The organism is Mesorhizobium sp. WSM4806, assembly GCF_055811635.1.
Genome location: NZ_JBVVQZ010000006.1, coordinates 114857 through 170218, shown reverse-complemented (window position 1 = coordinate 170218; position 55362 = coordinate 114857). Strand labels below are relative to the sequence as shown.

Below are 55362 nucleotides of genomic sequence, written 5' to 3'. Positions count from 1 at the left end.
CGCGCCGGCGCAGCGCGAGCATCGGACCCAGCAGGATCGTACAGTCGCCGCCCAGCACCACCGGGAATTCGCGGGTGTGCAGCACCTCCTCCACGGCGTCGGCGAGCTTGGGTGACCACGCCGCGATCGCCTTGGCATTCAGCGTCAGGGTGGCAGGGTCGGGCTTCGGGTCTTTCGGCGGGACGGCCAGCCGCCCGGCGCGGCGCGCATGGATGCGTTCGGCGAGGCCCAGTTCCAGCAGCCGACCGGGCAAGGCTTCAACGCCGTCGGTCGCCAGACCCAGCGAGGACGGCGCTTCAAGGATGGCATAGGGGCGGGTCGGCATCAGGTGCTCCCAGGTATCGCGAGTGAGAACCGGCGCAACGCCAGCGGTTTCCGCTACTGAGCGCTGCTGCCGGTTTGACGGCCCCATAAGCGACGCTTTTGCAGCCAAAAAACTCGCCTCGCAGCCGGCGTAACCCAGTACGTGGGCGAAAGCGAGGAGATTTCAAGCCGCCGCCCAACTTCCCTGTTGAAGGCAGGATCGCAAGTTTTCCGACCGGTGGGAGACCGTTTTTGAGCGCATTCAGAGAGGACGATGCGCGGCCAAAACGGGGCGCTCTTCTCAAAGGCCCTCATCCCAATACGGTGCGCGTCCTATGCATCGAGCAAGGTGGTCGACGAAGGCACGGACCTTCATCGACATGAGCCTGTTGCTGGGATAGACGGCATAAATCGTGCTGGCTGGATGCTCCCAGGCATCCAGCACGCGGCGCAGCGCGCCGGTACGCAGCGGCTCCGCCACCGCCCATGTGGGCAATAGGGCGATGCCGATGCCGTCGAGTGCGGCAACGCGCAGCATCTCCGCATTGTTGCTGCGAAAGCTGCCGCCCACGGTCACCCGCACCTCGCCAATTTTGCCGGTAAGGCGCCATTCATCGCCCCAAGGCAAAAGGCTGGTGCAGAGGCAGTTGTGCTTGGCGAGGTCGCCCGGCTCGCGCGGCGCTTCATGCTTGGTGAGATAGGCGGGCGCAGCACAGGCGACGAGCCGGGATGGCGCGAGCTTGCGCACGACAAGCGGCGAATCCTCGAGCGCGCCGATACGGATCGCCAGATCCAGCCCCTCATCGACCAGGCTCACATGCGTTGGGCTCAAGGCAATGTCGACGGAAAGGTCCGGATAGCGCCTCAGGAATTCCGGGACGGCCGGCGCCACATGCATCCAGCCGAAGCTGTCGGGCGCCGATATGCGAAGCGTGCCGCGCGGTTCGCGCTGCAACGCGCTCGCCTCTTGTTCCGCCGCTTCAGCTTCGGCGAGAATCCGGGCGCAGTGGCGGTAGTAGGCTGCGCCCGCTTCGGTCATCGAGAGTCGACGCGTGGTGCGGTTGAGGAGGCGAATGCCCAGGCGCTGTTCGAGCCGCTGGACATGGGCGCTGACTGCCGATTTGGAGAGTCCGAGCCGGTGAGCCGCAGCCGAGAAACTGCCGCTGTCCACGACGCGAGCGAACGCCGCGATGCCATTGAGCGGGTCCATCATCGGATTGTCCTGAAATTCGGACGGCATGTCCATACAATTCCGGCTAATCGACGGACGAGAACGGCCTATCTCCTGGTGAACGACCTGAACCACGAAGGAGATCGACGATGGATGCCAAAGCTACAGCGGCTGAAGCGTTCGTGCGCGCGCCGGCGGCCGGCTCGACGCTCAACGTTTTGGGCATCACCCATATCTACAAGGCCACCGGCGCCGAGACCGCCGGGTCCTTCTCGCTCTGGGAGTCCGCGGTTCCGCCGGGCGCGGGAGTGCCACCGCACATCCATGCCCGAGAGGATGAAGGCTTTTATGTGCTGAGCGGCGAACTCGTCATCGAATTCGAGGGCCAATCCGCGCCCCATCGCGTTGCGCCCGGCGGCTTCTTCTTCGGCGCACGCGGCCGGCGCCATGCCATCCGCAATGTCGGCGACAAGCCAGCTCGCGTGCTCGTCTTCTGCGCACCGAGTTGCGGCCTTGATCAGATGTTCGCGGAATTGGACGCCGCGACTGCCGCCGGCACGCCGGAGATGGCAAAGGTCGTGGCCATCACCGCCAAATACGGCGTCACCATCGAGGCGCCGGCTGATCCGCCGCACTGAGGTCGAACGATCGTCTGTCAAGCCGGAAACAGAAATGCGGCGGCGGGATCGAAATAAATCTGTCTGCTCGAGGCGATGCCCTCCTGTGCTCGCGCCATGTCGGATGTCGGCCTGACGTCGATCTCCTGGCCGGCGGCGGTGCGTGCGATGACGCGCCGCCGCTCGCCGAAGAAGGCGGTGTCGATGAATTCGACCGCAAGCCCGGCCGTGGCCGCGCCGGGTCTCAGCCGAAACGCTTCCGGCCGCACCATCAGCCGGGTCTTCTGGCCTTGGCTGAACTCCCGATCGTTCCTGACGCCGGAGACGACCGAGCCATCGGCGAGGCGGATCGTGGCGGCGCCGTCGACGGTTTCAAGATGCTCGGCCGGCAGGAAATTGGAATTTCCGATGAAGCTGGCGACGAATTCGCTCGCAGGTCTCAGATAGAGGTCCTCACCGCTGCCGATCTGCTCGATGCGCCCGTCACGAAACAGGGCGATGCGATCCGAAAGATGCAGCGCCTCGTCCTGATCGTGGGTGACGTAAAGGATCGTTACGCCGGTTTCGCGATGGATGCGCCGTATCTCGGCCTGGATTTCCTCGCGCAGCTTCTTGTCGAGCGCCGAAAGCGGCTCGTCCATCAAAAGGATCGGCGGATCGTAGGCCAGCGCCCTGGCAAGCGCCACGCGCTGCTGCTGTCCGCCGGAAAGCGCGCCAGGATATCGGCCGCCGAAACTCTCGAGCCGTACCAGCGACAGCATCTCGGCGACTTTTCGGTTCACCTCTGCGTCCGGACGGCGGCGCACGCGCAACGGAAAGGCAACGTTCTCGGCGACGGTGAGATGCTGGAACAGCGTGTAGCGCTGGAACACCATGCCGATATTGCGCTTGTGCGACGGCACCGACAGCAGCGACCTGCCTTCGAGAAGAACGTCGCCGGATGTCGGGTGCTGAAAGCCGGCGATCGCATAAAGTGTCGTCGATTTGCCAGAACCGGAAGGGCCGAGAAAGGTCAGGAACTCGCCCTTGGGTATGTCGATGGTGACATCGTGTACGGCGACGAAGCTGCCGAACGCCTTGCGCAGGTCGCGAATGGAGAGGAACGGTTCGGTCATTTCGACAATTTCCGCCGAATGAGTGCGGTTACGATCATCAGGCTCAGCGTCAGAAGAACGAGAAGGCTGGAGGCCGCAGCGATGACCGGGCTGAGATCCTGGCGCAGGCTGCCCCAGATCTTGACCGGCAAGGTCTGCAAGGTGGGGCTTGCCATGAAGATTGCGACCACCACCTCGTCCCATGAGGCGAGGAAGGCAAAGATCGCCGCCGAAAAAATCCCGATCTTGATCGCCGGCAAGGTGACCCGGAGTTTTGCCTCGAAGGGGCTCGCGCCGCAGACGATCGCCGCATCCTCGATGGATTTGTCGAAACCTTCGAGTGCCGCAGTGATCGGAATGATGGCGAAGGGCAGTGCCAGGACCGTATGGGCGATGACGAAGCCTACCGTGGTGCCGCCGAGCCCGATCCGCAGGAAGAATGCATAGATGGCGATGGCGAAGACGACAACCGGCAGCACCATTGGCGTCAGCAGCAGGCCGCGAAGCGTATTGCGCCCGCGAAACTGTCCCCTGACCAGCGCGAAAGAAGCCAGCAGCCCGATGACGACGGCAAGAATCGCGGCCATGGTGGCAATGCGCGCGCTGGTCAGCGCCGCTTCGAGCCAGGCCGGATCGGCGAAGAGCTCCTCATACCATTTCAACGTCCAGCTTGGTGGCGGAAAAGCCAGCCACCGCGACGACCCGAACGACAAAAGCACGATGAAAACCACCGGCAGCAGCAGAAACGCGGCAACCAGGCCGGTGAAACCCAGAAGTGCTGCGCGCAGCCAGCCCAGCCGGTCGTAGTCGAGCAGCATCTCAGATGCCTCCTGTCATGCGCTTGGCGCCGACGAGGCGCAGCTGCAGCGCGTAGAGCGCCATGGTCACCAAAAGTAGGATGAAAGCCGCCGCGCTTCCGAGCCCCCAGTTGAGCAAGGACTGGATCATCTGGGCAATCATTGCGGCGAGCATCATGTTGGAGGTGCCGCCGAGCAGCGTCGGTGTCACGAAATAGCCGAGCGACATGACGAAAACCATCAGGCCGCCTGCAGCGATTCCGGGAAGCGACAAGGGCAGCAGAATGCGGCGGAAGGCGTCGAAGGGGCTCGCACCGCACAGAGCGGCGGCGCGCAGCGTCATCGGATCGATGGCGCGCAGCGTTCCGACCAGTGGCAGTATCATGAAGGGCAGCATGATGTAGACCATGCCGATGGTGACGCCGGTCAGGTTGTTGATCAGCGGCAGCGGCTCGCTGATCAGGCCGATATCCATCAGCGTCCGATTGATGACGCCGGTGCGTTGGAGCAGCACCATCCAGGCATAGGTGCGGGTGAGCAGATTGGTCCACATCGACAGGATGATGATGCCGAAGACGATCGAGCCGAGGGCAGGCGGCATGATCGCCAGCATCCAGGCGACTGGAAACGCCACGATCACGGTTACGGCGGTGACGACGGTGGCGACCAGAAAGGTGTTGAAGAAGACCCGCGCATAGGTGCCGTCGCCAAACAGGGTGGCGTAGTTCTGCAGGCCCGGCACGGGTTCGGTCAAGCTGCGCAACAGCAGCGCAACAACCGGCACCACGAAGAACAGGGTGATGAGGGTCAGCGCCGGCAAGGCGCCGCCGATACCGTCGGGCCTTCGGAGGATTGGCTGTCGATGAAGCAAATTGCCCGACATGGCGATAATCCCGGCAGCTCAGGCGGGACGCCTAGCGACGCCCCGCCGGTTCATGGGTGAGGTCGGCGGCTATTTGGCCTGCCAGGCGTACCAGCGCTCGGCGATCTTATCGCGGTTTTCAGCCCAGTAGTTCATGTCGAGGTTGATCTGCCCGTCGACATAGGCGTCCGGCAGCGACTTGACGACATCGGCCGGCATTTCGGCCTTGGCTGCCGTGTTGATGGGTGCGTAGCCGCTTGCTTCAGCAAACATGGCCTGGCTTTTCGGGCTTGTCGCAGCGGCCAGGAATTTCATGGCGCTCGCCTTGTTCTTCGAACCCTTGGGAATGACGAGCACGTCGGCGGCGGTCATGTTCTGGTTCCAGGATACGCCGACATCGGTGCCGTCCTGCTCGAGGGCGAAGACCCGTCCGTTCCAGAGCTGCCCGAAGGCTGCCTCACCGGAGGCGATCAGCTGCTGCGACTGCGCGCCGCTGTCCCACCAGACGATTTCCGATTTGATCGTGTCGAGTTTCTTGAACGCCCGGTCGAGGTCGAGCGGATAGAGCTTGTCTGCCGGCACGCCGTCGGCCAACAGCGCAATCTCGATGACGCCCGGCGCCGACCATTTGTAGAAAGTGCGTTTGCCGGGAAATTTCGTCAGGTCGAACATGTCGGCCCAGCCGGTTGGCTCGGCCGACACCGCCCCTTTGTTCCAGGCAAGAACGAAGGAGTAGTAGAAGCTGCCGACCGCATGCTCGGTGGTGAAGCGAGGATCGAGATCGGCTTTCGGCACGACGTTGAAATCGATCGGCTCGAGCAGGCCGTCCTTGGCCGCCTTGATGGCGAAATCCATCTCGACATCGACGACATCCCAGGCGACGCTGCCGCCTTCCACCATGGCCTTCAGCTTGCCGTAGTCGGTCGGGCCGTCCTGCAGGACCTTGATGCCGGAACTGGCTTCGAACGGAGCAGCCCAGGATTTGGTCTGCGCCTCCTGGGTGGTTCCGCCCCAGCTGGTGAACACCATTTCATCGGCGTGTGCGGCGGTGGCTGCCAGGAGTGCGGCCAAAATGCCGGTCAAAATCAGTTTCATGTCATTCTCCTCTGTTGGTTGTCTGGTTCTTGTTTTTATGAATTGCGCGATTGCCTCATCGCATGACGAACGGGTCCGGGATCGGCTCGTCGGATATCCGTATCCAGACGGATTTCGGGCGCGTGTAGTCGCGGATGGCGTCGAGCCCGCCCTCGCGGCCGAACCCCGACTGACCATAGCCGCCGAACGGCACGAGCGGCGAAACGGCGCGGTATGTGTTGACCCAGACGATGCCGGCATGGATGTCGCGCGCCATGCGGTGCGCCTTGGCGAGATTGGTGGTGAACACGCCCGAAGCGAGGCCGAACGGCGTATCGTTGGCAAGCGCCAGGGCTTCGGCTTCCGTGTCGAAGATGAGAACGCTGAGCACCGGACCGAACAATTCCTCGCGCACGCAGGGCAGCGCTGAATCCTCGGCATCGATGATGGTCGGTGCGTAGTAGAAGCCGTGCGGATGATTGTCGGGCCTTTTTCCGCCGGTGACCAACGTCCCGCCATTGGCGAGGCTCTCGGCAACGATCTTCTCGATCCATTCCCGCTGACGTGGCGTTGCCAGCGGTCCCATTTCGGTGGCTGGATCCTGCGGATCACCAATTTTGATGGCCTCGGCCTTGTGCTTCAGCCTGTCCAGGAACTCGGCCTTTATCGAACGCTCGACAAGCAGCCGGGAGCCGGCGACGCAGCTTTGTCCAGACGCTGCGAAAATCCCGGCCACCACCGCGTTGGCCGCGCTGTCCAAGTCGGCGTCGGCGAAAACGACAACTGGACTTTTCCCGCCCAGCTCCAGCGTCGTATAGGCGAGATTTTCCGCCGTGTTGCGGACGATAGCGCGAGCGGTCGAAGGTCCGCCGGTGAAGGCGACGCGTGAAACCAGCGGATGACTTGTCAGGCGCCGGCCGCAATCGTGTCCGAACCCGGTCAGTATGTTGACGCTTCCGGCGGGAAATCCGGCCTCATGAACGAGTTCGGCGAAGGCCAGCAGCGGCGCTGGACCGTCCTCCGAGGCTTTCAGGACGACCGTGCAGCCGGCCGCCAGCGCCGGGCCGAGCTTGACGGCCGAAAGGAAGAGCTGCGAATTCCACGGCACGACGGCAGCGACGACGCCGATTGGCTCGCGCCGGATGGTGACGTCCATATCGGCCTTGTCGATCGGCACATGCGAGCCTTCATGCTTGTCGGCAAGCCCGCCATAGTAGCGATAATAGTCGCCGACATAGGCGATCTGGGCGCGGGTCTCGCGGATGATCTTGCCGGTGTCGCGCGTTTCCAGTTCGGCCAGGCGGCCGGCATTGGCGACGACCAGGTCGCCGAGGCGCACCAGCAGCTTGCCGCGCGCCGTCGCCGTCAGCGAGGCCCACGCGGCCGAGTGCAGCGTCCGGTGCGCCGCCTCGACGGCGCGGTCGACATCGGCCTCGGTTGCGGCGGGCATCGTCGCCCAGGGCGCTCCGGTTGATGGATCGATGCTTTCGAAGGTGGCTGTCGGCGTATCGAACGCCCCATCTATGAAGTTGCTGAAGGCCACAAGGGTCATTGCGGCCTCCCATGCCCGAAGGCCGGCATCACCTTGTCGACGAACAGCTGCAGCGACTTCTTCTTGCGCTCGTGCGGCAGACCGCTGTCGATCCAGATCGAGTACTGGTCATAGCCGAGCGCCTCATATGCCTTAAGCCGGGTGATCACCTCTTCGGCTTCGCCGATGACCAGGTTCTGTCGGATTTTGTCCGGCGCATATTGCGGCATGGCTGCGATCTCGTCGTCGGAGAGCGCTTCCAATATGCCTTGGCGAACCGGCTTCTTGTTCTGGAACCACGCGCCGAACTGGCAGTAGAACAGCGACAGGTCCCTCGTCAGTTGCTCCGCATCGGCGGCGTCTTCGGCAACGAATGTGTGCATCAGCAGCATGATCTCGGGGCGGGCCATGTCGGGATGCGCCGCGCACGCCGCGTTGAAGCGCTCCATCAGGCTGGTTACTTCGTCGTCGCCGGAGGCGAGCGGCGTCACCTGGACCTTGCAGCCGTTGGAGACGGCGAAGTCGTGCGAGTTCGGATCGCGCGCCGCCACCCAGATCGGCGGGTGCGGCTTTTGCACCGGCTTGGGCGACGAGGTGGTCGAGGGAAACGACCAGAATTCGCCGGACATCTCGAAATCGCCTTCCCAGAGGCCCTTGATGGCCGGGATGATCTCGCGCATGCGCTGGCCCGCGCCCCAGGCGTCGAGCCCAGGGAACAGGCGTTTGTACTCGTAGCTGTAGGCGCCGCGGGCGATGCCGATGTCGAGCCGGCCGCCGGTGACGACATCGGTCATGGCTGCCTCGCCGGCGAGCTTGATCGGATGCCAGAACGGCGCGATGACGGTTCCTGTGCCGAGCCGGATGCGCTTCGTCCTGGCGCCGAGATAGGCGATGTTGATGAACGGGTTTGGCGAGATGGTGAACTCCATGCCGTGGTGTTCGCCGATCCAGGCCGTCTCGAAGCCTGCCGCCTCGGCCATCACGACCAGTTCCTCAAGCTCATCGATGAGGTCGGCATGCGGCTTTGCCGGGTCCGAGCGTTCCATATGGACGAAGAGCGAGAACTTCATATCTGTTGACCCGGACTGGAAGTGGTGATTGCTACCGGCTTGGCGAGCGGACGGATTTCACCTTCGACCTCGTTGCCGACATAGACTCCAAACGCATCCTCCCGACATTCGCGAACATAGCGGGCGAGCATCGAGCGCACGGCAGCGTCGGCGATGTTCAGTCCGGCAATCCTGTCGATGTCGACGAGCCGGACCTGGCGATCGCTGGAGTGGGGCGCGGCTACCGTGCCGCGGTAGTAGACGTGCGTTCGCGATGGGCTTGCGGCGTCGTCCCAGACCGCAAACAGGAATCCGAGATGAGCCTCGATGGCTTTCGCGGCGAGGCGTCCCCTGAGGCTTCGCGAGTCGCCGGGTGGCCCGAGCCCTCGGCCCGCCGGCAGTTCGAAAAAGCCGTCGGCGGTTTCGAAAAACAGCACGCGGCCTTCATCTTCGAGGATGGCGCCGACCTCCATGTCGGGCGGCGCGGCCGCCAGTGCTTCCTGGCTGAGGCCGGGCGAGACGTAGGCGCCACGGCAATAGCCGAGGGGCTGCGATGAATTGTGGGAGAATTCGCGAACGCGGCCGATGAGGATCGAATGGTCGCCGGCGTCGACCAATTGCTCCATGTCACAGTCGAACGTCGCCACCGATCCAGCGAGCAGCGGGCTGCCGGTCGGGCCGAAGCGCCACTCGACAGCCGAGAACTTGTCCTGCGATTTCGAAGCGAAGACGCCGGACGCGGCTCGCTGTTCCTCCGAGAGCACGTTGACGGCAAAGCATTTCGAGGTCGAAAACACCGGATGACCCAGCGCTTTCTTGGCGATGCAGACCAGCACAAGCGGCGGATCGAGCGAAACGGATGTAAACGAATTGGCGGTGAAGCCTCGAGGCTCTCCTTCCGGCCCGATCGCGGTGACGATTGTAACGCCGGTCAGGAAGGAACCGAGCGCCCGCCTGAATTCGCCCGCGTCGAAGGCTGTGTCCATTGCCGGTCGCGCCGATGTGCTTGCGCCGTCGTTGCTCTCGAGAAAATCGACAATGCGCCGTGTGACCACGTCAGGCGAGGCTACGGCCATCATATGTCGTTCGCCCTCCAGAACGACGCAGCGACCGCGCGGCGCGAGGCGTGCCATCGCCGCCGACATCGCAGGCGAGGAATTCCTGTCCTGCGAGCCGGTCATGAACAGGGCCGGCATTGCGAGACCGGAAAGACGATCGCCATGCGCCGCATCGGCATGGGCGAAAAGTCGATAGGTGCGCGCATAGCCCTCGGAGCTGACGCTTTGCAGTGCCACGCGCGTCATCCTTGCCGCCTCGGCCAGGCTGTCGGGTACCGGGTTGCCGAACCAGCGCGCGATCGTTGCGTCCGTCCCCGACGGGTTTTCCGCGCCATTCAGTTCGGCGGCGCGCTCGCGCACTGCCTGCGCAAGCTCCGCCGGGCGGCGAAAAACCGCATTGAGCGAGACGAGGCTACGAACCCGTTCGGGTGCATTGAGAGCGATTTCCTGCCCGACCAGCGCCCCCATTGAATGGCCAACGATCGAGACGGCATCCAGGCCAAGGTGATCGAGAAGCCGAATTGCCTGTCCGGCATAATCGGCGAGGCTGGCGTCCTCGGGCGGCAACGGCGACTGGCCGTGTCCCAGGATGTCGATTGCGATCACATCCCATCTGTTTTTCATCAGCTCGATCTGGGGTGCCCAGATCGCCGCGTTCATGCCGACACCGTGGATGAGAAGGACCGGCGCGCCGAACCCGGCACGGATGAAACCGGTGCCGTCAGGCGCCGTTCCGCGATGCCAGCCACGGTCCGTCAGCTCAGCCATGCAGGTCGCCGACCTCCTTGAGATCCTGGTAGCGGTCGCCGATGCGATGATGCGGTCGTCCGCCGATCGAGGCGCCAAGCGCCACCACCAACTCGTCCGGCGCCGGCGCGTCGCCGATCTGGAAGTGCACCGTCAGGTAGTGCGAACGTCGGCCTTCATCGTTCTTGTCCATGAGCGGGATCATGATCGGCGTGTTCGGCCCGCCGCGCAGGTTGGTGAAGGCAAGATAGGTCTTGGCGCCGACGGCACGCCGATAGTGGTTGCCGAAATGCAGCGTGTGGATGAGCGCCGAGGCATGCTCGATCTCGCCTGATGTGCCGCAGATTGCGGCCTTGCCGTAGCCTTCGATCGCTTCGCCGGATCCGGCAACTGCGAGGATTTCATGGGTCAGCATCTCCCCCAGAACCGGCGCATAGGCGCGGATCTCGGGCGAAAGGTCCTCGGTGAAACCGCGCCCGGCCCAGGGGTTGTCGAGCACCGCCGCCACGCCGATCAGGCGCAGCGGCCGGGGGGCCGCCTTGCCGCCTTCGATTAGCGTGTTCTCGACATGGGTGACGATCTTTCGAATGGCCGGCTTCATCGAATCCTCGGTGTCGGGTCGGCTGAGGCATCCGGAAAAGTTCCGCTTTTGCCTAGCTGTCTTATGGTATACCATACTATTGAAGACCAAATCCCTTGTCAACGGATCGTCGAATCTGTTTCTTGCCGATGCTGGGAGTATATGAATTGGCCGACGACACACTGAGGATCGAACGATCCGCCAAGACGCTGAGAACGCTGGCGCTGGAGCGCATGCGCGACGCGATCATGGGGTTTCACTTCCAGCCTGGCGAACGGTTGGTCGAGCGGCCGCTTTGCGACCAGCTCGGCGTCAGTCGCTCGGTGGTGCGCGAGGTCCTGCGGCAGTTGGAGACCGAGGGCCTCGTCCAGATGATACCTGGCCATGGACCCGCGGTGGCCAGGCCGGATCTCAGCCGCACCGACGAGATTTATGAACTGCGCGCTCTGATGGAGGGCATCGCGGCGCGCGCCTGCGCGCTGACGGCGACTGAGGGTCAGATCGCCGCGCTTGAGCGCGCGTTCGATGTGCTGCTCAAGGCGTGGGCATCAGCCAATCCGATCGAGGTGATGCGGGCGACCACAAAATTCTACGAGGTGCTTTTCGATGCCGCCGACAAGCGCATCGCCTGGGAGATCGTCCAGGGTCTGAACGTCCGCATCAACCAGCTGCGTTCCATGACCATCGCTTCGGAGAATCGCCGCGATGCCGCAATTGCCGAAATGACCGACATTATGAACGCGATCAAGTCGCGCAACGGCGATGCCGCCGAAGCCGCGGCCCGGCGGCATGTCGAGCAGGCCTGGCGAATTGCGCAACAGACGCTTCGCGATAGCTGAAGCAGAAACTACACATTACGGAATCGTCCGTCGCCCTCGCAGAGGGCAGTGCTTTCGTCACAATTTCAGGGGCAATATTGTACGGTTTGGTCGTTCGCTGTCATGGCGCTGCGCGAACGGCGGCTGCAATGAGAAGGGATCCACGATGAGCAAAGGGGCGCCGACATCGGCGGACGAGTTTCTGACCGGGCTGAAGGGGCAGCGCGTGCTGGTGACGGCAGGCGCCGGCGGCATCGGCCTGGCCATTGCCGACACGCTGTCGCGGCTCGGCGCGCGCATCGTCGTTTGCGACGTCTCCGACGAGGCGCTGGCAGCCGCTCCGGACAAGATCGCCCTGGTCGCCGCGGTCAAGGCCGATGTCTCGCGCGAAGACGACGTCGACCTTCTGTTCGAGACCGTGAAGGAAAAGCTCGGCGGCCTTGACGCGCTGATCAACAATGCCGGCATTGCCGGGCCGACCGGCGGCGTCGACGAAATCGATCCGGCGGAGTGGCGGCGCTGCATCGACATCTGCCTGACCGGCCAGTTCCTCTGCGCCAGGCGTGCCGTGCCGCTGATCAAGGCGGCGGGCGGCGGCTCGATCGTCTCGATGTCGTCCGCCGCCGGCCGCCATGGCTACGCATTCCGCACCCCCTATTCGGCGGCCAAGTTCGGCGTCATCGGTTTCACGCAAAGCCTTGCCAAGGAACTCGGGCCGCACGGCGTAAGGGTCAACGCTATCCTGCCCGGCATCATCGAGGGACCACGCATCGACAAGGTCATCGCCGACCGGGCCAGGCAGCTCGGTGTGTCGAACGAAGAGATGACGGAGCGCTATCTCCAGAACATCTCGCTGCGCCGCATGACCAGCCCCTATGACGTCGCCGCGATGGTCGCCTTCCTGTTGTCCGATGCGGCGATCAACATCTCCGGCCAGTCGCTCGGCGTCGACGGCAATGTCGAAACCCTTTGAGGAGCCGACCATGGTGAAAGTAGCGATTGTCGGCAGCGGGTTCATCGGGCGGGCCTGGGCGATCAGTTTTGCCCGCGCCGGCCACGATGTGCAGATGTGGGACCAGTCGCCGGCCGCGACCGAAGGTGCGCACGATTACATCGCCGGCGTGCTCGGCGACCTCGCTACGAACGATCTGCTGCGGGGACAGGCAATCGACGTCGTGCTTGGTCGCATTGCCGTCGTTGCGGAGCTCGAAGAAGCGCTGGCCGATGCGGTCCATATCCAGGAGAACACGCCCGAAAACCTCGAGTTGAAGCGCGAGGTGTTCTCGCAGATCGATGCAATGGCCGGTCCGCAAGCGGTGATCGCCAGTTCCACCTCGGCGTTGCTGCCGTCGAAATTCACCGACCATCTGCAAGGGCGGCACCGCTGCCTAGTCGTGCATCCGATCAATCCGCCCTACCTCATCCCGGCCGCGGAAGTCGTGCCGGCGCCATGGACGTCTTCCGAAACAATCGAAAGGACCCGCGCCTTCCTCGTCGATGCGGGCCACGCGCCGCTGGTGATGAAGCACGAGCTCGACGGCTTCATCATGAACCGCCTGCAGGGCGCGCTGCTGGAGGAGGCTTTTCGACTTGTCGCCGACGGCTATGCGAGCGTCGAGGATGTCGATATCGGCATTCGCGACGGGCTGGCGCTGCGCTGGTCGTTCATGGGTCCGTTCGAAACGATCGACCTTAATGCGCCGGGCGGTGTACGCGACTATATCGAGCGCTATCAATCGATCTATGCCAACATTTTTCCGCAGATGCTGCGCCGCGTCGACTGGGCCGGCGAAGTCATCGAGACGGTGGAGGCCGACCGCCGCAAGCGGCTGCCGCGGGAAGAACTCGGCGAACGGCAGGTTTGGCGCGACCGCCGGCTGATGGCGCTGGCCGCGCACAAGAAAAAATCGGATCAGGAGTTTGGAAGATGACGGAAACAAGCCGCAAGCCCGGTGCTACGCAGACCAGGGGCAAAATTATTATCACCTGTGCGGTGACAGGGGCGATCCATACACCGACCATGTCGCCCTATCTGCCGATCACGCCGGACCAGATCGCGTCCGAGGCGATCGCGGCGGCGGAGGCAGGTGCGGCGATCCTGCACCTGCATGCCCGCGACCCCGAGACCGGCAAGCCCGACCAGACGCCGGCGGCCTTCGCCCGCTTCCTGCCGCGCATCAAGCAGGCCACCAATGCCGCCATCAACATCACCACCGGCGGCAGTCCCTATATGAAGGTCGAGGAACGCGTGCGCCCGGCCGCCGAGTTCAAGCCAGAGGTCGCCTCGCTCAACATGGGCTCGATCAATTTCGGGCTCTATCACCTCGTCGACAAATACGAGACTTTCAAGTTCGACTGGGAAAAGCCGCATCTGGAAGCGACGCGTGACCTGGTCTTCCGCAACTCGTTCAAGGACATCGAATACATCCTTGCGACCTGCTACGACAACGGCACGCGCTTCGAGTTCGAGTGCTACGACATCGCCCATCTCTACAATCTCTCGCACTTCGCCGATCGCGGGCTGGTCAAGCCGCCGTTCTTCGTGCAGTCGGTGTTCGGTCTGCTTGGCGGCATCGGCACCCATCCCGAAGATGTCGCCCATATGAAGCGCACCGCCGACCGGCTGTTCGGCGACCAGTTCCGCTGGTCGGTGCTCGGCGCCGGCGCCAGCCAGTTGCGCATCGCCGCGCAGTCGGCAGCCCTTGGCGGCAACATCCGCGTCGGGCTCGAAGACAGTCTGTGGGCCGGCAAGGGCAAGCTTGCCAAATCGAACGCCGAGCAGGTGGTGCTTGCCCGCAAGATCATCGAGGGCCTTGGCATGGAGGTGGCGACGCCCGACGAGGCGCGCGAGATCCTGTCACTGAAGGGCGGCGACAAGGTCGCGTTCTGAGGCGGCTCGCCTATCGCCGCACGGTGCCAACAGAGGAGGACGGCATGAAGATCGAAGTCGTGGTGGTCGTTACCGCGCCTCCCCGGCGATGGCGTCCTGCGCGGCAGCCTGTTCGCGATAACCGGCCTTGGCATCAAGGGCGTGGCGGAACCACGCTTCGCCGGATGACGGCAGCTGCAAAAGAGGATAGAGGCGAATAAGGAAAACGAGCGCGTGCTCGATTTCAGATATGGACCCGATGCTTTTCGGCGATCTCGTCCATCGATGGTGGCCACCTCGTTTCATCGCTGGGAGTTTGTCCATGAATTTCGACATTCCCGCCCGCACCGAAGATTACCGCGTCCGCATTGCCGACTTCGTCGAGCGTGAGATCCTGCCGCTCGAGGCCGACAAGACGTCCTATGACGCACATGGAAATATCGCCTTGCCGCTGCTGGAGACGCTTCGCGCCAAGGCGCGTATGGCGGGCCTGTGGTGCCTGCAGCTCAAGCCCGAAACCGGCGGCGCCGGTCTCGGCAAGATGGATATTGCGGTTTGCTATGAGGAGATGAACCGGTCGATCTTCGGACCCGTGGTGTTCAATTCGGCAGCGCCCGACGATGGCAACATGATGGTTCTGGAGGCGCTCGGCACGCCGGCGCAGCAGGAAAAATGGCTGAAGCCGATCGTCGAGGGCAAGGTGCGCTCGGCCTTTGCCATGACCGAACCGCACCCCGGCGGCGGCTCGGACCCTGCGATGATCATGACGCGTGCTGAACGGCGCGGCGACAAATATGTGGTGACCGGCCGCAAATGGTTCATCACCGGTGCCGAGGAGGCCAGCCATTTCATTCTGATCGCGCGAACCTCGGACGATTCGCGCCATGGTCTGTCGGCCCTGATGTTCCACAAGGACCAGCCGGGCTGGCGCATCATGCGCCGCATCGAGATCATGGGCCCGGAGGAGCATGGCGGGCATTGCGAGCTCGAATTCGATGGGCTCGAAATCCCTGTCGAAGACGTGCTGGTTGGCGAGGGCAGGGGCATGAAGGTGACGCAGGTGCGGCTCGGCCCGGCGCGGCTTACCCACTGCATGCGCTGGCTTGGATTGTCCAAGCGTTGCGTCGAGATCGCGCGCGCCTACGCTGCCGAACGCCACAGTTTCGGCCAGCGCCTCGCCGACCGCGAAAGCGTCCAGCTGAAGCTCGGCGACCTCGCCATGCGCATCGAGATCGGCCGCCTCCTGGTGATGAAGGCTGCGTGGGAACTGGACCGCGGCAGCTTTGCCCGCAAGGACGTGTCGATGGCCAAGGTCCAGGTCGCCAATGTGCTGCATGACGCGGCCGATGTGGCCATCCAGATCAATGGCGCGCGAGGCTATTCGAAGGACACGGTGCTCGAATGGATCTACCGCTATGCGCGCCAGGCGCGGCTGGTCGACGGTGCCGATGAGGTCCACAAGATGGTGCTGAACCGTTTCCTCGACGAAGAAGAGAGGGGCTTCTGGCGCTGGACCGTCGAAGGCGAGACATAGCGGACGCGGGGTGGCAGCTTAGGAGGAAAAGATGCCGTTGAATGCGGATTTCGATCCTGCTGCATTGAAGGGCTTTCTCGCGAACCGCTTCGGCGATGCCGCAATGACGCTCGAGCGGATCGGCGGCGGGCAGTCCAACCCCACCTACTTCGTCGACTATGGTGCGCATCGCATGGTGCTGCGCAAGAAACCGGCCGGGCCGATCCTGCACGGGGCGCATGCCGTCGACCGCGAATTCCGCGTGCTTGAAGCGCTCGCACCGACCAATGTCCCGGTGCCGCGGCCGGTGCTCTATCACGACGGTGTCGAGCCGCTCGGCACGTCGTTCTACCTGATGGAGCGGCTGGATGGTCGCGTCTTCCACGACTGTTCGCTGCCTGGCCTCATCCCCGCGCAGCGACGCGCCATCTATTTCGGCATGGCCGAAGCGATGGCCAAACTGCATGCTGTCCGTCCCGACGAGGTCGGTCTCGGCGATTACGGCCGGCCCGGCGACTATTTCGAGCGCCAGATTGGCCGCTGGACCCGGCAGCTCAGGGAATCGCCGAGTGACAGAATTCCGGCACTCGAAGCGGTCGCCGACTGGCTGCCGCAGCATATGCCCGCAGATGATGGACGCGTGTCGATCGCCCATGGCGACCTCCGCCTCGGAAATCTGCTGTTCCATCCCGGCAGGCCGGCGGTGATCGGCATTCTCGATTGGGAGCTGTCGACGATCGGCCATCCGCTCGCCGATCTCGGCTTTTGTTCGATGACCTGGCATTCGACGCCAGACGAATATGGCGGCATCCTCGGCCTTGATCATGCCGCCCTCGGCATCCCCAGCCAGCGCGAATTCCTCGATCATTATTTCGCCCATGCCGTACCCACTGCGCCCTTGCAACGCTTCCATCTGGTTTTTTCGCTGTTCCGTTTCGCGGTGATCTTCGTCGGCATCGCCGACCGGGCGCGGGCAGGCAGCGCGGCGTCGGCCGATGCCGCCAGCAAGTCGCCGCTCGCCGGTCGCTTTGCCGTGCGCGCTCAAGAGATCATCCAAGGGGCAAGACCGTGGAGCGCCGCCTGAGAGGAGCGTTCGCGCTCAGGTCCTTTCCCTACTCGCGGCGTCAGCAATCCAATCCGTCAATCCAGTCCGAGAGGCTTCGCGAAAAACTTCGCGGCACCATGAGTTCGCACGCGGCATCGCCGGTGCGCAGGAAGAGCACGGACACATGGTGCAGGGATGTCAGCACGGCGCGGCCCGGGGCGGCCGCCGGCGCGCGCCAGTCGACGGCGATGCATTTGGAGAGAACCCGAGCGACGCCGGCCCCGGCCATGCTGAAACGCACGCGACCCTCACCGAGAGAGACCGAGCAGCCGAGATCCGGGTCGACGGCAAGCGAAGATGCTTGCGCGCCGTCGTCGAAAGCCAGCCACAAGCGGCGAGGCGCGACGCGGATGACGAGAAAACCTTTGTGACGGACCGTCTCTCCGACCGAGGCAGGAAGTTTCATGCCGAGCGATGCCGAAAGGTTCGATTCGAATTGCCCCAGCGTGCCGTCCCAGCCCTCGATCTGGATGAGTGGGCAATCGACCACGGACAGGCTGAAATCCTGCGAAGACATAATGCTAGCCATGCAGCCGCTCCCCCTGCGGATCGAGGAATACCGGCGAGACGATTCGGGCACGGACCGTTTCGGCCTTCATCGGATAGACGGCCACGACCTCGCTTCCTTCGCTGGCGACATCGCCGGAAAGCAAGGCCAGCCCGACATAGTGGCCGCGTTCGGGGCTGAAGGTGACGGAGGTGACGCGGCCGCGCCCGTGGCCGTAAGGTTTCTCGCCCGGCAGGAACAGGATGGCGCCACCGCGAAGGCGTTTTCCTTCTTCGATGCATTCCAGTCCGACCAGGCGCTGGCGGTCGGGCGCCTGGAAGGCGGGGCGCCGTCGCAGCACGTTGCCGACGAAGCCGGTACGCTTGCCCGCCATGCGGCCGAGGCCAAGATCGTCGAGCGTCGTGCGCCCATCGATTTCAGGTCCGGCGACATGGCCCTTTTCGACGCGCAGCGCGCCGAGCGCCTCGACGCCGTAAGGTTTCAAGTCGAGCGGCCTGCCTGCTTCGAGTAGGCTGCTCCAAAGCTGTTCACCGGCAGTTGCGCCGACATAGATTTCGTAGGCGCGCTCGCCGGAATAACTGAGACGCAGGATGCGGAGCGCACGGCCCTGCCATTCGCTTTCGAGCAATCCCATATGCGCAAGTGCCGCGTCGGAAACATCGAGAGCGGGAAATGCCGCAGCAAGAATTGCACGGCTTTTCGGTCCGGCAACCGACATCGCCGCCCATTCATCGCTCACCGAGGTCACGGCTACGCGCAAATCCGGCCAGGCCATATCGAGCAGGAATTCAAGACGCGACAGCACGTCGGCGGCCTTGGCGGTCGAGGTGGTCATGAAGAACCGGTTCTCGGCCAGCCGCGTCGTGGTGCCGTCGTCGAAGACGATGCCGTCGTCGCGCAGCATGACGCCGTAGCGCGCACGGCCAACCGGCAGTTTGGCAAAGCCGTTGGCGTAGATGCGATCGAGGAAAATCGCGGCATCCGGGCCCTGGACGTCGATCTTGCCGAGAGTAGAGATGTCCATCAGGCCAGCGGCCTGGCGCACACTCCGCATTTCGGCGACATACGCTTCGTTCACGTCGAGCCCGGATTGCCTGTAGAAATAGGGCCGCATCCAGAGCCCGACCTCCAGCATCTCGGCGCCGTTCGCCATGTGCCAGTCGTGCATCGACGTGCGGCGGATCGGCTTGAAATGATGGCCGATGGCGCGCCCGGCAAGCGCACCGATGGCGACCGGCGTATAGGGCGGTCGAAAGGTCGTGGCGCCGGTCTCTGGGATGGTTGTGTTGCGCAGGGCCGCCATCGCGGCAAGCGCCGCAAAATTGCTGGTCTTGCCCTGGTCGGTGCCCATGCCGAGCGTGGTGTAGCGCTTCAGGTGCTCGACCGATTCATAGCCCTCGCGATAGGCGAGTTCGATATCCCCGGTCGTCACGTCCATCTGGAAATCGACGAAGGCCTTTCCACGGCCGAGAGAAGGGATTTCGCGAAACGGGGCCGTGGCGGTCTCGCCGAGATCGAGTTTCGACGGTGCGGACGCCTGTGCCGACTTGCCGCAGAACCATGCCGCCTCGGTGCCGGCGCGATGACCGTCCTCGATGGCATCGGCGGTCGAAAAAATTCCCATCATCGAGCCGGCGCCGAACCGGTCCGCCGGAAACGCGCCCGGCACGAAGCCGCCAATGTCGTCGCGATATTGAGGTTTGACGCCAAGGTGCGAGGTGAGATGCACGGTCGGCGACCAGCCGCCGGACACGCAGACCAGGTTGCAGGCGGCCTCGGACTGGCCGTCCGGTCCGTTGAGCGTTGCACGCCTGACGGCATGGCCGCCGTTAAGGTCGACGATGCGCGTTGCGGCCCGCACCACCACGCCGAGCCGTGCGGCTTCTGCGGCAAGTGCGGCGGGCGGCGCTGCACGCAGATCGGCAACCGTCACCTCTACGCCGCCTGCGGCATAGTCGAAGGCGGTGCGCCAAGCGCCGTCATTGCTGGTGGCGACGACTATTTTCTTGCCGGGCAGGACGGCGAAACGGTTGAGGTAGGTCCGGGCGGCCGACGCAAGCATCACGCCGGGTCGGTCGTTGTTCGAGAATACCATTGGTCGCTCGATGGCGCCGGTGGCGAAAACGATCGAGCGGGCGCGAAGCATGGTGAATGTCTGCAGCACTTCGCCGGCCGGCCGCGGATTGGCTGGGTCGCGTTGCCCGACCAGTCCGATGACATTGCCGTCATAGATGCCGAAGGCGGTCGTCCGCTTCATCAGGGCGACGGTTTTGAAGCCGTCCAGCTCGGCCTCGGCCTGTCTCAGCCATGCGGCCGCAGCGCTGTCGGAAGCTTCCGCCAGAAGCTGGCCGCCGAGCAGGAAATCCTGTTCGATCAGCGCCACCCGCGCGCCGGCCGCTGCGGCAGCACGCGCCGCCGACAATCCCGCCGGGCCGCCGCCGATGATTGCGACATCGGCAAAGGCATGACTGATGTCGTAGCGGTCGGGATCAGGGTCGGTGCCGGCTCTGCCAAGCCCGGCCGCCTTGCGAATGAAGTGCTCGTAGAACATCCAGGCGCGGCGCGTCGGGCCCATGAAGGTCTTGTAGTAGAAGCCGGCCGACAGGAACGGCGCCAACAGGCCGTTGGCGCTTTGCACATCAAAGGCAAGCGACGGCCAGCGGTTCTGGCTTTCAGCGATTAGGCCGTCTGCGAGTTCCAGCGTCGTTGCCGGCAGGTTCGGCTGGCGCCTGCCTGCGGTTGCGAGCGTGACCAGCGCATTCGGCTCCTCGGCCCCGGCGGAAAAAATGCCGCGCGGACGATGATATTTGAAGCTGCGCCCGACCAGGGTGACGCCGTTGGCGAGCAGCGCTGAGGCAAGCGTGTCGCCGCGATATCCGATCAGCTTGCGGCCGTCGAAGGTAAACTCGACCGGCTGCTCGCGGTCGATACGGCCACCCATCGACAACCGCTTGTGGTTCGAACTCATGCCGGTGATTTCCTGGCGGGTGGTTTCCTGGCCGACAATTTCCTGGCCAGCTCGACCGATGCGATGGCGTGGTTGCGCGTGTCGCGTTCGACCACCAGCCATTGGCGGCAACCGATCACGTGCTGCCAGAATTCGCGGTGCAGGCCAGCCGGATTTGCCCTGATATAAACGTAACGGTACCAGGCCTCGGGATCTGGATCGTCGTGCGCCGGGCGCGTGACGGAAGCATCGCCGCCGTAGCGGAACTCGTCATGGTCGCGCAGACCGCAGCAGGGGCATTCGATGCGCAGCATTGTCTTGCGCCTCCTATTGCAGCCAGGCTGAGGGGCCGGCGCCGGCCTCGTCGAGCGTGTGGCCGGTGCGGAAACGATCGAGCCCGTAGGCTGCGATCAACGGATGCGGCTTGCCGGTGGCGATCGTGTGGGCGAAGCACCAGCCGGAAGCCGGCGTCGCCTTGAAGCCGCCATAGCACCAGCCGCCGTTGAGATAGAGGCCCTCGATCGACGTCGGGCAGATGATCGGGCTGGCATCGGGCGTCATGTCCATGACGCCGCCCCAATGGCGCAGCAGTCGGATGCGCGAAATGCACGGCATCAGAGCGATCGCCGCCTCCGCCACTTCGCGCACGACGCCCAGATTGCCGCGCTGGGCGTAGGAATTGTAGCCGTCGAGATTGCCGCCGAAGACCAGCCCGCCCTTGTCCGACTGGCTGACGTAGAAATGATCGGCGCCATAGGCGACAACATGGTCCACCAACGGCTTCAGCGGCTCGGTGACGAACGCCTGCAGGACGTGGCTTTCGATCGGCAGTTCCAGGCCGGCCTTGGCGCCGAGCACGGATGTATGACCGGCAACAGCGAGGCCGACCTTGCCGGCGTCGATCCGGCCTTTGGTCGTTTCGACGCCGACGATCCTGTCGCCGTCGCGGAGGAAGCCTGTCACCTCGCAGTTCTGGATAATGTCGACGCCATGGCCGTCGGCGGCGCGCGCATAGCCCCAGGCGACGGCGTCGTGGGGGGCCGTGCCCGCCCGGCCCTGGAAGATAGCGCCATGGATCGGAAAGCGGGCCGTATCGGAAAAATCGAGATAGGGCACGAGACGGCGCACCTCGTCGCGGTCGAGGATGTCGGCATCGATGCCGTTCAGCCGCATGATGTTGGCGCGGTGGCTGAAGCCGTCGAGCTGGTCGGCGGAATGCGCGGTGACGAGCTGGCCGCGCTGCGAGAACATGACATTGAAGTTCAGCGCCCGCGACATGTTCTCCCAGAGTTTCATCGAGAATTCGTAGAACTGGGTGTCGCCGTCGAGCAGGTAGTTGGAGCGGATGACGGTGGTGTTGCGGCCGACATTGCCGCCGCCGACATAGCCCTTTTCGAGCACCGCTACGTTGCGGATGCCGTGGTTCTCGGCGAGGTAGAAGGCGGTAGCGAGGCCGTGTCCACCGCCGCCAATGACGATCACGTCGTAGGACGGTTTTGGCTCCGCTGCCCGCCAGGCGCGCTGCCAATTCTTCTGGCCAGACAGCGCGTTGCGGAAAATCGAAAATGCCGAGTAGCGCGCCATGCCTGCGGCCTATCGAACGATCGGGCCGGCCGGCGTGCGGGTAAGCACTTCGGCGCCCGCATCGGTCAGAAGCACGGTGTTGGAAACGAAGTCATCGCCGCGACCGGTGCCCATCAGCCACGACAGGATGTGGAAGCTCATCCCGGTCTCGATTTCGAGATCGGAATCGTGCCTCAAGCCGGTCACCGAATTGCCGCCGGTCCATGATGGCGGCTGGCCGGCGCCGACCAGATAGCCGCAGTGATGGCGGCGATAGTGGGAAAGACCGGCCTCGTCGGCGACGGTCTGCCAGGCGGCGTAGACGTCGCGCGCCCTGGCGCCGGGCCTGAGTGCCTCGACGACGGCATCGAACGCCCTGGCGGTCACCTCCGCCATCGCGGCGTCTTCGTCGCTGATATGGCCGATGCGAACGAGCCGGCCGAGCGGCGCGTGATAGCGCGAGATGCAGCCGGACAGTTCGACGAACACCGGCTCGCCCTTGCGGTAGATCCCGTCGCCCCAGGTCGTGTGCTCCTCGCCCAGGCGGGCGGCTGGGCGGATGAACGGGCCGAAGCCCGGAGCATGACCGCCGGCGCGGATCATTGCTGACACGCATTGGGCCGCGACCTCCTGTTCGGAGGCGCCGTCCGAGATCGCGGCGATCGCGGCGCCGGCGGCGGCGTCGGTCACTTGTGCCGCCTGACGCATCAGCGCCTGTTCCTCGGCGCTCTTCACCCGCCGCATCTTGTCGACCAGCCCGGAAACATCGCTCCATCTGGCACCGGCCTGCGTCTGCAGGGCGACGGCAAGCCCATGGCTGAGGCCGGCCGTCCAGTATTCGAGGCCGATCCGCTTGCCGGACAGGCTGAGCTCCGCAAGCACCCGCGCGGCAAGGTCGGCCGCCGTTTCGCTGTCGGAATGGCCGCGGAATTCCGCTGCCGTCACCTGTTTCTCGATCGTCACCTTTTCCATCGAGCGGGTGACCAGGACAGGTTTCCCTTCGAGCGGCACGATCAGCAGGTGTGGGGCGAAATATCCCCAGTGATCGAGCCCGGTGAGGTAGAAGACGTTCTCCGGCGAAGCAAAGACCGCCGCGTCGAGCTCGCGCTCGGCCAGCGCCGTGCGGACCCTGACAAGGCGGTCGGCGATTTCGGCCTCGGAAAACGGATTACGGTCCATCAGGCATCCTCGTGCTTGTTACCGGTTTCGTTGCCGGCATGATCTTTCGTCAGTGACCGGCTTCCAGTCCCCATGCTCAGTCGATGACGATGAGTTCGCGCGCCAGGTCGCAGAGGCGTTCGCCCCCGCGATCCGTGACGACGAAGGATTCCGAGATGGTGATGCCGAAATCGTCGAGCCAAACGCCGGCCATGAAATGGAAGCACATCCCGGACTGCATCTCGGTGGTGTCGCCGGGACGAAGACTTGCGGTGCGTTCGCCCCAATCGGGCGGGTAGGCGAGCCCGACCGGATAGCCGACGCGGCTCTCCTTCTTCAGCCCGTTCTTCCTCAACACTGCCTGCCAGGCGGCTTCCACCTCTTCGGCGGTGTAGCCGGGGCGCGCCTTCTCAAGGCCGGCGTCGACGCCCTCGACAATCGCCTCGGCCATGTCGACGAGGGCTTGCGGCGGCTTGCCGAAATGCACGGTCCGCGTCAGCGCCGCATGATAGCGCCGCCGCACCCCGGCGATCTCCAGAATGGCGAGGCCGCTGTCCGGCAGCGGCGCGTCGGACCAGGTCAGATGCGGCGTGCTGGTGCCCTCGCCGACGGGCATCAGCGGACAGATCGCGGCATAGTCGCCGCCCGCTCCGGGCACGCCCATGATCTGTGCCTGATAGATTTCCGCAATGACATGGTTCTGCGGCACGCCGGGCCGCATTTTTTCGATGCCGTGTTTCATGGCGTGCGTGCAGATCGCACCGGCCTCGCGGATCAGCGCCAGCTCGGCTTCGGATTTGACCAGCCGCGCCCAGTTGACGAGATCGTGGTTGTTGGCGAAGTGCGCGTCAGGCAGCCCGCTGACGAGATGGGCATGGCAGCGCGCGGTGTAATAATGCGCGTCCATCTCGACGCCGATGCGGGCGTTTCCCCAGCCACGCGACCGGATCAGCTGGGCGAGTTCGTCATAGGGGTGTTCGACGGGCTGCTGCACCAGCCGTTCCGAGAACGGCACGATGTTCTTCTCCGGCAGGCCGGTGGTCAGGCGTGCGCTCCTGGCGTCCTGCGCCCTGCCGAACCAGATCGGCCGGTCTTCCCTGAGATGGACGAGCACGCATTGCGGAACATAGAACGACCATCCGTCATAGCCGGTCAGCCAGCACATATTAGCTGGGTCCTGACAGATGATGAGGTCGAAGCCGGCCTTCTCCATGCGTGACTTCACGCCGGCCAGGCGCTGCGCATACTCCGCTTGCGTGAAAGTCCCGAAACCGCTCGCGCTCGCCACCGAAATCCCACCTGCCAGTACGCTGGTTTTTTCTTAAATTGTGCACAACTAGCAATAATGTGTGGTCTGATTACGAATTATTACCAGATTTCTGTAGGTTTTATATCTTAGCTTGCACAATGTCTAGGGCAGTTGTATACGTCTTGACAGGCAGGTGTCGACCTCGAAGAAGGCCGCGCCCGGGAATATCAGTCAGTTGTTCAATGGGAGAAAAGCATGTTCAAATCATCGATATCGCGCCGGATGGTCGTGAAAGCCGCCGCCTGCCTCGCGCTTGCCGCGACATCATTCACGGCGCTGCCCGCTTATGCGGAAACCACCCTCGAACAGGCCAAGAAGGACGGCTATATCCGCGTCGGCTTTGCCAACGAGGCGCCGTTCGGTTACGCCACGCCTGACGGCAAGCTGACCGGCGAAGCGCCGGAAGTTGCCAAGGCGGTACTCGCCAAGATGGGTATCGCGCAGGTTGACGGCGTGCTGACCGAGTTCGGCTCGCTTATCCCAGGTCTCAAGGCCGGCCGCTTCGATATCATCGCCGCCGGCATGTTCATCAATCCGAAGCGCTGCGCCGAGATCAATTTCTCCGAGCCGTCCTACGGCATCGGTCAGGCCATGCTGGTGGCAAAAGGCAATCCGAAGGGCGTGAAGGACTTTTCCAGCATCAAGGAAAACCCGGATCTCAAGCTCGCCGTGATGGCCGGCGCCGTCGAGGGCGGCTATGCCAAGGACGCTGGTGTCGCCGCCGGGCAGATCGTTGCCTTGCCCGACCAGTCCAGTCTGGTCGCCGCCGTCCAGTCGGGCCGTGCCGACGCTGCCGCGCTAACCGCTCTTTCGATCGCCGACATGGCCAAGAAGGCCGACGGCGTCGAATCGACCAAGCCGTTCGGCGAGGTTGCCGGCAAGTCGGTGAAAGGCCATGGCGGCTTCGGCTTCCGCAAGGAAGATACCGACCTGCAGGAGGCGTTCAACGCCGAGCTGAAGACGTTCCTCGGTTCGCCGGAGCACATCGCGCTGGTCGAGCCGCTCGGCTTCGGCAAGGACTACCTGCCCAACAAGACCACCGCGGAGCTTTGCGCGGGCAAATAGGTTCCCAACTGCTGGCGGCGCGAAAGCGCCGCCCCTTTTTCCTGGGGGAATCCGCATGGGAATCTGTACGCTCGTTGCCATGCTGGTCGTCGCGCTTGTCGTGATCGGTGCCTTGGCAACGCAGGAATCTTACAAAGTGTTTATGCCGGGGCTGCTGCAAGGCGCGGTCCTGACGATCGAGATCGCTATCCTCGCCAGCCTGCTGGCAATCGTCATGGGCGTGCTGGCGGCGCTGGCAAGAATGTATGGCCCGGCGCCGCTCAAATGGCTGGCCACGGTCTATGTCGAGATCTTCCGCGGCACCTCGGCGCTGGTGCAATTGTTTTGGCTTTTTTTCGTGCTGCCGCAATTCGGTGTCACGCTCAACGCATTTCTGGTTGCTGTCCTGGCGCTCGGCCTGAACGTTGGTGCTTACGGATCGGAAGTCGTGCGCGGCGCGATCCAGTCCGTCGCCCGCGGACAGTGGGAGGCGTCTACCGCATTGAACATGAGCCGCCCCCAGATGCTGCGCCGGATCATCCTGCCGCAGGCTTTCGTCGCCATGATCCCGCCTTGGGGCAATCTGTTCATCGAGCTTTTGAAATCGACAGCGCTGGTCTCGCTGATCACGCTCTCGGACCTCGCCTTCAAGGCGCAGCAAATGAACCAGAACACGTTCAAGACCATTCCGATCTTCACCCTCGTCCTGCTGATGTACCTGGCAATGTCGCTGGTCGTGACCATCGGCATGCGGCTTCTCGAAAGGCGGGCTTCGCTCGGATTGGCGCGGGGGAAGGCAGCATGATCTGGGACTGGGCATTTGCTTTTGAAATCCTGCCGGTGCTCGCCAGCGCTGCCATCGTTTCCATCGAGGCGACGCTGATCGGGTTTGCGCTTGCCGCCTCGCTTGGCCTGGTGCTGGCGGTGGTCCGCATCGCCGTGCCGTGGACCGGCTGGACGATTTCGGTGCTGGTCGAACTGATCCGGTCGACCCCGTTGCTGATCCAGATATTCTTTCTCTATTTCGTCTTTCCGAAATTCGGTGTCGTGCTCGACGCCTTCACCGCCGGGGTGCTTGCCATCGGCATCCACTACGCTGCCTATTGTTCGGAGGTCTATCGCGCCGGTTTCGACAACATCCATCGCGGCCAGTGGGAAGCCTCGGTCGCACTCAATCTGTCAGCCTGGACGACGTTCCGCGACATCATCATTCCGCAGGCGATCCCGCCGATCGTTCCGGCGCTCGGCAACTATCTGGTTGCCTTGTTCAAGGAGACGCCATTGCTTTCCGCAATCGCCGTGCTGGAGCTGATGCAGACCGCCAAGATCATCGGCTCCGAAACCTTCCGCTACACTGAGCCGATGACGCTGGTCGGCCTGTTCTTCCTTGCCATGAGCCTGGTTTCTGCCGCGCTCATTCGCTCCCTCGAAGGCTTGCTCAACCGGAGGACCATGCGATGACGGAACAACCGATGGTCCGCTTCGACAATGTTTCGAAACGCTACGGCGCGCTGACCGTTCTCGACGGGCTCAATCTGGACATAGCACGCGGCGAGAAGGTCTCGATCATCGGGCCGTCCGGCTCCGGCAAGACCACGGTGCTGCGCATGCTGATGACGCTGGAGACGATCAATGACGGCGTCATCTGGGTCGAAGGCGAGCCGCTCACCCACATGGAGAGGAACGGCAAGCTTGTTCCCGCCGATCTCGCGCACATCCGCAAGATCCGCGCCAAGATCGGCATGGTGTTCCAGTCGTTCAACCTGTTCCCGCACATGACGGCGATGCAGAACTGCATCGAGGCGCCGATAACCGTGCTCGGCATGAAGCGGGCCGATGCCGAGGCGCGTGCGGCCGAGCTGCTCGACATGGTCGGCCTGTCGGAGAAGAAGGACCACTATCCCTCGCAGCTTTCCGGCGGCCAGCAGCAGCGTGTCGCCATCGCCCGCGCTTGCGCCATGCGGCCCAAGATCATGCTGTTCGACGAGGTGACCTCGGCACTCGACCCCGAACTCGTCGGCGAGGTGCTTGAAGTCATCCGAAAACTCGGCAGGGAACATGACCTCACCATGCTGATGGTCACCCACCAGATGGGATTTGCCAAGGAATTCTCCGATCGCGTTTGCTTTTTCCATGCCGGCAAGATCTGCGAGCAGGGGCCGCCAAACGAGTTGTTCGGCGCCCCCAAGAACGAGCGGACGCGGCAGTTCCTGCACGCTGTCCTGGAGGCTGGATGACGCTTGAGACGACTGCCACGCCCCTGGCCGTGACCGCCGCACCGCCGCGCCCGCTCTCGGCGCGGGAGCGGTTCGAGCGTATCTACCGGATACTGCGCGACCGCATCTGCCTGCTCGACTATGCGCCCGGCAGCCATCTCTCCGAGGAAGAGCTTGCCCAGGAATTCCAGATCAGCCGCACGCCGGTTCGCCGTGTCCTGGCGCGCCTCGAATCCGAGGGTCTGGTTCAGTCCGTCCATGGCGTCGGCACGATCGTCACCGATGTCGACATCGAGGAATTGCAGCAGGTCTATCACTTGCGCCTGGAGCTGGCGCTCCTCGTCGGCAAGCTTTCACCGATCCCGCGCACGGCGGACGACCTCGACCGGATAAGGGCACTCATCGCGCGCTGCGATTCCGATGTGCTCAATCCCGACCAGCGCGCTTTCCTGCGCCTCAACATGGATTTTTTCTACGAGCTCACCGCGATGACCGGCAACCAGCCGCTGCGCGAGATCAGCGAGCGCCTGTATTTTCAGGTCGCGCGCGTCGTCCTGAAGATGATGCCGCAGTTGGGCCTGGTCGAGGAGTTCACTGCGTTCCGCCGCGAAATGGAAGAGGTGCTTGCCGCCGCCGAGATTGGCGACTGGGAGTCGATCGGGCACATCAGGCGAGCCCATATCTCGATGAGCTTTCGCCGCATGATGCGTCATGCAGGCGAGGTCAACCTATCCGGCGGAACTCTGTAATTCACGTTTGACCTGGCGCACGCCCGGGTCACGACCGGTGGGCACCGCTTCGTCGGCCGGCGACCAGCTTCAGCCAGGGCGCAAAATGGAAGGCGCTCATCAGCAAGTACATCATCGGCATTTCGTTCAGCGGCGACGCATCTTGCGCCGCGCAGATCATGTCGGCATCACCGGTAACGGCCGTCAGCAGCGCCATGATTGCGAAGGTGGGCGCGGCCGCCAGCGATAGCCAGTCGGCCGCGCCACGGGCGGCGACAGAGTCGGTTGGGAAATCGGCAGATCCGCTGCCTTCGGGCGGCATCTTCTGGTCGGGGTGGAGTGTCATCGAGATGTCATCCCTTTTCGACACGGCGCGCTGGCTGTTGGTGCTGAGATAGATTAGGAGCGGACATCGAAAGGTGAGAGTGACAAGTGTGACGGGATTCCGATGGACTCGCTGATCACCGCTGCGGCGCGCGCCCTTGCGACGGGTGATCCTCTTGGCGCTTTGAAGCGGGTCGCCCTGCGTGAGGATGCGCCCGCGCTTGCGCTGCGCGGCATCGCGATGGCGCAGCTCGGCGATCTCGTCCGAGCAAAGGCTCTTCTCAAAAGTGCTGCGCGCGCCTTCGGTCCGAGAGAGGCGGTGGCACGCGCGAGGTGCGTCGTCGCCGAAGCCGAGATCGCGCTCGTCTCGCGCGACCTCGGCTGGCCGGCGAAGGCACTCGACGCCGCGCGGTCGACGCTTGAAAAACACGGCGACCACGTCAATGCCGCGCATGCGCGCAATCTCGAAGCGCGGCGCCTGCTCCTGATCGGACGCCTCGATGAGGCGGAGGGCAGGCTGGCTGGCTTCGACCCGACAACGCTCCCACCCGCGTCGAGGGCCGCCCACGAGCTGGTGATTGCGGGGATCGCGATACGCCGCCTCCGCACCAAGGCGGCGCGCGCTGCGCTCGGGCGGGCCGCGCACGCGGCGGGCCAGGCGGACATTCCAGCGCTGACGGCCGAGGTTGAAGGCGCATCCCTGGTGATGAACACGCCCGCGGCGCGCCTGATCGCGCGCGGGGTTGAGCGCCCGCTCCTGCTCGAGGAGGTCGAAGCGCTGCTGGCGTCGGGGGCACTCGTCGTCGACGCCTGCCGCAATATCGTGCGGGACGCCGGCATGATCGTCTCGCTGGCGACGCGCCCGGTCCTGTTCGCGCTTGCGCGAGCGCTGGGCGAAGCCTGGCCCGCAGACGTGCCGCGGAGCACGCTCGTCGCACGCGCCTTCGGCGGCAAGCACGCCGATGAATCGCATCGCGCCCGGTTGCGGGTCGAAGTCGGTCGGCTTCGGGTGGAGTTGCGGTCACTGGCGGATGTGAGCGCGACCAAGCGAGGCTTTGCGCTTAAGCCGCGCCGCCCACGCGATGTCGTGGTGCTGGCGCCGCCCGCCGACGAGCCGCATGCAGCGGTGCTCGCCTTCCTCGCCGACGGCGAGTCGTGGTCGAGCTCGGCGCTCGCAATTGCGCTCGGAGCCAGCTCGCGCACCGTGCAGCGCTCGCTCGAGCAGCTTGCGGCAGCAGGCAAGGTGCAGTCGTTCGGCCGCGGGCGAGCGCGTCGTTGGATGACCCCGCCCGTGCCGGGATTCCCGACAATCTTGTTACTCCCCGGCTCGCTGTCGGGCTACTAGGATAGAAGCATGAAACGATCTGCAGCCGAAGTCCTCCGCGAATATGGACCCTTTCCGGATGTCGACCAGGTGGCTGGGGTTACGTTCGACGGTCAGCACGTCTGGTTTGCGTCAGGAGACAGACTGAACGCCCTGGACCCTGCGAGCGGCAAGGTGGTGCGCGCGATCGATGTCGCCGCGCACGCAGGAACGGCCTTCGACGGCCAGCACCTGTTCCAGATCGCCGAAGATCGCATTCAGAAGATCGATCCCAACACTGGCCGCGTGCTCGCCACGATTCCGGCGCCAGGTGGCGGCGGCGACTCCGGACTTGCCTGGGCCGAAGGCTCGCTTTGGGTGGGGCAGAATCGCGGTCGCAAAATCCATCAGATCGATCCCCAGACAGGGGCAGTACTTCGCACGATCGATTCCAACCGTATCGTCACAGGGGTCACCTGGATCGACGGCGAACTCTGGCACGGCACCTGGGAAGGTGACGAGAGCGACGTCAGGCGGATAGATCCTGAAACCGGAAAGGTCCTGGAGAAGCTTGATATGCCGCCTGGAACAGGCGTGTCGGGGCTCGAGTCCGATGGTGGCGATCAGTTCTTCTGCGGCGGTGGAAACAGCGGCAAGGTGAGGGCCATCCGCCGACCCAGGCGAGGCTCCGAAACCCCGGTCGACCCGACGGGCAAGTAACCGAAGCGGCCCTCGCGGGCGCGCTTTCCGCTTTGACGAACCGTCCGCCGGGAGCGGTCATCAATGCGGCGGACCGAATCCGCTGGAGCCCTTAAGCGCTGTTGGGCTTGTCGCGACGCGCGACGATGTAGATGTGGTCGGCAGCCAGGACCACATCGCCATGCTGGTTGATCACCTCGCAGCGCTCGATGACGCGACCCGACTCTGGCCGCTTTGGGTCGTCTTGCTTGGCCGAGATGGTGGTGCGGGTCTTGATCGTATCGCCGATGAACACCGGCTTTATGAAGCGCAACCTGTCATAGCCATAGGAGAACGCGACCGGGTTGATGACGCTTGCCGTCAGTCCGACGCCGACCGAGAAGACCAGCGTGCCATGCGCGATGCGCTGGCCGAACGGCGTCGTCTTCATGAACTCGGCGTCCATGTGGTGGGGAAAGAAATCGCCGGTATGGCCGGCATGCACGACGAAGTCGGTCTCGGTGACGGTGCGTCCGCTGGTCATGCGCGACGAGCCGATCTGGTAATCCTCGAAATAGATCGTCTGCTCCATGTCAGGGCCTCGCCGCGATCGGTGTTGCCGGCGCCGCGCTCGATTGGTAGGCGGCCTCGACCAGCGCCATGGTGCTCCAGGCGTCCTCGACGGAACTGACAAGCTCGGCGTCTTCCTCGCAAGCGTAGCGCTGGACATTGGCCATGCGACCGACGAAGGCGTCCGGAAACCATTCGCCGACGAGTGGCACCGTGACCCAGCCGGAGCCGCCCTTCGGATAGATTTCAAGAATGTCAGGCTCGCCGCGCGGATAGTCGAGATTGAGGCCGAGTTTGAGATAGGCGGCGCCCTCGGTGCCGCAGATGCGGAACTCGCAGGCCTGGTGTTTTCGGCCAAATTTATGATCATGATTGATCGACAGCGCACAGCGCACTGTGTCGCCATAGTCGAGGATCGCGCTGGTGCGGGTTTGCGCAACCTTGTGACCGGGATGACCGAGCGTCCTGGCGTGAACGCCCCTGGGGTCGCCGAGCAATTGCCGGATCAGGTCGAGATAATGGATCGAGTGCATGGCGATCTCGACGCGCGGCGCCTTCAGCAGGAACTCCCAGAGCTGCCAGGGTGTCGCCAGCGCCAGCCAGGCGTCGAAGTCGACCACGTCGCCCAGCCAGCCCCTGGCGATCGCACCCTTCAGCGCCAGCATCATCGGCGCGAAGCGGAGCTGGAAATTCACCGCCGCCTTCAGCTTCTTGGCGCGGCAGATTTCGAGGATCTCGCTCGCCTCGGTGAGGTCGCTGCCCATCGGCTTCTGGATCAGCGCTACGGCGCCGTCGGGCAACGCCCTGAGCACGCCGGCATGATCAGCCGGCGGCGTCGCCAGGTCGAAGATGACGCCGTCGATTGACGTAGCCTCCTCGATCGACCGGTAAGCGGTGACGCCCCAGTTGGCCGCGAGTTTTTCCGCCTTGGCGTGGTCGGGATCAAAAAGCCCGTCGACCGGAAAGCCGGCTTTCCGATAGGCCGGGAAATGCGCGTCGCCGACGATCGAGCCGGCGCCGAAAATCACGATCGGCCGCGGCTTCGATGGCTTCGCCCAGGACTGGGAGAGCCAGGCTGGGTCGAAAACGCCATCAGTCATGATGGAAGACTTCGTCCATCGATGCCCACCATTCGCCCTCCTTGCGGGTCGGCAGCGGCTCCTGGCAAGGCATGCACAGCGCCCACCATTCCTGCGTCTTGGGATCGGCGGCCATCTTCGCCATGTCGGCGGCATAGTCGGTGCCGTGATACTCGAAAGTGCTGAACAAGAGGTGCTCCGGCTCCTTGAGGTAGATCGAATAGTTCCTGATGTTGCAGGCGGAAATCATCGCCAGCACTTCAGGCCAGACGGCTGCGTGAAGCCGCACATATTCGGTGACCTTTTCCGGCTTGAGGCCGAGCACCATTGCCATCCGCTGCATGTCCGGCTCCTGTTTCACTATCGTCGTTATGAATGCCGCGATGCGTTGCGTTGCACCGGCGGTGATCTGCCCACTATTTACATACAAACAAATAATTTACACAATCACCAAGCCGATGGTCCTTTCGGATGCTGACCACGGGGAGTGACTATGGCGGAGGACGAGGACGATGACCGATATCGCGCGCCTGCGCTCGACAAAGGTCTCGACATCCTGGAGCTTCTGGCCGGCGTCGATGGCGGCCTGACGCAGGCGGAAATCGCGAAAAAGCTCGACCGCAGCCCCAACGAGTTCTACCGCATGCTGGATCGGCTGGTGCGGCGCGGCTACGTCACGCGGCCGGACGGCGACCGTTACTCGCTGACGCTCAAGCTGTTTGGCCTGGCGCATCTGCACGCGCCGGTGCGGCGGCTGGTTTCCTATGCGACGCCGCTGATGCGCGAGCTTGCCGAGGCCTCGCAGCAGGCAAACCAGCTTGTCGTCTTCGACCGCGGCTCCGCCGTGGTGATCGCCCAGCAGGAGGCGCCGGACTATTGGGGCATCTCGATTCGGGTCGGCGCGCATGTCAGCCTGTTCGACACCGGCTCCGGGCATGTGCTGCTGGCGTTCCGCTCGCCGGAAGAGCGGCGGATGATGATCTCCGAACATCTGCGCAGCGCCCACAAGCCGCCTCAATCGCCGGACTTCTTTGCCCGTCTCGACCAGATCCGGCAACGCGGCTATGAAATGATGGCATCGATGCAGACCGCCGGTGTATTCAACCTGTCGGCGCCTGTGCTTGGCTCGGACGGCAGGGCGATCGCCGCGCTGTCGATCCCTTACATAACCCTGATCAACGCGCCTAGGGCGCCCGACATTACGAGGACCATAGAACTGTTGCTGGCAGCGGCCGAAAACCTGTCGCAGCTGGCGGGAGCCGCTGCCAAGCAGGCGACTGATTGAACAATTTCTGCGTGAGATGTTTTTGAAACGGCGAAGGAGGAGCGCGCCATCATGATCTTCGATACCCATCTGCATCTGATCGACCAGTCGGCGTTGCGCTATCCTTGGCTCTCCGGCGTGCCGGCACTAAACCGCGATTTCCCCTACGACGAATATGCAGTCCAGGCTCGCCGCGCCGGCATAGAGGGCGCGTTGCACATGGAGGTCGATGTCGATCCAGCCGATATCGAGGCTGAGACCAGTCACGTAAAGGCGCTGTCACACCAGAAGGACAGCTTGCTGCGCGGGGCAATAGCCTCCTGCCGTCCGGAAGAGCCGGGCTTTGCCGCCTATCTCGAGCGCCAGCGCGCCGATCCTTTCGTCAGGGGTTTTCGCCGTGTGCTCCACGTCGTGCCGGACGAGCTTTCGGAAGGCGTGCTGTTTCGCGCAAACATCAAGCGGCTTGCCGGCACCAAACTGACATTCGACCTCGTCGTCCTGCCGCATCAGATCCCCAAGGCGATTGCGCTTGCCGACCTCGCGCCGGACGTGCAGTTCGTGCTCGACCATTGCGGCGTGCCCGACATCAAGGGCAACAGTGAGCATCCCTGGCGCGAGCATATGGCGGAGATTGCGCGGCGCCCGAACGTCGTCGGCAAAATTTCCGGTGTGGTCGCCTATGCGGACGCTGGATCCTGGGCTGTCGAAACGCTGCGTTCCTATGTCGAGCACACCATCGAATGCTTTGGCTGGGACCGCGTCGTGTGGGGCAGCGACTGGCCGGTCTGCACGCTTGGCGGCGGGCTTGCGACCTGGATTGCGGCGACGCATGCACTGCTCGGCGGTGCAAGCATCGATGAACGGCAAAAGCTGCTCTCCGCCAATGCGAAGCGGCTTTGGCGTTTGTGAGAAGTTAGCGAACTCTGCCTCATCTCAGCGCCGGGTGCCGGAGACTCTTCACAAACAGGCGATTGAGATCGGCGACGACGCGGCCGGCATCGTGCCTTTCGGTCAGGCCGAGATTGATACGATCGGAGGCCGCCTGCTGGAAGGCCATGTAGCCATCGTGGCGTGGCCTGACCCAGGCCCTCTCGAGCGTGGCGCGGGAGTCCTTGTAGAAATTGCCGGCGGCTGCGTTGACGGCGGCATCGTCCCAGGCTGCGGCATGGCCGGGCTGGCCGCCGGCCGACGCATAGGGGCCGCGCTGCACCTCGCCGCTGGCGATCCAGTAGGCAAAGTCGATGGCCTCTTGCGTGGCCTTCGAAAAGGCCGACACGGCAATGCCGGTTCCGCCGAGCGCCGACCCGACTACACCGGCGTCGCCGGCAGGCGGAATGTCGGCGAAGGCAAGGCGGCTGCTGCGGAATCCGGCGATGGCATAGGAGACATAGCCGTAGATCAGCGGCGCGCAAGCGATCCGCGTGCCGGAGCTGGCCATTTCCTCCAGGACGTCGATCGGGTCCATGCCGAGGCAGGCCGGATCGACGAGAGCCGCGATCTCGCGCATCATCTCGAAAACGCGGCCGCCGATGTCAGGGTTTATGTGGTCGCCAGGCTCTTCGACGGCGGGCCTGCCGAGATTGCCGGCAAGCGTGTAGAACACCATCAGCGAATGCGGCGGCCTGAGCGGCAGCAACACGCGGCCTTGCCGCGCCAGGTCGAGCATCTCGGCCCAGTTCGCCGGCGCGGCGGAAAGCATGTCCGGCCGCCACGCCTGCACCTGGCTGGCCGTGTCGATCGGAAACGCCCACTGCCGGCCTTGCCAGTTGTAGCTAGGATACGACTGGCCGACGCTGCCTGCCGCCAGTGCCGCGCGTTCCTCTTCACGCCCCACAACGTCGAGCGGGGCCAGACAAGTCTCGGCGGTGATCTGGCCGACATGCGGATGATCGATGACGATCAAATCGTAGGCACGGGCCAGGTCCTCGACCGCAAACGATTCGAAATCCTGCAGCGAGCGCTTGTCCCATTCGATGGTGACGCCGGTCTGCCGCTTCCACAGTCCCGAACAGGCGACCATCGGGTCGTAGCCGCGCGGATGGCTCCAGGTCATGCCTTTGAGCGTCACGTCGCTCACAGCCCGAATTCTTCGCGGATCTTTGCGCTGTGCTCGCCGATGCGCGGCGCCGCCCGCTCGACCTTGGCGCGGACGCCATCGACCCGCAGCGGCGAACGCGTGGTGAGGATCGAGACGTCGTCCTCGCGCGTCACTGTCTGCAGCATGTCGAGCACCTGAAAACCTTCGCTGGCCATCATTTCCGGCCAGGTCAGCACCTTGGCGCACCAGATGTCGGCGGGCTCGAGGATGGCAAGCCATTCGTCGACGGCTTTCGTCGCGATTTTTTGCGCAATGATCGCCTTGATCTCGTCGCGGGCGGTGAACCAGGTCGACGGCTGATCGCGAAAGGGCGCAAGCTGTTCGAGTTCCAAAAGGTCGGCCAGCTTCGGGATCGGCGTCATCGCGATCGCCAGATATCCGTCCTTGGCCGGATAGACGCCGTAAGGCGCTGACAGATAGGCATGGGCGCTGCGGAAGGCCGATCGTCGCGGCACGCGGCGTCCGTCGTTGAGATGCGTGGTCAGCACCTCGAACTGAAAATCGACCAGCGCTTCGAGCAGGCTGGTCTCGACATGGCTGCCGGTGCCGGTCACGCCGCGCCGCACCAGTGCGGCAAGGATGCCTTGCGCGGCGGCGGCGCCCGCCAGCATGTCGGCGATCGCCAGGCCGAACGGCACCGGTCCCTGGTCCTCGTCGCCGTTCAGCCACATCACGCCGGAACGCGCCTGCGCCAGCAGATCCTGCCCGGGACGCTTGACCCAGGGGCCCTCCTCGCCATAGCCGCTGATCGAGGCATAGACCAGGCGTGGATTGATCTTGCGCACCGCCTCGTAGTCAAGGCCAAGGCGCTCGATGACGCCGGGCCGGAAATTCTGGATCAGCACGTCGGCCTGGGCCAGCAGGCTGCGCAGCGCCGCCAGATCGGCCTCTTCCTTGAGGTCGATGGCAAAGCTTTCCTTGGCCCGGTTGATGGCGTGGAAGATGGTGGAATCGCCGCCGATCTCGGTGTCGCTGAGATAGAGCCGGCGCGACAGGTCACCGCCATCGGGGCGCTCGATCTTGATGACGCGGGCGCCAAGGTCGAGCAGCCGCAGCGAGCAGTAGGGCCCAGACAGGAACTGGCTCATGTCGACGACGACGAGCCCGGTCAGCGGCAATTCGGCAATGGCAGCCATCGCCTATGTCTCCGTCTTGCCGGCGAAATCGGCCGGATTCCGGCACTTCACCGTTGCAGGAGCTGGCAATAAAGCACGAGCTCTCCTTCACCCTTGAAGACTTCATAGCTGGCGCGGATCAGCCCATCTCCTTGTATTGGGGTTTTGTGTCGAGATTGGATTGCACGATCGGTCCGCGTCGATCTTCTCTAGTGAATAGTATTTTCACATATGGGATTGTGTTTCAAGCGTGAACAGGCGAAATTTGCCGCGATCCGCTGCGGCTGGATGCCGGCGGAACAGGGGAGGATTTGATGAACGACGCCTGTCTGGTCTTCGTCGGCAGCCTCAACCGCGAGGCGCCTTATTTTCAGGGCGCGCGCGGCGTTGGACTCGGTGTCTACAGTTTCGACGAGGAGACGCTGGAGACGAGGAAACTGGCCGAGACGGGTGACGTCGACAATCCGACCTTCCTGTCGGTGACGCCGGACGGGTCCCATGTCTATGCCAACTCCGAAGTGTTCACCTGGCGCGAAGGCGTGGTCTCGGCCTACCGCTTCGACAGGCAAACCGCCGCGCTCTCCTACATCAACAAGCAGCCGACGCTTGGCAGCATCACGGCGCACAACACCGTCACGCGCGACGGGACGAAGCTCCTGGTCGCCAATTACGGCATGGGCGAAGGCGGTCCCGATCGCTCGCTCGTCCTCTACGGACTGCGCGACGATGGCGGCTTGACCGCGCCGTTGTCGAGCGTCGCCCATAGCGGAACTGGTCCCGACGCAGCTCGTCAGGAACGTCCCCATGCCCACAGCGTCACCGAGACGATTGCCGGTGGCGTGACGATGGTCGCCGATCTCGGCATCGATCGGCTTGTCGCGTACCGCATCGGGCCCGACGGCGGCCTGACCAGACTGGCGGAGTCGGCGCTTGCGCCCGGCGCCGGGCCACGACGTGGCGCTGCATCCGGGCGGGCGCTTCGTGTTCGTCATGAACGAACTGGATTCGACGGTCGTCTCGCTTGCGCTGGACGGAGCGTCGGGCAGGCTCACCGAGATCGACACGAAGCCGGCCGTGCCGGCCGCGGCGCGCGACGGCAATCATTGCGCCGACATCCAGATATCGCCCGACGGCCGCTTCCTCTATGGCTCCAACCGCGGCCATGACAGTGTCGTGGTGTTTTCCGTCGACCAGCAGACGGGCACGCTTGCGCTGGTCGACCATGCGCCGTGCGGGGGCGCTACGCCGCGCAATCTGGCACTGACGCCCTCAGGTCGCCATCTCTTCTCGGCCAACCAGAACGCCGACCGCATCTCGATTCTTGCACGCGATGCGGCCACGGGTCGGCTGGCCGACACCGGGCGGTTTATCGATATCGGCACGCCGATGTGCGTGAAGATCGTGCGTTGAAAGCCTTGGTCTCCTTCCAGCAGCGAGAGCGTGCACAGTCCTGTGATTTCGGCTGAGCCATCAGCGTGATAGCTTGCAGTCGTTCCGCTGCGGAGTCGCCATGCGTACCAAGCTCCTAGAAATCACCCTTGCTATGCTGCTGCTGGTTGGCGGCCTTCCAAACGGCCACGCGCAAGTGGCCGAGCGGGCGTCGCCTTCGGGCGGCGTTCTGTCGCTGCTCCCGCCGCCCCAGGTCTCAGATCATTCGATCGTGATCGCGGGACGCACGCTCAACTATCAGGCAAGGGCCGGCACGCTGTCGATGCTATCCGGCAAGGGCGACGTCACCGCGGAAATCTTTCATGTCGCCTACACGCTGCGTCCCGAGCCAAGCCGGGAACCTGATCCCCGCCGCCCGATCACTTTCGTATTCAACGGTGGTCCCGGAGCGGCTTCCGCCTATCTGCATCTTGGCGCGCTCGGTCCACGCGTGATGGCGACAGCGGCCGATGGAAGTTTTCTCCCACCGCCGCAGCGGCTTTTGGACAACTCGAGCACCTGGCTCGACATGACCGACCTGGTCTTTGTCGATCCCGTCGGAACCGGTTACAGCCGCGAAGCACCCGGCACCGAGGCACGCAGCTTCTGGGGCGTCAACCAGGACGCCGCCGCGATGGGCGCATTCATCCGGCTCTATCTGGCCCAAGCGGGCCGCACGGCGTCGCCGGTGTTTCTTGCCGGCGAAAGCTATGGCGGGTTTCGGGCGGCACTGCTTGCCAAGACGCTCCAGGATGATATCGGCATCAGCCCTCGCGGCATCGTGCTCATCTCGCCGGCGCTCGAATTCACGCTCGTGCGGCCCGACGAGTTCCAGCCGCTTCACTGGGCGCTTGAGCTGCCGTCGCTGGCGGCGGTGCGCCTGCGCAGCCAAAGCGTCACCGGTTCCGAACTGCAGGAGCGGTTGGCCGATGTCGAACGCTATGCGCTTGGCGACTATCTCGTCGCGCTTGCCAGCGGGCTCGAACAGGGCGGACGTCTGGCGAGCCCGCGCGTTGCCGAAATCACCGGTCTGCCGCTCGAACTCGTGAAACGAAACTTTGCGCGCATTCCCACCGCGCTCTTCGCCAAGGAGTTTGCGCGGGCAAGAGGCAATGTTCTCAGCGTCTATGACGGCTCGATCGAAACGGCAGACGTTGCCCCGGAAAGTCCAAGGCCCAGCGGTCCTGATCCGGTGCTCGACCGAAGCGTGCCGGCGCTGACTTCCGCCTTTGTCAGCTATGTCAGGGAGGAATTGAAATTCCGCACCGATCTAAGCTATCGGCTTCTCAACCGTGAAATCAGCGGCAATTGGGATTACGGGACGAGCCCGACGCGTCAGGGCTATACCGGCGTGATGGATGACCTTCAACAGGCGCGCGCGTTGAATCCCGGCCTCGGTGTTTTGATCGTCAACGGCTACACCGACCTGGTGACGCCCTATCTGGTGTCACGCTATCTTGTCGGCCAGGTTCCTTCGCTTCCCGGCGCAAAGCCTATCCGCCTCGAACTGCTGGAAGGCGGCCACATGATGTATTTCAGGCCGGAGAGCCGGCGCGCGCTGAGAGAGGCCGCGTCCGAGCTTTACCAAGCGCCGAAATGAGCGCGTAAAAGAGACAAATCCGCCTCGTCGCATGAGAGGCGGATGACGCAACACGAACCGGCGAGGCGAACGAGTCGATGACATCTCAGCTTGCAGAACTGACTTGGCTCAACCCGCCACCGCATCATGCGTTCGGCGACAGCACCGTGCATGTGCGAACCGGCAAGGAGACCGATTTCTGGCGCGAGACTTTTTATGACTTCTGGCGTGACAATGGCCACTTCCTCTACCGGCAGGTCGAGGGCGATTTCAGCGCCGAGGTCACCATCAAGGGCGACTACAAGGTGCTCTATGATCAGGCCGGTCTGATGGTCCGGCTGAGCGAGACGCATTGGGTCAAGGCCGGCATCGAGTTCACCGACGGGCTCGCCTATTTTTCCGTCGTCGTCACCAATGATGCCTCCGACTGGTCGTTGGTCAGCATCCCGGCCGGTCCGGACGGCGTCAGGATCCGGCTGACCCGCCATGCCGAGACAATCCGTGTTCAGTATCTCGATGCCTCCGACCAGCGCTGGAAGCCGGTGCGGCTCGCCTACTTCCCGCCCTCGAATACAGTCGATGTCGGCATGATGTGCTGTTCGCCGCAACGTGAAGGTTTCGAAGTCACATTCAGCGATTTTTCAGTCGGCCCGGCGATCTCGAGGGAACTCCACGACTGACGCGTCCTGTCAGCGGATCGGGGCGCCGCTTCACAGCAGTATCGTTCCGACAGCCGAAATGCGCGGCCGAAGAAGCGATCGGGCGTTCGCCTCATCCCGATCGACCTTGAAATCGGAATGCGCCATGGTTGAGCGCCTGCGCAGGCGGCCGAACTTCTGGCCGGCGGTTCCAGAAGCACCCGTCAGCCCGGGTGCTTGAAGGTTTCGCCAAACCAGTTCCGCCACTTGGGCTCGCCGTCGGCGGCGCGCTGCTCGGCGTCGCCGCCGTAAAGATACAGGGCCATGCTGGCATTTGTGTTGCCGTCGGCAGCATAGGTTCCGATCAGGGCGATGCCGGGAGCAGGCGCATTCAGGCGCAGCACGAGGAAACGCTGCTTGTCGTCCTGCCGCACGCGTTCGACTATGCCGGATAGTCTCTCCGGCTGCTGCGGGCCATTCCGTTCCTCGCCGACATTTGCGCCGGCCAGACCGAGCGCCTCGGTGAGCCGCCGCCAAGTCGAGAGCTGGTCGGCCTCAGAGCTGGCCATGACGAGGAAGCTGGCGGCCTTTTTACCGGCGAAGTGCGACAGGTAAACCCGCAGCACCTCGAAAAAGCCAGGCCAGCCGCTCTCGAACCCTTCCAGCTGATCGTCCCAGTCGTCGGTCGAGGCAAACAGCGAGTGGACCATGCGAACAACGCAACGATCACCCGACCGGCTGGTCACAGTGATTTCCGTTGCAACAGGCGGCGCGCCTTCGCTCCACTCGCGTTCGACATAGCCGAAACGGAACGGCGGCTCCCAAGTCGTCACTTGGCCGGTGGAGGCGCCATTGGGACCAAAGTCGAAATGAAGCCTGCCGCCGACATGCTCGTCGATCGTGGTTTTTGTGAACCAGGCAGTGTTGCCGGGACCCGTAGCAATTGCCCGCCATACCTGCTCGGGTGTGCCGGGCGTGATGAACTCCATCTCCACCCAACGCTTTCCGGTTTCGTCTTTCTTGATTGGCATGGGGACTCCTTTCAAGGTTTGGCGTCACAGGGTCGGGCTAGGTGCGGTACGACGCCACTCCGAGCCGATGCGACCGCCCGCCAAAGCTCAAGCATACCTCATTTTGGCCTTGACAAATTATTTTGTCAAGGCGCGGGCGTGGATGGCTGGAAAGCAGCTTTGGCGCGTCGTGCCGTGTCGTGTGATCTAAGCGTCGCCTGCGCTCGCTTCCCGACGTGGCGCGCCGGCACTACGCCGATCTCCGTGAGACGAGGTTGAGACAACGGCGTTACCCGGCTGAAGAGGTCAGAGCAAACAGAACGGGAATTTCGTAATCCCGCCGGCTTTTGGAATTTTGTTCGTCGCCAACCCGCCCAAACAAGCGCAAACAGGCAACACCGTTCGACGGTTTCCTCCCATTCCGCTGAACGGCGTTCCCCTCTGAAGGTTGAAACCTTCTTTTTGGCCGGGCCGTATTCGAGCCCGGCCATTTTTTGCGCGCTCCCTTGGCGAGGGCGTCTGAGCCGATTCCTGACCCTAGCCTCCCGCCAACGACAATCCGCGGGCGCGTTCGCACAGCAGGGCAAGCAATTCGCTGCGCCGCGCTTCCGGTGTGTCGACTGGCAATACGAAGCAAAGGGTCTTGCTGACGGCGCCGTGGCCATCGCGGATGGGCGCGGCCATGCACCACGTGAAGCGGTCGGCGAGGGCGATGGTCTCGCTGAAACCTTGCTGGCGGGCGAGAGCGACATCGCTGAAGAATTCGGCCGGCGCAATGATGCGGCCGTCGGGAAGCTTGTAGTCGCCAGGCGGGATGAAGTCCTTCACTTCTTGCTCGCTCATATGGCCGAGCAGGAGCCGCCCGGACGCCGTCCACGGGATCGGCACCTCGACCCCGACATCGCTTGAAATCCGGAACGGGCCGGAAGAATCACGGCAATCGAGAACGATGTATTTGTTCCCGCGCAGGCCGCACAACTGCACGGTCTCGCCTGTCTCCGCGGCCATCCTGTCCAGCGTCTCTATGATGCGCCGATAGTGGGCGTTGTGATGCGAATAGGCCCAGCCGAACAGATGCATGGCCCGACCGAAATAAACGTAGCCTTCCGTCCCGACGTTTTCGAGCATTTCGGCTTCGAGCAGGCTGTTGGCGATTTCGTAGGTGGTCGAACGCGGTGCGCCGATCATCTTGGCGATGTCGCCGACGCGCATCGGCGCGCGGTGCCGCAAAAGCGCTTCCAGCAGCACGATCACGCGGTCGATGCCACGGCGGCGTTCGCCATTGCGCGGCCCGGCGCCGGCTTCCGTTTCGATCAGACCAGTGGCGCCATCGCTCATGTCGGCCGCATCCCCAAAAAAATCAATTCGGCCCTCGTCTCAAGACGCTTGAAAGATGTCAAGGCTCAGTCTAGCATCCCATTTGTCCGATATAGAGACACGTTGTCTGAAATATCAGACAATAACAAGCCAGGCGCAGAAAGTTCTGATGAGAAAACGGGCGGTTTCCGGATGCGGCAACCGGCGGGTCTTCTTGTCCCGATCCCGCACGTCCAGGCATAACCTCAGAAGGGAACAATCATGACGAAATCATCGTTTTTCGCATCAGCCAGCGCCCTTTGCCTCGGTCTCCTGCTGAGCCTCGGCGGCGGTTCGCAGGCCAATGCGGCCGCCAAATGCATCAAGGGCGACCGCAAGACGCCGTACACGATCGGCTGGGCCAACATCTATTCCGTGCCGACCTGGATGAAGCAGACACAAGGCACGATCGAAGCCGAAGTCGAGACCCTGAAGAAGCAGGGGCTTGTCGACAAGCTTGTCGTGACCGACGCTCAGGGCGACGCCAACGTCCAGATCCAGCAGATCCAGTCGATGATCGATTCCGACGTCGACGCCATTATCCTGATTGCCGGCTCGTCGACCGCGCCGGCGCGTGTGCTGGCGGACGCCTGCGACAAGGGCATCGCAATCATCAACTTCGACAGCCTCGTCGACACCGACCAGGTCACAGCTAAGGTGAACACCGATTCCGCTCAGTGGGGCGACCAGGCGGCCAAGTTCCTGATCGACGCCATTGGCGGCAAGGGCAAGATTCTCATCCTCAACGGCCCGGCCGGCGTTTCGGTCAGCGACGATCGGCGCAAAGGCGCCGACGCGGCGCTCAAGGCCCATCCTGAGGTGACGGTCCTTGCCGAGACCAACACCCCCTACAATGTCGCGCCTGCACAGGAAGCCGTCACCAGCCTGCTGTTCGCCAATTCCGAGATCGACGGGATTCTGTCGCTCGGCGGCGCCCTGTCTGCGGGCGCGGTACTCGCCCTCGACAAGCAGGGCCGCGAACAAGTGCCGATCACCGGCGAGAACGCCCGTCAGTTCCTCGAACTCTGGAAGGAAAAGGGCCTCAAGAGCTGGGCGACCATGCAGCCGAACTGGCTCGGCGCTTTCGCCGCCTACACCGCCGTCCAAGCGCTGGAGGGCAAGGATGTGCCGGCTTTCGTCAAGATCCCGCTGCCGGTGATCGACAATTCCAACATCGATCAGTACCTCGCCCGGGCGGCCGATTTTCCGGCTGACGGCTACATCTATTCGCCCTACGACGAGGAATTGTTCAAGAAGCTGCTGGCTGAACAATAAGCCTGGAAGGTCGCAGAAATTGGTGGCCAGGGCTCCGCTTCTTGCCGCGCGGGGGGTGTCGAAGTCCTTCTTCGGCAACCCTGTCCTGCGCGACGTTTCCATCGCTCTCCAGCCCGGCCGCGTGCATGCGCTGCTCGGCGAGAACGGCGCCGGAAAGTCGACGCTGATCAACCTGTTGTCCGGTGCCTTGCGCCCGGACGGCGGGGCGATCGAGGTCGATGGGCGCCCAGTGTCGCGCATGACCCCCGCCTATGCCCAACAGGCAGGGATCGCCGTCGTCCAGCAGGAACTCAGCCTGACGGCCAGCCTCTCCATCGCCGAGAACATCGGCCTTGGCGCCTATCCGCGCCGGTTCGGTTTGCTCGACTATCCCGAACTCGCCGTGCGGGCCAGGGCAGCATGCGATCTTGTCGGGCTTCACGAACCGCTCTCGATACCAGTCGGACATTTGTCGCTCGGCCGCCGGCAGATGGTGGAGATAGCCAAGGCGCTTTACCGCCGGCCGCGCGTTCTCATTCTCGACGAACCCACTTCGTCGCTCTCGGCAACCGAAACGAAAGTCCTGACGGACTTGCTGGAGAGGCTGCGCGGCGAGGGTATCGCTATTCTCTACATTTCGCACCGGCTGAACGAAGTCATGGCACTGTGCCAGCATGTCACCGTCCTGAAGGACGGCACCTGCACGGCTGATCGCAGCCTGGAAGGAACCGACGCCGGCGGGCTGGTACGGCTGATGGTCGGCCGCGACCCCGGCGACCTTTTTCCGCAGTGGCAGGCTTCGGCATCGGCTGCCAACGCCATCTCGGTTCGCAATTTTTCGGCCGGCCTGATGCGCGACGTCGATCTCGACATCAGGACGGGCGAGGTGCTCGGCATTGGAGGCCTGGTCGGGCAAGGGCAGGAAGATCTGCTGCTCGGCCTCTACGGCGCCATTCCGGCCAGGACGGCATGCGCGACCGTCAACGGCGCTTCGGGTCTGCCCGGCGGTGTGCCGAAAGCCAACGCGCTTGGCCTCGCCTATGTCCCGGCCGACCGCAAGCGCGAAGGCCTGCACCTGATCCATTCCATCATCAGCAATATGATGCTGCCCGCTTTCGCAAGACTGCCGGCGCTGAAGCTGCGCAGCCGCCGTGCCGAGCGCGAGACGGCAAGAGGTCTCGCTGCCCAGCTTGGCATCAAGGGCGACCTCGACCGGCCGGCGCAGGCCCTCTCGGGCGGCAACCAGCAGAAGGTGGCGCTGGCGAAATGGATGCCGCACCACCCGCTTGCGCTTCTCCTCAACGATCCGACACGCGGCGTCGATGTAGAGACCAAGCGCGAAATCTACATGATGCTTCGCAACTTCTCCGCCGCCGGCAAGGCGGTCGTGCTGCTCAGCTCCGACACGCCAGAACTGGTGCACCTTTGCGACCGCGTCGCGGTGGTCCGGGAGGGCCACATCGTTGCCATGCTCGAGCGCGGCGCATTGAGCGAGGAAGCAATCGTTTCCGCTGCGATGGGCGCCGAACGGCGGCAGGTGGCGGCATGAGCACGGTGGCCTCCTCAAGGCAAGCCGGCGCTCTTTACTGGCCGGTTCAGCTGCGCCGCAATGTCGGTGTGCGCGGCCTGTTCGCCGTGGTCATGGCGTTCCTCGTCGCCTATGGCTTCCTGTTTCCCGGCTTGTTGACCGCTTCCGGCTTTGCCAAATTCACCCAGAGCTGGTTTCCGCTGGCGCTGGTCGCCATGGCCCAGGCGATCCTCATGCTTACCGGCGGCATCAGCCTGGCCATCGGCGCAATGGTCAGCCTGGGCGCGGTGATCGCCGCGACGACGATGACCGGGCCGCTGGGCGTAGCCGGCGGTGCCGCTGCGGTGGCGCTGACCGGGATCGGCATCGGCGGCGCGACCGGGTTCATCGTCGTAAAACTTCGGTTGCCGGCGATCGTGGTGACGCTCGCCGGTTCCTTCATCATCGGCGGTGCGGCGCTGCTCATCCTGCCGAGACCCGGCGGCGCCATTCCGGAGTGGCTGTCGGACCTGCTTGCCGGCAACACGCCCGCGGCCTTCGTGCTGCTGGTGCTCATCGTCCTTCTGTGGAAACTCTATCTCGCCACACCGCTTGGCTTGAGCCTTTATGCCGCCGGCGAGAATCCGGTCGGCGCCTATCGCTCCGGCGTGCCGGTCGATGGCGCACGGGTAGCGGCTTACGCGATCAGCGGCCTGCTTTGCACAGGCGCCGGCCTGTTCGTCGCCGCGCAAACAGGTTCGGGCGATCCGGTCATCGGCACGGCCTTCACGCTGAATTCCATCGCCGCCGCCGTGCTCGGCGGCATTGGCTTCCTCGGCGGTCAAGGCACGATGCGCGGTGCGCTTGCCGGCAGCCTGCTGCTCAGCCTGATGATCAGTGTGATGTTCTTCCTCGGCTTCACGCCGGTCGCCCAGTATGTCGCCCAGGGCCTCATCATCATCGGGGCGGTCGCCATCCCGCAATTCCGCAAGGTGCAGCAATGACAGCATGGAAAGAAACCGCGGCCCGCAGGCGCGCCTTGACGATCCTGCGCAGCCGGCCCTTTCTCACCGTTGCCATCGTTGCCGCGGTGTGGATCGCGGCGAGCTTTGTCTCGCGCGGCTTCGGCGCATATGGCCATTTGCGCTATCTGGTCGAACTGGCCGCGGTGATTGGCCTGGTTGCGGCGGGGCAGACCTTTGTAGTCATCGCCGGCGGCATCGACCTTTCCGTCGCGGCGATCGTCACGGTGAGCGCCGTCAGCCTGCCGCTGCTGTCGTGGCAGGCTGATCCGACCGGGCTCACTGCCGTCCTTGCCGTCCTTGCGCTGACGACGACAATCGGTCTGGTGAACGGGCTGGGCGTGGCGCTGTTGCGCGTTCATCCGATGATCATGACTCTGGCCATGGCGACATTCCTGCAGGGTCTGCTGATCATCATCGCCGGCGGCAGCGCCGTGACCGCCGAGAACCCGCTGGTCCGCTGGCTCGGCAATGCGCGGCCGGCCGGTATACCCGCAGGCGTGCTCTTGTGGGTGGCCGTTTCCGTGATCGTTCTGGCCGCAATGCATGCCACATCTTTCGGCGCTCGGCTCTTCGCCATGGGCGCCAACCCGCTCGCCGCGACACTCTCCGGCGTTCCCTTCGCTTCGACAACCCTGGCGGTCTACGGCATCAGCGGGTTCACTTCCGGGCTTGCGGGCGTGCTGGTGCTCGGCATGAACGGACAAGGCTATGTCGGGATCGGCGATCCCTATCTGCTCGCCTCGATTGCGGCCGTCGTGCTCGGCGGCACCTCGATCCTCGGCGGGCTCGGCACCTATGCCGGCACCATTCCCGGCGCCATCCTGCTGGTCACGATCACGGCTCTGATCACCGTCGTCAACGCCTCGCCCGGCTGGCGCAGCATCCTTTTCGGTTCGCTGATCCTGGGGCTGCTGCTTCTCTCAGGCAGGGAGCAGGCCCGCCGATGACATATCGTCCAGCCGGTAGATGCGCCTTGCATTGCCGAAGAACAACGCCGTCTGCTCGTCTGCGGAAAGCTCCCCGGCAATGGCCTTAAAGCTGTCATATACTGCATCGAACGACGCGTGCAGACCGGCCACCGGGAAGTCACTGCCGAACATGGCGCGCTGTGTGCCGAAACAGTCGATGCAATGCATGACAACCGGCTTCAGGCTGTCGAGCGTCCAATCATGATCGTAGGCGACCAGATCCGATATCTTGATGGCGACGTTGTCGCGCTCCGACAAAAGCCGAAGCGCTTCGCGCCACGCCCGCATTCCATCGGCGTCACGGTCGATCGGGCTGCCGCAGTGGTTGAGAACAAAGAGCTGGTTCGGATAGGCCGCTGCGAGGCGCGCGGCTCCAGTGAGCTGGCGCGGAAACACCATCAGATCGAAAATCAGCCGATGGCCGGCAAGCAGCGCCAGGCCGGCGCGCCAGGCCGGATCGTTCATGATGCCGTCACGGGCAACGAAACGGCGGGCAGGATCTGGATCCCAGCTCAATATGTCGCGCACGCCGACGACACGGTCGAATGCCGCCTGCGCCTCGACCAGCGCCGGGGCTTGGCGGTTCGCCAGCGGAACGTGAACGACGTAGCGGGCCGCCACGCCCCGCGACTTTTCGAGCGTTTCAAGCCACCGCGTCTCGCCGACGCAGTCGTCGCCGGCCCATCCGGCTTCGACATGAACTGTGGCGACGACATTGTGCCGGCTGGCGTCGCGCAAATAATCCTCAGGAAGATAGTTTCGCCGCAACGGGCTAAGCTCGCCCAGGCCGCCGCGCTCGCCAGCCGTTGTGGCGAGCCACGGATGGCGGCCGAGGCCGAGATCCCAAAGATGATGGTGGGCATCGATGATCGGTCCGGAGTAAGGCTTTGACACGCATCTCTCTCATGCTGTGGCCGGCATCGGAATTGATCCGGGCTTCATCCTGCGAAGGCGAAAGGACTAGCATCGGATGACCGAAAACTCACCCGTGCCGGCGCTCGCGATCCGTGAAAATTTCCTGCTGGACGACCGCATCCGCGGCGTGCCGCCCGGCACCTTCGGGCTGGACAGCAGCCTTGTCGCATCTCAGCGCTGGCATCCGGCTGATGGACGCATGTCGTTGCCGGTGCTGACCCTCGACGAGGAGGCCTTCACCGCCAATCGTGACCTGTTCCTGCGCTACGCGCGCGAACAGGGCGCCATGGTCGCGCCGCATGCCAAAACCCCGATGGCGCCCGACCTTGCCCGATCGTTGGTAGAGGCCGGAGCATGGGGAACGACCGTCGCGGATATTAGACAAGCCGCGGTGATGCTCAGGGCCGGCCTCACACGACTGATCGTCGCCAACGAGGTTGGTGGATCAGGAGGTGCGAACCGGCTCGCGGCGCTGGTTGGCGCCTGGCCAGGCGTCGAGCTCTTCGTCTTCGCCGACTCTGTCGGTGCCGTGAATGCGCTCGCCGAAGCCTGGCGGGCCAATGCAATGCTGCCGCCGTTGCGCGTGCTTGTCGAACTCGGTGCGGGGAGGGCAGGCGCCAGGACCACTGGCGAAGCCGAGGCGATCGCCGATGCAGTTGATGCAGCCGGCGGACGGCTGCTGATTGCCGGAGTTGCCACCTACGAAGGTGCCGCGGCGCAACCCGACCCCGGCCGCACCGAGGAGGCGATCTCGGCTCTGCTGGCGATGACCGCCGACATGTTCCTGCGGCTGCGCGCCCGCGCCGGCGGCGACGTGCCGCTGATCGTCACGGCCGGCGGCTCGGTTTTGTTCGACAAAGTGGTCGCCGCGCTTTCGCCGGCCGTTTCCAGGGACGGCAATGCGACGCTGGTGTTGCGCAGCGGCGCCATCTTCTTCCACGACCATGGTGTCTATGATCGCTCGCTTGGCGCACTTGACGCGCGCAACGGCTTTGCGGTCGGCGGCGTCAGCGTTTCCGCACGAAATTCGTTTCGTCCGGCTTTGCGCCTGTGGGCCGAGGTGCTGTCGCGGCCGGAGCCCGGCCTGGCGATCTGCGGCATGGGCATGCGCGACGTGTCGTTCGATCAGGGCTTTCCGATGGTGCTCGCGGTCTTCCGGACCGGCAGGCCGCTGCCGGTAGCGCGCGCCGAGGTCTTCAAGCTCAACGACCAGCACGCCTTCCTGACAATCGCGCCGGGCGACGACATTGCCGTTGGTGACATCATTGAATTCGGCATCTCCCATCCCTGCACCTGCCTCGATCGCTATCGCGTGATTTTCGGCGGCGACGCGGCCGGGCATGTCCGCCACGCCTTTCCCACCTGTTTCGGCTGACCGAATCTTGCGGCGGCCCCAAGAGAGCCTCGAAAGGATCGAATATGATCAAGTATTTCCAGTCCGGCTCCCGCATGTCGCAGGCGGTCGTCTATGGTGGCCTTGTCCACATCGCAGGCCAGGTCGCCGACGATCGCAAGGCCGGCATCGAAGGCCAGACCAGCGATGTGCTCTCAAAGATCGAGGCGCTTTTGGTCGAGGCCGGCAGCAGCAAGTCGAAGCTTGTGGCGGTCAACATCTTCCTGCCGCAAATCGGAGACTTCGACGCCATGAACAGCATCTACGATGCCTGGGTGGATCCCCAACGCCTGCCGGCGCGGGCCTGCGTCGAGGCACGTCTCGCCGATCCCGACCTCCGCATTGAGGTCACAGCGATCGCCGCCATCTGAGTTTTTCGCCATGCACACCGGACTCATCCATACGCTCGACTTCGACCGGGACGGCAAGACATCAGGCTATCTCAGCATGCCCTTCTCGATAGACCGTTCGCCCTATTTCCAGGTCAAGGTCCCGATCTGCCTCATACGCAACGGTGAGGGGCCGTCGCTGCTTCTGATGGCCGGCAATCACGGTGACGAATATGAGGGCGAGCTGTCGCTGGCGAAGCTGGTCCGCCGGCTCGATCCCGAGCGGATCAAGGGCCGCGTCACCATACTGCCGATGGCGAACGCACCGGCGGTGATGGCCGCCAAACGCTGTTCGCCGCTCGATGGCGGCAATCTCAACCGAGCCTTTCCAGGCGATCCGTTGGGCACACCGACAAGCCGGCTCGCCAGTTTCCTCGAGACGGAACTGTTCCCTCGCCACGACATCGTCTTTGACATCCATTCGGGGGGCACCTCGATGGAACATCTGCCTACAGCACTCGTCGAGCGCAATACCGATCCCGACCGCCACAGGCGCGGGGTGGAACTGATGCGGACGCTCGGCATGCCGTATGGCTTCGTGGCCGACAATGGTCAGGCCTCGCCGACCTCGATGGGCGCCGCCCGCCGGGCCGGCGCCATTGGCATCAGCGGCGAGTTCGGCGGCGGCGGCACCGCCACAGTCGATACGATGGCGATTACCGCTCGCGCGATCGACAATCTGATGGTCGCCGTTGGCGTGGTCGAGGCGCCGGTTCTTTCGCCGGAGTTAAAGCCTTCGGCGCCGACGCGACTGCTCTCGCTCTCCCGGCACGGTCAGGGCCTCTACGCCACCCGCCGCGGCTGGTTCGAACCCGCCGTCAGGCTCGGCGACGGCGTCAGCGCCGGACAATTGGCCGGCTGGTATCACGACCTCGAACGGCTCGATCTTGCCGAGGAAGCCCTGCATTTCGCCGAAGGCGGTATCGTGCTTTCGCGCAGGCTACACACGATGTGCGAGGCAGGAGATTGCCTTTTGCAGGTCGCCGAGCCGGTGGAAGGCTGACAGAAAACCAACCGGCGTTTGCTCACGCCACATTGCAGAAAACTGAGGATATTTCATGCAGCATTCGATGTGGACCTACCCTTGGGATGTCCAGGATCTGGGCTTGGAAGCCGTCGAACGCGATCTCGTCGAGCGCGCCGGGCTCAACATGATCAGTCTCGCAACCTCCTATCATGCCGGTCGCTTCCTGCAGCCGCGCAGCCCGCGTCGCAAAGCCTATTTCCCGGAGGACGGCACGATCTACTTCAAGCCAACCGCCGCCCGATGGGCCGATCTCGTGATCCAGCCGAAGGTGGCCGAAATGATCACGGAAGGTGGCGACGTTCTGGCCGAACTTATCCAACGGCGCGAGGCAGGCGGCCTCCAGGTGTCGTGCTGGACGGTCTGCCTGCACAATACCCGCCTCGGCATGCTTTATCCGCAGGCCGTCACCCGCAACGCCTTTGGCGATCCCAATTATTACAATCTGTGCCCGTCGCATCCGGATGCGCGCGCTTATGTCCGCGCGCTCGTCGCCGACGTTACGCACACTTATAAGCCGGACAGAATCGAACTTGAAAGCCCGTCTTTCATGGGCTTTGCCCATGAATACCATCATGAGAAGGATGGTGTCGGGCTGACGCCGGAAGACGACTTTCTTCTGTCGCTGTGCTTCTGTCCGTCCTGCCTCGCCCGCGCCGCTTGTGCCGGCATCGAAGGCCAGGCGGCGCGTGACCTCGTCAAGCAGTGGATTGCCGAGGCGTGCGAGCGCGCGGTGCCTGAACGGCGCTTTCCACAATTTCCCGCAAGTGGCCTCGACACCTTTCTGCCCTGGCCGCAACTCCACGCCTATCTGTTGTGGCGGTTCGAGCCGGTGACCAGCCTTGTCGCCGAACTGCGCGAGGTTGCCGATCCGGGGACCCGTGTCCTCGTCATCGACCTGAGAGACGGCTGGCTCGGCGGGTGCGATCTGGCAGCGCTCGGCAAGGTCTGCGACGGGGCGATCCTTTGTGCCTACGACATGCAGGCCGGCGACGTGACGGGCCTGATGGCGGCTGGCCGTGCCGCACTCGGAGCAGAGATATTCCTCGGCGCCGGGTACCGGCTCTTCTATCCGGAAATGGCGGGCCCTGAAAACCTCGCCGCCAAGGTGAAGCCGGCGCTGGCGCCGGACGTCGACGGTATCAATTTTTACAATTACGGCCTTGTCCCCGCCGCACGACTCGATTGGGTGCGTGCAGCACGACCTGGCTGAGCAAAACGATCGAGTGCAGTCGAAAGCGCGTCGCGGCTGAATGGATTCATGCGAGGCGCTTTAAGTCATTGTTATGCATGACAGAGTTGTCCTGCCTCGCGACCTGTCATTGCGCAAGACACCGTCTTCAGCGCGTGTGCCGCACAAGATAGGGTTCGACCAAGGCGCGTATTTCCGCAGCTGGCGCCGCTTCGCCGGCACCACGCAGCGCCCGTTCGTAGCGCGCATAGTCGTCGACCGCGCCTTCGACATCACCGCGCGACAGCCGCTCCCTGATCAGCGCCTTGTAGACGGGTCCGGCATCCGGATAGAGGTCCAGCGCCCTCAAATAGATCGAGCGCGCTTCCTGGACGTTCCCGGTTGTCTCCAGCCGCTGGCCGATCCGCAATCCAAGATCGATCAGATCGCGACGCACTTTTTCAGCTGCGGCGAGCGACCAGAAGCTGGCTCGCTCGTGCAGGAACAACGGACCGGGGAATGCGAGGAACAGCGCTTCCGCTTCCGGTCGCAGCCCGGCCGCCTCGCCATTGGCTGTCGTTACGGATTTGAGCCGTGCATCCCAGTCGGCGAGGTCGACCCAGACCTTGTCCGACGCGAGGCGAAGCTTGCCTTCGCGCTGAACGATGAGGTCGGTCCGCCCGAGCAGCTTGCGTAGCCGATGCAGCGCCTGCTCGCATGCCGCCCGCGCCTGGTCGCCGTCGAGGTCGGGCCACAGCCAGTCCTGAACGGTCTCCAGCGAACAGGTATTGTCTTTCGAGATCGCCAGTACCCGCAGGATGTCGAGAGCCTTCGTCGATGGCTTGGCGCCGAGATTAAGAGGGTTTCCATCGAGTTCGAGCCGAAAGCCTCCGAGGACGTGGACCTTGAGCGGCCATGGCCAGGCCGTGGGCCGCCGTTGCGGCGCGTCCAATCGGCGTTCCCGGATAAGCGACCGGCAAAGCTTGGGCTCGATGCCGCGCTCAAGCGCATCGCCAAGCAGTTCGGCGAGCAATTCCGGAACGTTGAGGAGCACCATTGGCCAGCTGACGTCGCGCAGCGCCTCCATGAAGACCTTCAGCTGATTGCCGTAGCGTGGACCCTGATTGCACAGGCTCTCCAGCGCGGCCGCTGCGAGAATGCATATTTCGGTTCGCTTGCGGGCGCCGCCATCCAGCCGCGGCAGCAGGTCGCTGAGCAGCGCTGCGGCTTCGCGCGGCTTCCTGTCGGCGAGAAGCACCTGGAACTTCGTGATGCAGTGCGCCCAGCGCTCGACCATCGGCTCGTTGGCGGCCTCGCTCGCCGCCATGAAGCGCTCGCAATCCTCATAGGCGGCCGCGAAATCGCCTTGCCTGGCATGAAGCGCGGCATAGCAATTGGCGACGATGGCGACCTGTGTGCTGAAACGGCTGTCGGCGATCTCGGCCAGCCGCTCGACCACCTGGTCTAGCTCGGCAAAGTCGTTGCGGAACTTCATCTGCATCTGAAGATGATACAGGCCACCGAACTCCACACCCTTGAGCGACTCGCGCTCGCCAATCGCGATCGCCTCCCGCAACGCCGCTTCGGCCGACGGGTAGGGAAAACCCCGTCTCTTATACGGGAAGTAACGGCCGCTCTTGGCGCCAAACTCGACCAGCCACATGCCGAGCACCCAAGGCAGCACCTCCTTGTCGCTCAAATCCTCGACAACGCTGTCGACGGCCTTGGTGAACAGATCGGCCCGCATGACCGATACCGAATGCTCGATCAGCGTTTCGCTGGCAAGCAGCCGTAAGCCGCTTGGGTCGTGCTCGGGATTCCGGGTCAGCCGCTCCAGCAGTTCGGTTTCCAGCGCTTGCCCGTCCGGGCTGTTGCGGTAGTAGTCGTCGCCGAAGTTTAGCGCCCGCACCATGCCGATGCGCACCAGCATCGCTTCCTCGGAAGGCAGTTTTGGCAGGCCCCGCTCGATGATTTCGAACGCCCGGCGGGTCCAGACCGAAAGACCCTCATAGGTGCGCCAACTGTCCGTCTTGACCAGAACCGCGCGCGACACCGCAAGACAAAGCCCGCGCTGATCTTCGGCCTCGCCAAAGGCATGCCATGCCTTCGACAGCCAGTGCTCTGCCGCGGCGTCGTTCGGCATGTGGGCCACGCCCAGCCAATAGAAATGCCAGCCGTTCATGAACGCTTCCGGCAACCGGCCGGCCCATTCGATGAAGGTCGTTCGATGTCCCTGCGCCAGCACGGTCTCCGCCCGGCTCAGCATGAGTCCGCTCGCCTGGTCCCAGTCCTCTGCCTGCAAGGCGAGGTGTATGGCTTCGTCATGACGACCGGCGTCGGCGAGCACCTTTGCCGCCCTTTGTTTGAGCGACTTCTGCTCTTCTGCCGTCACACGCTGTGCGAAGCGTCGGTCGAGGAAGTCCCGCAAGAGATCGTGCAGGTGGAAAACGTCGCGGCTGTTTTCCGTTCGCGTGACCAGCAACTGCCGCCTGTAGAGCCTGTCGAGCAGCTTGCCCGCTTCGCTCGACCCGATCATCACGTCCGCCAGTTCGGCGCTGATTTCGGGCAGCAGATTGAGTTTCAGCAGCATGTCCTGGTCGGCGGCGGGAAGAG

General features: G+C 64.0%; 53 protein-coding genes and 2 pseudogenes (2 of these 55 only partly in view). 27 read left to right on the top strand and 28 right to left on the bottom strand.

What is annotated here, in order from left to right; genetic code table 11:
• Both AC0L2M_RS11875 and AC0L2M_RS11870 read right to left on the bottom strand, forming a co-directional pair.
• Positions 1-325 carry the 5' portion of an arginase family protein gene (locus AC0L2M_RS11875; RefSeq protein WP_473534936.1) on the bottom strand. It extends 572 nt beyond the left edge of the window, so only the first 325 of its 897 coding nucleotides appear in the window; its start codon is at positions 323-325; the stop codon falls past the left edge of the window.
• Between the two features lie 279 nt (positions 326-604).
• Entirely contained in the window at positions 605-1543 is a 939-nt protein-coding gene (locus AC0L2M_RS11870) for a LysR family transcriptional regulator (RefSeq protein WP_473534935.1), read from the bottom strand.
• Positions 1544-1623: 80 nt separating this feature from the next.
• Between AC0L2M_RS11870 and AC0L2M_RS11865 the strand changes: the two genes are divergently transcribed.
• On the top strand, positions 1624-2112 hold the full coding sequence (locus AC0L2M_RS11865) for a cupin domain-containing protein (protein WP_473534934.1): 489 nt from the start codon (positions 1624-1626) through the stop codon (positions 2110-2112).
• A gap of 17 nt (positions 2113-2129) precedes the next feature.
• Here AC0L2M_RS11865 and AC0L2M_RS11860 read toward each other — a convergent pair whose 3' ends face one another.
• From AC0L2M_RS11860 to AC0L2M_RS11825, 8 genes are all read right to left on the bottom strand, one after another.
• The gene (locus tag AC0L2M_RS11860) at positions 2130-3206 is read right to left on the bottom strand and encodes an ABC transporter ATP-binding protein (RefSeq protein WP_023800441.1); all 1077 of its coding nucleotides are present in this window, start codon (positions 3204-3206) and stop codon (positions 2130-2132) included.
• Positions 3203-4003 (bottom strand): ABC transporter permease, encoded by an 801-nt coding sequence (locus tag AC0L2M_RS11855; protein WP_023800442.1) that lies wholly within the window; start codon positions 4001-4003, stop codon positions 3203-3205. The genes AC0L2M_RS11860 and AC0L2M_RS11855 overlap by 4 nt, the downstream gene beginning before the upstream one ends.
• A 1-nt stretch (position 4004) precedes the next feature.
• The gene (locus tag AC0L2M_RS11850) at positions 4005-4865 is read right to left on the bottom strand and encodes an ABC transporter permease (RefSeq protein ID WP_128245434.1); all 861 of its coding nucleotides are present in this window, start codon (positions 4863-4865) and stop codon (positions 4005-4007) included.
• A gap of 69 nt (positions 4866-4934) precedes the next feature.
• Positions 4935-5939, bottom strand: coding sequence for an ABC transporter substrate-binding protein (locus tag AC0L2M_RS11845; protein WP_473534933.1), 1005 nt, complete (start codon positions 5937-5939; stop codon positions 4935-4937).
• A 55-nt stretch (positions 5940-5994) separates the two neighbouring features.
• Positions 5995-7470 carry an aldehyde dehydrogenase gene (locus AC0L2M_RS11840; protein ID WP_023800444.1) on the bottom strand — a complete coding sequence of 492 codons (1476 nt, stop codon included), beginning with the start codon at positions 7468-7470 and terminating at the stop codon, positions 5995-5997.
• Positions 7467-8519 carry an LLM class flavin-dependent oxidoreductase gene (locus AC0L2M_RS11835; RefSeq protein WP_128171852.1) on the bottom strand — a complete coding sequence of 351 codons (1053 nt, stop codon included), beginning with the start codon at positions 8517-8519 and terminating at the stop codon, positions 7467-7469. Before AC0L2M_RS11835 ends, AC0L2M_RS11840 begins: the two co-directional genes overlap by 4 nt.
• Positions 8516-10324, bottom strand: coding sequence for an alpha/beta fold hydrolase (locus AC0L2M_RS11830; protein WP_473534932.1), 1809 nt, complete (start codon positions 10322-10324; stop codon positions 8516-8518). Before AC0L2M_RS11830 ends, AC0L2M_RS11835 begins: the two co-directional genes overlap by 4 nt.
• On the bottom strand, positions 10317-10904 hold the full coding sequence (locus AC0L2M_RS11825; RefSeq protein ID WP_023800447.1) for an amino acid synthesis family protein: 588 nt from the start codon (positions 10902-10904) through the stop codon (positions 10317-10319). The genes AC0L2M_RS11830 and AC0L2M_RS11825 overlap by 8 nt, the downstream gene beginning before the upstream one ends.
• A gap of 146 nt (positions 10905-11050) precedes the next feature.
• On the opposite strand from AC0L2M_RS11825, the gene AC0L2M_RS11820 reads away from it, so the two are divergent.
• The 4 genes from AC0L2M_RS11820 (at position 11051) to kce (ending at position 14591) form a co-directional block, all read left to right on the top strand.
• Entirely contained in the window at positions 11051-11722 is a 672-nt protein-coding gene (locus AC0L2M_RS11820; RefSeq protein ID WP_473534931.1) for a GntR family transcriptional regulator, read from the top strand.
• A 145-nt stretch (positions 11723-11867) separates the two neighbouring features.
• Positions 11868-12674 carry an SDR family oxidoreductase gene (locus AC0L2M_RS11815; protein ID WP_473534930.1) on the top strand — a complete coding sequence of 269 codons (807 nt, stop codon included), beginning with the start codon at positions 11868-11870 and terminating at the stop codon, positions 12672-12674.
• A gap of 10 nt (positions 12675-12684) precedes the next feature.
• Positions 12685-13632 (top strand): 3-hydroxyacyl-CoA dehydrogenase, encoded by a 948-nt coding sequence (locus AC0L2M_RS11810; protein ID WP_473534929.1) that lies wholly within the window; start codon positions 12685-12687, stop codon positions 13630-13632.
• Positions 13629-14591, top strand: coding sequence for a 3,5-dioxohexanoate:acetyl-CoA acetone transferase (gene kce / locus AC0L2M_RS11805; RefSeq protein WP_128171861.1), 963 nt, complete (start codon positions 13629-13631; stop codon positions 14589-14591). Before AC0L2M_RS11810 ends, kce begins: the two co-directional genes overlap by 4 nt.
• 69 nt (positions 14592-14660) lie before the next feature.
• On the opposite strand, the gene AC0L2M_RS11800 is transcribed toward kce, so the two are convergent.
• On the bottom strand, positions 14661-14906 hold the full coding sequence (locus AC0L2M_RS11800; RefSeq protein ID WP_473534928.1) for a hypothetical protein: 246 nt from the start codon (positions 14904-14906) through the stop codon (positions 14661-14663).
• On the opposite strand from AC0L2M_RS11800, the gene AC0L2M_RS11795 reads away from it, so the two are divergent.
• Both AC0L2M_RS11795 and AC0L2M_RS11790 read left to right on the top strand, forming a co-directional pair.
• Positions 14893-16104 carry an acyl-CoA dehydrogenase family protein gene (locus AC0L2M_RS11795; protein WP_473534927.1) on the top strand — a complete coding sequence of 404 codons (1212 nt, stop codon included), beginning with the start codon at positions 14893-14895 and terminating at the stop codon, positions 16102-16104. The genes AC0L2M_RS11800 and AC0L2M_RS11795 overlap by 14 nt on opposite strands.
• A 31-nt stretch (positions 16105-16135) precedes the next feature.
• On the top strand, positions 16136-17167 hold the full coding sequence (locus AC0L2M_RS11790) for a phosphotransferase family protein (protein WP_473534926.1): 1032 nt from the start codon (positions 16136-16138) through the stop codon (positions 17165-17167).
• A gap of 40 nt (positions 17168-17207) precedes the next feature.
• On the opposite strand, the gene AC0L2M_RS11785 is transcribed toward AC0L2M_RS11790, so the two are convergent.
• The 6 genes from AC0L2M_RS11785 to AC0L2M_RS11760 all read right to left on the bottom strand — a co-directional run bounded on the left by AC0L2M_RS11785 (position 17208) and on the right by AC0L2M_RS11760 (position 24652).
• The gene (locus tag AC0L2M_RS11785) at positions 17208-17717 is read right to left on the bottom strand and encodes an aminomethyltransferase family protein (protein ID WP_287316057.1); all 510 of its coding nucleotides are present in this window, start codon (positions 17715-17717) and stop codon (positions 17208-17210) included.
• Entirely contained in the window at positions 17710-20664 is a 2955-nt protein-coding gene (locus tag AC0L2M_RS11780) for a sarcosine oxidase subunit alpha family protein (RefSeq protein WP_473534925.1), read from the bottom strand. Before AC0L2M_RS11780 ends, AC0L2M_RS11785 begins: the two co-directional genes overlap by 8 nt.
• The gene (locus tag AC0L2M_RS11775) at positions 20661-20957 is read right to left on the bottom strand and encodes a sarcosine oxidase subunit delta (RefSeq protein ID WP_236370425.1); all 297 of its coding nucleotides are present in this window, start codon (positions 20955-20957) and stop codon (positions 20661-20663) included. The genes AC0L2M_RS11780 and AC0L2M_RS11775 overlap by 4 nt, the downstream gene beginning before the upstream one ends.
• A gap of 13 nt (positions 20958-20970) precedes the next feature.
• Positions 20971-22227 (bottom strand): sarcosine oxidase subunit beta family protein, encoded by a 1257-nt coding sequence (locus tag AC0L2M_RS11770; protein ID WP_473534924.1) that lies wholly within the window; start codon positions 22225-22227, stop codon positions 20971-20973.
• Between the two features lie 9 nt (positions 22228-22236).
• The gene (locus tag AC0L2M_RS11765) at positions 22237-23385 is read right to left on the bottom strand and encodes a M24 family metallopeptidase (protein WP_473534923.1); all 1149 of its coding nucleotides are present in this window, start codon (positions 23383-23385) and stop codon (positions 22237-22239) included.
• Between the two features lie 76 nt (positions 23386-23461).
• Positions 23462-24652 (bottom strand): M24 family metallopeptidase, encoded by a 1191-nt coding sequence (locus tag AC0L2M_RS11760; protein ID WP_473534922.1) that lies wholly within the window; start codon positions 24650-24652, stop codon positions 23462-23464.
• 216 nt (positions 24653-24868) lie between these two features.
• Between AC0L2M_RS11760 and ehuB the strand changes: the two genes are divergently transcribed.
• From ehuB to AC0L2M_RS11735, 5 genes are read left to right on the top strand one after another with little or no spacing between them, the layout of a single operon-like run.
• Positions 24869-25738 carry an ectoine/hydroxyectoine ABC transporter substrate-binding protein EhuB gene (ehuB, locus tag AC0L2M_RS11755; protein ID WP_023800462.1) on the top strand — a complete coding sequence of 290 codons (870 nt, stop codon included), beginning with the start codon at positions 24869-24871 and terminating at the stop codon, positions 25736-25738.
• A gap of 55 nt (positions 25739-25793) precedes the next feature.
• Positions 25794-26522, top strand: a complete 729-nt coding sequence (gene ehuC / locus AC0L2M_RS11750) for an ectoine/hydroxyectoine ABC transporter permease subunit EhuC (RefSeq protein WP_473534921.1) — start codon at positions 25794-25796, stop codon at positions 26520-26522.
• Positions 26519-27178: an ectoine/hydroxyectoine ABC transporter permease subunit EhuD gene (gene ehuD / locus AC0L2M_RS11745; RefSeq protein WP_023800464.1), complete on the top strand. Its 660-nt coding sequence runs from the start codon at positions 26519-26521 to the stop codon at positions 27176-27178. Before ehuC ends, ehuD begins: the two co-directional genes overlap by 4 nt.
• On the top strand, positions 27175-27954 hold the full coding sequence (ehuA, locus tag AC0L2M_RS11740; RefSeq protein WP_027152502.1) for an ectoine/hydroxyectoine ABC transporter ATP-binding protein EhuA: 780 nt from the start codon (positions 27175-27177) through the stop codon (positions 27952-27954). Before ehuD ends, ehuA begins: the two co-directional genes overlap by 4 nt.
• A complete protein-coding gene (locus AC0L2M_RS11735; RefSeq protein WP_128179680.1) occupies positions 27951-28682 on the top strand; it encodes a GntR family transcriptional regulator in 732 nt (243 codons plus the stop codon). The genes ehuA and AC0L2M_RS11735 overlap by 4 nt, the downstream gene beginning before the upstream one ends.
• Before the next feature lie 28 nt (positions 28683-28710).
• Here the strand turns inward: AC0L2M_RS11735 and AC0L2M_RS11730 are convergent, their stop codons facing one another.
• Positions 28711-29007, bottom strand: coding sequence for a hypothetical protein (locus tag AC0L2M_RS11730; RefSeq protein WP_473534920.1), 297 nt, complete (start codon positions 29005-29007; stop codon positions 28711-28713).
• Positions 29008-29109: 102 nt separating this feature from the next.
• Here AC0L2M_RS11730 and AC0L2M_RS11725 point away from each other — a divergent pair, with 102 nt between their 5' ends.
• Positions 29110-30330 carry a helix-turn-helix domain-containing protein gene (locus tag AC0L2M_RS11725; protein WP_473534919.1) on the top strand — a complete coding sequence of 407 codons (1221 nt, stop codon included), beginning with the start codon at positions 29110-29112 and terminating at the stop codon, positions 30328-30330.
• Positions 30331-30339: 9 nt separating this feature from the next.
• Positions 30340-31008, top strand: a complete 669-nt coding sequence (locus AC0L2M_RS11720; RefSeq protein WP_473530921.1) for a Vgb family protein — start codon at positions 30340-30342, stop codon at positions 31006-31008.
• A 91-nt stretch (positions 31009-31099) separates the two neighbouring features.
• On the opposite strand, the gene AC0L2M_RS11715 is transcribed toward AC0L2M_RS11720, so the two are convergent.
• The 3 genes from AC0L2M_RS11715 to AC0L2M_RS11705 are packed head-to-tail and all read right to left on the bottom strand — an operon-like array spanning position 31100 to position 32958.
• Positions 31100-31558, bottom strand: a complete 459-nt coding sequence (locus tag AC0L2M_RS11715) for a MaoC/PaaZ C-terminal domain-containing protein (protein WP_473534918.1) — start codon at positions 31556-31558, stop codon at positions 31100-31102.
• A 1-nt stretch (position 31559) separates the two neighbouring features.
• On the bottom strand, positions 31560-32636 hold the full coding sequence (locus AC0L2M_RS11710) for a Gfo/Idh/MocA family protein (protein WP_473530919.1): 1077 nt from the start codon (positions 32634-32636) through the stop codon (positions 31560-31562).
• A complete protein-coding gene (locus AC0L2M_RS11705) occupies positions 32629-32958 on the bottom strand; it encodes an L-rhamnose mutarotase (protein WP_091597514.1) in 330 nt (109 codons plus the stop codon). Before AC0L2M_RS11705 ends, AC0L2M_RS11710 begins: the two co-directional genes overlap by 8 nt.
• 150 nt (positions 32959-33108) lie before the next feature.
• Between AC0L2M_RS11705 and AC0L2M_RS11700 the strand changes: the two genes are divergently transcribed.
• On the top strand, positions 33109-33900 hold the full coding sequence (locus tag AC0L2M_RS11700; RefSeq protein WP_473530918.1) for an IclR family transcriptional regulator: 792 nt from the start codon (positions 33109-33111) through the stop codon (positions 33898-33900).
• A 51-nt stretch (positions 33901-33951) separates the two neighbouring features.
• Positions 33952-34788, top strand: coding sequence for an amidohydrolase family protein (locus AC0L2M_RS11695; RefSeq protein ID WP_473530917.1), 837 nt, complete (start codon positions 33952-33954; stop codon positions 34786-34788).
• 19 nt (positions 34789-34807) lie between these two features.
• Here AC0L2M_RS11695 and AC0L2M_RS11690 read toward each other — a convergent pair whose 3' ends face one another.
• The 3 genes and pseudogenes from AC0L2M_RS11690 to AC0L2M_RS11680 all read right to left on the bottom strand — a co-directional run.
• Positions 34808-35932: an ABC transporter substrate-binding protein gene (locus AC0L2M_RS11690; RefSeq protein ID WP_473530978.1), complete on the bottom strand. Its 1125-nt coding sequence runs from the start codon at positions 35930-35932 to the stop codon at positions 34808-34810.
• A gap of 20 nt (positions 35933-35952) precedes the next feature.
• Positions 35953-37113 carry a CaiB/BaiF CoA transferase family protein gene (locus tag AC0L2M_RS11685; RefSeq protein WP_473534917.1) on the bottom strand — a complete coding sequence of 387 codons (1161 nt, stop codon included), beginning with the start codon at positions 37111-37113 and terminating at the stop codon, positions 35953-35955.
• Positions 37114-37116: 3 nt separating this feature from the next.
• Positions 37117-37255, bottom strand: a pseudogene (locus AC0L2M_RS11680) (amine oxidase); the annotation flags it as partial.
• Between the two features lie 151 nt (positions 37256-37406).
• Between AC0L2M_RS11680 and AC0L2M_RS11675 the strand changes: the two are divergent.
• The 3 genes and pseudogenes from AC0L2M_RS11675 (at position 37407) to AC0L2M_RS11665 (ending at position 40779) form a co-directional block, all read left to right on the top strand.
• Positions 37407-38502: pseudogene (locus tag AC0L2M_RS11675) on the top strand (lactonase family protein).
• 100 nt (positions 38503-38602) lie between these two features.
• Positions 38603-40120 (top strand): S10 family peptidase, encoded by a 1518-nt coding sequence (locus AC0L2M_RS11670; protein WP_473534916.1) that lies wholly within the window; start codon positions 38603-38605, stop codon positions 40118-40120.
• 77 nt (positions 40121-40197) lie between these two features.
• A complete protein-coding gene (locus tag AC0L2M_RS11665; protein WP_473534915.1) occupies positions 40198-40779 on the top strand; it encodes a DUF1349 domain-containing protein in 582 nt (193 codons plus the stop codon).
• A 182-nt stretch (positions 40780-40961) separates the two neighbouring features.
• Here the strand turns inward: AC0L2M_RS11665 and AC0L2M_RS11660 are convergent, their stop codons facing one another.
• Complete coding sequence (locus AC0L2M_RS11660; RefSeq protein ID WP_473534914.1) at positions 40962-41726, bottom strand: SRPBCC family protein; 765 nt, start codon at positions 41724-41726, stop codon at positions 40962-40964.
• 558 nt (positions 41727-42284) lie between these two features.
• The gene (locus AC0L2M_RS11655) at positions 42285-43085 is read right to left on the bottom strand and encodes an IclR family transcriptional regulator (RefSeq protein ID WP_473534913.1); all 801 of its coding nucleotides are present in this window, start codon (positions 43083-43085) and stop codon (positions 42285-42287) included.
• A gap of 240 nt (positions 43086-43325) precedes the next feature.
• Here AC0L2M_RS11655 and AC0L2M_RS11650 point away from each other — a divergent pair, with 240 nt between their 5' ends.
• Genes AC0L2M_RS11650 through AC0L2M_RS11635 form a run of 4 tightly spaced genes read left to right on the top strand, consistent with a single transcriptional unit; the run spans position 43326 to position 47836 of the window.
• Positions 43326-44378 (top strand): substrate-binding domain-containing protein, encoded by a 1053-nt coding sequence (locus AC0L2M_RS11650; RefSeq protein WP_473534912.1) that lies wholly within the window; start codon positions 43326-43328, stop codon positions 44376-44378.
• 19 nt (positions 44379-44397) lie between these two features.
• Positions 44398-45906, top strand: a complete 1509-nt coding sequence (locus AC0L2M_RS11645) for a sugar ABC transporter ATP-binding protein (RefSeq protein WP_473534911.1) — start codon at positions 44398-44400, stop codon at positions 45904-45906.
• On the top strand, positions 45903-46868 hold the full coding sequence (locus tag AC0L2M_RS11640) for an ABC transporter permease (protein ID WP_128171885.1): 966 nt from the start codon (positions 45903-45905) through the stop codon (positions 46866-46868). The genes AC0L2M_RS11645 and AC0L2M_RS11640 overlap by 4 nt, the downstream gene beginning before the upstream one ends.
• Positions 46865-47836, top strand: coding sequence for an ABC transporter permease (locus AC0L2M_RS11635; protein ID WP_128171886.1), 972 nt, complete (start codon positions 46865-46867; stop codon positions 47834-47836). Before AC0L2M_RS11640 ends, AC0L2M_RS11635 begins: the two co-directional genes overlap by 4 nt.
• On the opposite strand, the gene AC0L2M_RS11630 is transcribed toward AC0L2M_RS11635, so the two are convergent.
• The gene (locus AC0L2M_RS11630; RefSeq protein WP_473534910.1) at positions 47810-48751 is read right to left on the bottom strand and encodes an amidohydrolase family protein; all 942 of its coding nucleotides are present in this window, start codon (positions 48749-48751) and stop codon (positions 47810-47812) included. The two genes, AC0L2M_RS11635 and AC0L2M_RS11630, sit on opposite strands and share 27 nt — an antisense overlap.
• Before the next feature lie 76 nt (positions 48752-48827).
• On the opposite strand from AC0L2M_RS11630, the gene AC0L2M_RS11625 reads away from it, so the two are divergent.
• From AC0L2M_RS11625 to AC0L2M_RS11610, 4 genes are read left to right on the top strand one after another with little or no spacing between them, the layout of a single operon-like run.
• The gene (locus AC0L2M_RS11625; RefSeq protein WP_473534909.1) at positions 48828-50147 is read left to right on the top strand and encodes an alanine racemase; all 1320 of its coding nucleotides are present in this window, start codon (positions 48828-48830) and stop codon (positions 50145-50147) included.
• A 44-nt stretch (positions 50148-50191) separates the two neighbouring features.
• The gene (locus tag AC0L2M_RS11620; protein WP_023800134.1) at positions 50192-50536 is read left to right on the top strand and encodes a RidA family protein; all 345 of its coding nucleotides are present in this window, start codon (positions 50192-50194) and stop codon (positions 50534-50536) included.
• Positions 50537-50546: 10 nt separating this feature from the next.
• The gene (locus AC0L2M_RS11615; protein WP_473534908.1) at positions 50547-51557 is read left to right on the top strand and encodes a succinylglutamate desuccinylase/aspartoacylase family protein; all 1011 of its coding nucleotides are present in this window, start codon (positions 50547-50549) and stop codon (positions 51555-51557) included.
• Between the two features lie 55 nt (positions 51558-51612).
• Entirely contained in the window at positions 51613-52791 is a 1179-nt protein-coding gene (locus AC0L2M_RS11610) for a hypothetical protein (RefSeq protein WP_473534907.1), read from the top strand.
• Between the two features lie 127 nt (positions 52792-52918).
• On the opposite strand, the gene AC0L2M_RS11605 is transcribed toward AC0L2M_RS11610, so the two are convergent.
• A protein-coding gene (locus tag AC0L2M_RS11605) for a winged helix-turn-helix domain-containing protein (RefSeq protein WP_473534906.1) crosses the window boundary here: on the bottom strand, positions 52919-55362 show its 3' portion. The gene runs 802 nt beyond the window's last position; 2444 of the gene's 3246 nt are visible here — the last part of the coding sequence; its start codon lies beyond the right edge, outside the window; it ends in the stop codon at positions 52919-52921.

Bases quoted from the DNA above. Each gene is read 5' to 3' on its own strand.
- ehuC (WP_473534921.1), top strand. From the start codon at position 25,794: ATGGGAATCTGTACGCTCGTTGCCATGCTGGTCGTCGCGCTTGTCGTG.
- AC0L2M_RS11845 (WP_473534933.1), bottom strand. From the start codon at position 5,939: ATGAAACTGATTTTGACCGGCATTTTGGCCGCACTCCTGGCAGCCACC.
- AC0L2M_RS11695 (WP_473530917.1), top strand. From the start codon at position 33,952: ATGATCTTCGATACCCATCTGCATCTGATCGACCAGTCGGCGTTGCGC.
- AC0L2M_RS11665 (WP_473534915.1), top strand. From the start codon at position 40,198: ATGACATCTCAGCTTGCAGAACTGACTTGGCTCAACCCGCCACCGCAT.
- AC0L2M_RS11795 (WP_473534927.1), top strand. From the start codon at position 14,893: ATGAATTTCGACATTCCCGCCCGCACCGAAGATTACCGCGTCCGCATT.
- AC0L2M_RS11765 (WP_473534923.1), bottom strand. From the start codon at position 23,385: ATGGACCGTAATCCGTTTTCCGAGGCCGAAATCGCCGACCGCCTTGTC.
- AC0L2M_RS11725 (WP_473534919.1), top strand. From the start codon at position 29,110: ATGGACTCGCTGATCACCGCTGCGGCGCGCGCCCTTGCGACGGGTGAT.
- AC0L2M_RS11835 (WP_128171852.1), bottom strand. From the start codon at position 8,519: ATGAAGTTCTCGCTCTTCGTCCATATGGAACGCTCGGACCCGGCAAAG.
- kce (WP_128171861.1), top strand. From the start codon at position 13,629: ATGACGGAAACAAGCCGCAAGCCCGGTGCTACGCAGACCAGGGGCAAA.
- ehuD (WP_023800464.1), top strand. From the start codon at position 26,519: ATGATCTGGGACTGGGCATTTGCTTTTGAAATCCTGCCGGTGCTCGCC.
- AC0L2M_RS11690 (WP_473530978.1), bottom strand. From the start codon at position 35,932: ATGACCTGGAGCCATCCGCGCGGCTACGACCCGATGGTCGCCTGTTCG.
- AC0L2M_RS11870 (WP_473534935.1), bottom strand. From the start codon at position 1,543: ATGCCGTCCGAATTTCAGGACAATCCGATGATGGACCCGCTCAATGGC.
- AC0L2M_RS11780 (WP_473534925.1), bottom strand. From the start codon at position 20,664: ATGAGTTCGAACCACAAGCGGTTGTCGATGGGTGGCCGTATCGACCGC.
- AC0L2M_RS11770 (WP_473534924.1), bottom strand. From the start codon at position 22,227: ATGGCGCGCTACTCGGCATTTTCGATTTTCCGCAACGCGCTGTCTGGC.
- AC0L2M_RS11705 (WP_091597514.1), bottom strand. From the start codon at position 32,958: ATGCAGCGGATGGCAATGGTGCTCGGCCTCAAGCCGGAAAAGGTCACC.
- AC0L2M_RS11860 (WP_023800441.1), bottom strand. From the start codon at position 3,206: ATGACCGAACCGTTCCTCTCCATTCGCGACCTGCGCAAGGCGTTCGGC.
- AC0L2M_RS11775 (WP_236370425.1), bottom strand. From the start codon at position 20,957: ATGCTGCGCATCGAATGCCCCTGCTGCGGTCTGCGCGACCATGACGAG.
- AC0L2M_RS11685 (WP_473534917.1), bottom strand. From the start codon at position 37,113: ATGGCTGCCATTGCCGAATTGCCGCTGACCGGGCTCGTCGTCGTCGAC.
- AC0L2M_RS11720 (WP_473530921.1), top strand. From the start codon at position 30,340: ATGAAACGATCTGCAGCCGAAGTCCTCCGCGAATATGGACCCTTTCCG.
- AC0L2M_RS11830 (WP_473534932.1), bottom strand. From the start codon at position 10,324: ATGGCTGAGCTGACGGACCGTGGCTGGCATCGCGGAACGGCGCCTGAC.
- AC0L2M_RS11785 (WP_287316057.1), bottom strand. From the start codon at position 17,717: ATGGCTAGCATTATGTCTTCGCAGGATTTCAGCCTGTCCGTGGTCGAT.
- AC0L2M_RS11660 (WP_473534914.1), bottom strand. From the start codon at position 41,726: ATGGAGTTCATCACGCCCGGCACACCCGAGCAGGTATGGCGGGCAATT.
- AC0L2M_RS11730 (WP_473534920.1), bottom strand. From the start codon at position 29,007: ATGACACTCCACCCCGACCAGAAGATGCCGCCCGAAGGCAGCGGATCT.
- AC0L2M_RS11810 (WP_473534929.1), top strand. From the start codon at position 12,685: ATGGTGAAAGTAGCGATTGTCGGCAGCGGGTTCATCGGGCGGGCCTGG.
- AC0L2M_RS11840 (WP_023800444.1), bottom strand. From the start codon at position 7,470: ATGACCCTTGTGGCCTTCAGCAACTTCATAGATGGGGCGTTCGATACG.
- AC0L2M_RS11790 (WP_473534926.1), top strand. From the start codon at position 16,136: ATGCCGTTGAATGCGGATTTCGATCCTGCTGCATTGAAGGGCTTTCTC.
- AC0L2M_RS11850 (WP_128245434.1), bottom strand. From the start codon at position 4,865: ATGTCGGGCAATTTGCTTCATCGACAGCCAATCCTCCGAAGGCCCGAC.
- AC0L2M_RS11865 (WP_473534934.1), top strand. From the start codon at position 1,624: ATGGATGCCAAAGCTACAGCGGCTGAAGCGTTCGTGCGCGCGCCGGCG.
- AC0L2M_RS11735 (WP_128179680.1), top strand. From the start codon at position 27,951: ATGACGCTTGAGACGACTGCCACGCCCCTGGCCGTGACCGCCGCACCG.
- AC0L2M_RS11615 (WP_473534908.1), top strand. From the start codon at position 50,547: ATGCACACCGGACTCATCCATACGCTCGACTTCGACCGGGACGGCAAG.
- AC0L2M_RS11625 (WP_473534909.1), top strand. From the start codon at position 48,828: ATGACCGAAAACTCACCCGTGCCGGCGCTCGCGATCCGTGAAAATTTC.
- AC0L2M_RS11655 (WP_473534913.1), bottom strand. From the start codon at position 43,085: ATGAGCGATGGCGCCACTGGTCTGATCGAAACGGAAGCCGGCGCCGGG.
- AC0L2M_RS11620 (WP_023800134.1), top strand. From the start codon at position 50,192: ATGATCAAGTATTTCCAGTCCGGCTCCCGCATGTCGCAGGCGGTCGTC.
- AC0L2M_RS11815 (WP_473534930.1), top strand. From the start codon at position 11,868: ATGAGCAAAGGGGCGCCGACATCGGCGGACGAGTTTCTGACCGGGCTG.
- ehuB (WP_023800462.1), top strand. From the start codon at position 24,869: ATGTTCAAATCATCGATATCGCGCCGGATGGTCGTGAAAGCCGCCGCC.
- ehuA (WP_027152502.1), top strand. From the start codon at position 27,175: ATGACGGAACAACCGATGGTCCGCTTCGACAATGTTTCGAAACGCTAC.
- AC0L2M_RS11800 (WP_473534928.1), bottom strand. From the start codon at position 14,906: ATGTCGAAATTCATGGACAAACTCCCAGCGATGAAACGAGGTGGCCAC.
- AC0L2M_RS11710 (WP_473530919.1), bottom strand. From the start codon at position 32,636: ATGACTGATGGCGTTTTCGACCCAGCCTGGCTCTCCCAGTCCTGGGCG.
- AC0L2M_RS11640 (WP_128171885.1), top strand. From the start codon at position 45,903: ATGAGCACGGTGGCCTCCTCAAGGCAAGCCGGCGCTCTTTACTGGCCG.
- AC0L2M_RS11635 (WP_128171886.1), top strand. From the start codon at position 46,865: ATGACAGCATGGAAAGAAACCGCGGCCCGCAGGCGCGCCTTGACGATC.
- AC0L2M_RS11855 (WP_023800442.1), bottom strand. From the start codon at position 4,003: ATGCTGCTCGACTACGACCGGCTGGGCTGGCTGCGCGCAGCACTTCTG.
- AC0L2M_RS11825 (WP_023800447.1), bottom strand. From the start codon at position 10,904: ATGAAGCCGGCCATTCGAAAGATCGTCACCCATGTCGAGAACACGCTA.
- AC0L2M_RS11700 (WP_473530918.1), top strand. From the start codon at position 33,109: ATGGCGGAGGACGAGGACGATGACCGATATCGCGCGCCTGCGCTCGAC.
- AC0L2M_RS11715 (WP_473534918.1), bottom strand. From the start codon at position 31,558: ATGGAGCAGACGATCTATTTCGAGGATTACCAGATCGGCTCGTCGCGC.
- AC0L2M_RS11670 (WP_473534916.1), top strand. From the start codon at position 38,603: ATGCGTACCAAGCTCCTAGAAATCACCCTTGCTATGCTGCTGCTGGTT.
- AC0L2M_RS11610 (WP_473534907.1), top strand. From the start codon at position 51,613: ATGCAGCATTCGATGTGGACCTACCCTTGGGATGTCCAGGATCTGGGC.
- AC0L2M_RS11650 (WP_473534912.1), top strand. From the start codon at position 43,326: ATGACGAAATCATCGTTTTTCGCATCAGCCAGCGCCCTTTGCCTCGGT.